The organism is Fuchsiella alkaliacetigena (assembly GCF_023227765.1).
GTDB lineage: Bacteria > Bacillota > Halanaerobiia > Halobacteroidales > Acetohalobiaceae > Fuchsiella > Fuchsiella alkaliacetigena.
The window spans coordinates 1-57,671 of sequence record NZ_JALKBZ010000007.1; the positions used below are offsets into that span (position 1 = coordinate 1).

Consider the following 57,671-nt stretch of genomic DNA (forward strand, 5'->3'; position numbering starts at 1 on the left):
TGCATTTTTTAAATTCAAACTGAGTATAAGAAATAAGATTGAGTTTTAAAATAAAATTTATTCATGCGATTGCCCTGGGCTTTATTAACTAGAAAAAATAATATATAATGTAATTAGGTGGTGATGAAAAATGAAAAGATATCGTTTTTTGTTAATCATTCTTTTGTTAATTATACCAGCATTACTACTTTCTTTTAAATTAGAAATCTTTAACTCCAGAAATGCAGATGCTTTAGTTGATAATTCTGAATCCATAGAATTACCTGCTCCGCAAACGGATAGTCAGATTTCAATAGAAAAAGCACTATCTAAAAGACGTTCAATTAGAGAATATACAGAAGAATCCTTAAGCTTAAAGGAAGTATCGCAGCTACTTTGGGCTGGACAAGGAATCACTGATCAACAGCGAAAATTTAGAACTGCTCCTTCAGCTGGAGCGCTCTATCCACTTGAAGTTTATTTAGTAGTTGAAGGAGTCAAAGAACTTTCAGCAGGTATTTATCATTACCAACCAGCAGAACATCAACTAGTCAAACTCAGCTCAGAAGCTAACAAAGAAGAAATTTATAATGCTGCCCTTAACCAAGAACCTATTATAGATGCCCCAGTTAATATCATAATCACAGCAGTTTATGAGCGAACTAAGGCTCGTTATGGAACCCGGGGAGAACGTTACGCCAAAATAGAGGTAGGTCACGCAGCTCAAAATATCTATTTGCAAAGCACAGCTTTAGATTTGGGAACAGTAATCATCGGTGCTTTCGATGAAAGTAGAATAGCTGAAATACTTCAATTGCCTGATAATAAAAAACCACTAGCTATTATGCCAGTTGGCAAGAAATAATTATTAGTAGTATTTAAAAAGAAAATTAATAAAACGTCAGCTATCAAACTGACGCTCTATGATTTCTGTTGCTTGTAATCTGACTAGCTCCTGCGGATCAGATTTTAATTTTTTAAAGAAAGATAGCAATTCTTGAGGTTGAGGATGCACCTTAGCTAAAGCTGTTAAGGCTTGATAACGAAGCCACATCTCATGCTCACTCAGTATCATCTGCTTAAGCAGCTCTGCTAATTCAATACTCTGCCCAGAGGATTGACTAATTGCTGTCAATAAAACTTTTCGATCTAGATCGCGGTCTTGAAGAGCTACTTTCAAATCTTCAAGACCTACTTCAACAACTAACTCAGCTATCACTTCTCCAGCTAACTCTTTTTTAGTCTCATCATCTTCCTTTAAAATATTTAGCAGTTCAAAGAAAAGCTGCCTTTCCCCTGCTAAATATTTTTTAATTAACTCAGGCCTGATATTTTCTCGAAGAGCAAAATCAAACAAAAACCTTAATTTAGAACCTTCTTTAAGTAAAAACTTAAAAGCAGTTAATCTCACCTGACGGTGCTTATCCATTAAACAGCTTTGTAACACTGAACTCAAATTAGAGATATCCCTATCTGCCAACAATTTAATAATGGAAATCTTCACCCAGTGTTTTTTAGACTTATCTAAAAGTCTTAATAAAGGAATTTCAACTTCTGCTTCCACTTCATCAGCCAATTTAGCACTAGCTACTTTTCTCCAAAGTGAAGAGCGACTTCTTAACCCCCACAGTAAAACGGACAAACTATTACTCCCCTTTAAATAAAGAGCTCCTAACCTTTCCCCAGCTACAAAAAGCACTGCTAATGCAAGTGATATAACCATTAAATAAAACTTAAGCTCTAATAAATCAAACTTTGCTAAATAGGCTAAAACTGCTAAAATTGAAAATAACGCTGAATAAATAACTGCCAGATATCTTTCCTGCCAGTCAGCAAATAAGAAAGGAAGACTGACAAAAGTAGTTAACAGTAAATAATCTGATATATGAAGACCTTCTGCTTGCAAATATCCATAAAGACTTTGCAACTGAGGAATTATCTTTGCTTCTACTACCGCTACCATCGGTAAAGCACCTATCAGTATCAATAGAGAAATAAAAAGACCAGGCAGTCCACCTTCTTTAATCAGCTTAATACTATATACTAAAAAAATAGTCATAGTAACTATAATTAGCCAATTAGCTTTAAGCCAATAATAAGGATCTACTTGACCTAAAGTTTTCCCCACATTAATTAGCCCTACCCCCAACTCTCCACTTCTAAACTTCTCATCAGCCAGTGGATCAGCATTATCAATTATCAATTCCAAAGCCTGATTAAGTGACAGTTCTTCTTCACTTTCTAAGAGTCGAGCCCACAAAGCAGTCACCCTCGGCGCAGCAAAGGAGGTGCCTGAACTTTGAAAATGTTTAAATCCCAATCCTGTCCCCAAATAAGTTCCAATTGAGTGCTTAATACTTCCATTAGCAGCCAGATCAATATGAGCACCATAATTAGAAAAAGGAGACTTTTCCCCTTGCTCAACACTAGCTACCGCTATCACCTCTGCAAAGGCTGCTGGATAGATCGGTTCATCGGAATTATTATTTCCTGCCGCAGCAATAATCCCTACTCCCTCTTCTGCTAATTTATTGATTAAATACCGATGAGCTGGAGTATAATCCGCAAAAGATAGACTAATATTGACCAGCACTTCTTGTTCAGAAAATCTCTGCTTGTAATTAAGGGCCCTCTGCAAACCTGTTAAATACAACTCCTCTTTAATTCCTTGTTCATCAGCTACATGATGAAAAAATATTTGACTCTGTGAACTCCCACCTTCAACTATTCGAGCCACAATCTCACCATGACTTAAACTAGCTTCCAAGTCAAACTCAGTAAAATCATCCAAAACAAAGATAGCAACTCTAGCCTCTTCTTCATCCTCAACTACTAGCTCCAGAGAAATTAGAACTAAAAATATTGCTAGTAATATTAGTATTTTTCTTTTCTCTTTTAGAAGTTCCCTTACTTTAAGCAATTTAGATATCCTTTCCTCGCTGCTTTAAAATAATCCCTCGGATTGAAGCATAAACCGGAACAGCAAATAGGGCCCCTAAAATTCCAAACAATAAAGTAGCAATTAAAATCACAAAGATAATTACTACTGGATGAATCTGCAGCTTCCCTCCCTGTAAAATAGGTCTGACTACATTCCCCTCAAACTGTTGGACAATCAGCATTAAAATCGTCACTTTGATCACCATATTCAAGCTAGTAGTCAAAGCAATAAATACAGCCGGCAAGACTCCAATTGCTGGGCCTATAAAAGGAATTACCGAAGCAACTGCCAACATAATAGCTAAACCAATTGCATTAGGCATACCAATAATCATATACCCTACAAACATAATTGCTCCGGAAACAAGCCCCACCAGCAATTGACTAGGAATATAAATACCAAATACCGAATCAATAGTAGTTAAAGCTTCCTTCATTAAAGGCCGTTTTTCTGCTGGAACCATCTTAACTATATTTTGAGCTAACTTTCGATCATCCTTCAAAAAATAAACAGTCAAAAAAGGAATTAACAGAATTATCAAAGCAAACTGAGTAAGCGAAGCAAAAGCTCCTAAAAAGTCATATTCACTAATCCTATCTACGGTTTCCTGGACTAAAGAGGTGATTCTCTCCTCTACGTTAAACTCACCCAAAAATTCTAGCTCTCCAATCTGTCCTAAGGCTTGATTAATTCCAAGCCCGCTAACTTCATAATCAGCCAAAAAGTTAATTAGCCTCCTGATTTCAGTATAGATTATACTTCCCCCGAAATAAGCAATAAAAGAAATTAAAACAATCATTCCCAGTAAGGTAACTATAATGGATAGCTCCTTATTTCCTATCTTAGGATGCAAAAATCTAACCACTGGTCGAAGCATATAATAAATAAATCCGGCCATCAAAATAGGTAGTACCACTACATATATTATATTTTTTAAAGCACTTATCAATTGAGGAATCTGAAAACTAATAAAAATAATCAGCAAGATCATTATTATTCCCGCTGTAATGCGAAAGAATCTGTCACTGAACATATTATTACCTCCGATCAATAAATGGATTTTCATTAAATTAATTATAACATTTTAGCTTATAGTTTTTTATCCATTATTTCAATCATAACTTTAATCTCAAAATAACTAACTCTATCCGGTAGTTCATCTTTAATTGGTCTCAGCTTAGCAGTCCCTACTTTCTTAATTGCCTTTCTAATTATCTGCCGATCTTGATCCTTTATAAAGGGTTCTAAATCCACTGCTAAACCCTCCTGAGCTGCTTTAATTATATGTCCTCGAATTGTACGAATATTTAATTCTCTTAACTCGGCTATCTCGGCTAAACTCTGACCCTCTTGGTATAAATTATATGTTTTTACATGGCTTTTTACTTTTTGCTGTTCCACAGCTTTTTTCTTTTTCTTCTTTTTAGACTGCACTTTTCTTGCTGCTCGATCAATATCTTTCTCTTGAGCATAGCTATTAATCTCTTCTAGAAAACGCTGAGCATACTTTTCAAGTTTAACCTTACCCACCCCGCTAACTGCTAACATCTCCTCTTCATTAGCAGGCATCAAATTAATCATATCCTGCAAGGTACTATCATGAAAGATAACAAAGGGTGGTACCTCCTCTTCTTCAGCTATCTTTTTTCTCAATTTCCGCAGAATATCAAAAAGTTCATTATCAGTAGAAATTTGTTCAGTTTCTTTACGTACCTTCTGTACTACCTTTTCCGTTCCCTGTAAAACAGAATATGCTTTATCAGTCAGCTTAGCCACCGAGTATTTACCTTCAGTCAAGTGAATATATCCTTCGGCAACTAAGAATTTAGCAAAATTCTTAATCTCTTTAATAGTATGGTCGGTCATTATTCCATAAGTCGATAGCTCATCAAGTCCTAGTCTTAAAATCCCTTTACTTTTAGAACCGCGCAGCACCTTAGCTACTTTACCAATTCCGTAACGCTCTTTCATTCTATAAATACAGGACAGAATCTTTTGGGCCTTAACGGTGATATCTACTAACTCCTGACCTTCAGCACAGTTACTACAGTTATCACATTCCTCAATAATATCTTCCTCACCAAAATAATCCAATATATAAGCTCGCAAACAACGATCAGTATAACAGTAATCAATCATCTGTTGTAATTTTTGATAAGCTAATTTCTTTCTATTCGCTGATAAATCAGACTCTTCAATAAAGTATTTAGGCAAACGGATATCAGCAGGAGAAAATAACAACACCACTTCACTTCTTTCCCCATCTCGACCAGCTCTTCCTGCTTCCTGATAATAGGATTCTATATCGCGAGGCATATTATGATGAAGCACATATCTTACATTTGATTTATCGATACCCATCCCGAAAGCATTAGTAGCCACCACTACATCTATCCTATCGTGCACAAAATCATCCTGAGTTTTCTTTCTAACAGCATCACTTAATCCGGCGTGATACTTCCCCACTACCAAGCCTTTATTTTTTAAAAATAAATATAGGTTGTCTACTTCTTTTCTAGTAGCAGCATAAATAATTCCTGCTTCATCTCTATTAGTGTTCACATACTCTTCTATAAAGTCCCGCTTATCTTCTCCGGTAATTAATTTAAAGGTTAAATTTTCCCGATCAAAGCTAGTAATAAATATATCAGAGTTCTGAATGGCTAAAATCTCACTGATATCCTCTCTAACATCCTCCGTAGCTGTAGCAGTAAAAGCAGCAAGCACAGGTTTATTGGCTAATCTATCTAAAAAATCAGCAATTAATAAATAAGCCGGTCTGAAATCATGGCCCCACTGGGAGATACAATGGGCTTCATCAACTACCACCAAGGAGACCTCTATAGTATCGAGCAGTTCAATAAAACGCCTCGATCTTAAGCGCTCCGGAGCTATATAGATTAAATCATAATAGCCTGTCCGAACTTGATTAATCCTTTTCTTTAGCTCAGATTTAGTTAAGGAGCTATTAATGAAAGTACTTTCAATTCCTACTGCTTTTAAAGAGTCAACCTGATCCTTCATTAAGGAAATTAAAGGGGAAAAGACAATAGTTACTCCCGTTAAACAGACGGCTGGAATCTGAAAACAGACTGATTTCCCCCCACCAGTAGGCATAATTCCTAAAGTATTATTGCCACTTAATATATTATCAATAATCTCCTGCTGGCCCGGTCTAAAATTCTCATATCCAAAATACTCCTGCAAAACCTGCTCTGCTTCTCCCACCTTCTTCACTCCCTATTTTTTCTCAACTCTATTTAAATCTTTAAAACAAATATTGCCCTTTATTATACCATAAAAAGTCAAAAATTTAAAAATTAAAACGCCAGCTTATTAGCTGACGTCTTAAGTATTTAAATTAAGTAACAGTAGTTTACTCAGAAATCTCCTCTATTTTATTAACTAGCTCCGTATTCATAGCTGATATTTCCTCACTGGAAGCTGATGCATTTTGAATAATACTAGCTACTGTTTTAAACTCTTCAGTGACTTCAGTCGATCTGGAATTGATATCCTCTACTTTATTTTCAATCTTAGTCAGAAAATTTCCAATATTATCTGCTTCCTGATTGGACTGATCAGATAACCCTTTGATATTTTCAGCAACAATTGCAAATCCTCTTCCGTGCTGTCCTGCTCTGGCAGCTTCTATACTGGCATTCAGAGCTAGCAAATTAGTCTGCTCAGCTCCATCTACTAGCTTAGTTAATATTTCATCCGACTTACCCGTAAACTCTTCAATATCACTTATCAAAGCTTTTAAAGTATCTATATCTTCATTCATTATATTTATCTTAGTAGAGATTTCCAGCATTTCTTCAGCCATTTCATTATTAGCTATATCTATATCTTTGATCCCCTTTGTTAATTCCACAAAACTATCCGCTAAATTTTCTTCTCTTTTTTCCCGCATCTCTTGATTTATTTTTAGCTCCTTTTCTAGCTCTTCCGCTAAGTAAAAGTGACAGTTTTCCGCTGAATTCAAGTTATTATAAATTGCTAAGGCCATATCTTCGCAGTTACCATATCCACAAGCAGAACAATTATAAAAATCATCTTCATCATACTTATCCATACTCCGATAAATTTCTTCTCGTTCTGCCAAGCTAGGTTCTAATAGCTGATTATTAGCGGCAAGATTCTGATAACTACGCCCATATAAACTTTCTTCCCAGTATTTATTTACTACTTTAGCTAAAGATCTTTTTCTTCTCAAGTCTGCTAAAGGACCTACAGTTTTATATTTTTCTTGCATCTTTTGATTTCTTTCCTCAATCAAGTATTCTATCTCATCGGGAGATTTATCCTGATTTAAAGTGCCGGGCCCGCCATTACAACCCATCTCACAATTGAGACAGTCCACTAATAAAGGAGCTACTCCTTGTTCAACCATTTCCGGTAACTTATCTAAGTAATGATAAATAGTATGAATCCCTTCTATTTTTCGGGTATGATGGATGATATCTGGATTTTCTCGAGCTGCAGTACGCATCAAACCTCCGGGGGTGGAAAAGAGTACGGCCCTTTCAGCTTCAGGATTATCAAAGTCGCTCTCCGAGTAATCAGCTAAATTAACCCCCTGCTCTTCAAAATGCTTATTTAAAGATTTATAGGTAACATTATAATCACCAATTCCTACAGCTTCAAACTCCCGTTTTTTAGCCAAACAAGGAGAAAGAATTACTATTTTATGATCTTTATACTGAGAATAATACCTCTTTATCATTTTCATCACGTGCATCATTGGACTATCAGCAGGTGCTAGATAGTCTAAAAGCTCGGGCTGATAAATTTCTATATAACTTACTAAAGCCGGGCAGGGCTGAGCTATTACATTCTGAGGATTATTCTTTTTAATATACTCCAGATAGGTTCTAACAGTAAGTTCAGCTCCAAAAGAAACATCAAAAACAGCCTCTACACCCATGGACTTAAGCCAAGTATTTAAATTCAAATATTGATTGGGAAAATTAGCTGCCGCTGCCGGAGCTACTATAGCTACCATAGCTTCTCCCCTATCAACTCCCCTTAAAAACTCCTCAAAATCGTCTACTAAAATCCGCGCCCCATGATCACACTCCTCTAAACATGCCCCACAGCCAATACACATGTTATGATTAATAGCAATATACTCTCCGCTACCATCATTACAAAACTTAACAGGGCAAATAGAAATACAAGAATGACAGTTTAAACATTTGTCTTTATCTACTTTAATCACCTTAGCTAGTTCATTCATTAACTCCACTCCTATCTTTTAAAAGTTATTTAAAGAAGTTCTTCAATTTCATAGCCTGTTAATTCTTCACTTGTATCAATTTCAAAGTACTCTTCTAACTCTCGCTTATTAATCTTTAAAACTTTAATAACTGGGCGATTTACATTATCTTTATTTATTTTAGTCACCACTCCCTCACATCCATTACCTAACCTCACCTTACAGCCAACAGGAAAAGGAACTAGATAAGCTAAAAACTTATCAACAATCTCAGCATCTAATTCCTGCTTAGAAGCCATAGAAAGCAAGTAATCTATTATCTCTTTAGTCTTCAAGCCAATTCTATAAACTCTATTATTCTGCATTGCATCAAATATATCAGCAATAGTAACAATTCTAGAAAAAACTCCTATCTGGTCCTTAGTCAAACCTTGAGGATAACCGGAGCCATCGCACTTTTCATGATGTTGATAAGCAACTAAAGCTGAAGCTTCCGAAATTTGATCAATGTCTTTTAAAATCTGATAACCATAAACAGTATGCTTTTGAATTTCTGCAAACTCCCCATCTGTTAATTCACCTGCTTTATTAAGTATTGAAGCTTCTACTGCTGCTTTACCAATATCGTGTAAGAAAGCACCAATTCCTAATGATTTCAGTTTCTCTTTATCATAACCTAGCACTTTGCCAACAATCAGCGAAAGAGTAGTTACATTAGTTAAATGAAAGTATAACTCATCATCTAATTTCCTTACATCTCGCAAGTTGACAAAAAGCTCTGGTTTATTGAAGATGTTGTCAATAATATCTTCGATTAAATCAGTTATTTCTTGCGGATCAATCAGGCCTTTCTTCTTTTTATCATTAGTAACCTCTCTATCAATAGTAAGCGAATCTAGTCCCTGCAAACATTCTTTAGCAGTACTAACGGCTACCTGTTTTACTTCTTCACAAACCACATCTTCTACTTCTACTAAGTTTTCATCTTCTATGTAAACATGAGTAATTCCAAAGCTTTCTAGTTTTTTAATATAACGCGAATTTAACTCAGTGCCTTTCTCTAATAACACTTCGTTATCAGAGGTATATATTTTTTTAGCTAAAGTATCACCACTTTCCAAATCACTAATTTTAGTCAAATACAATAGCATCCCCCCTGATTCTGCTATTAATTATTATAGCAAGTTAATCTAAAAATAATCTAAAAAATTACCAACTTAAATACTAAAAAAAGAGCTTTTAACTTATATCACCTGTTCTCAAATAAATATCACCTAGCAAGTAAACGAGAAATAGTCTTCTGAAAACGCTTTTTAGTAAGCGGCTTTAATAAATAATCAAGAGCATTTAACTCAAAGGCTTCCACAGCATAACTATCATAAGCTGTAACAAAAACAATATCTATTTCTTCATTAACTTCTAAAATTCTCTCAGCTAACTCTAATCCACTATAACCCAATATTTCAATATCTAAAAATACTACATCTGCACTTATTTTATTTTCTTTAATTTCACTCAAACAATTATCATAATTGCTATAAGTACCCACTAAATTTAACTCTTCAACCTGACTTATAAACTCTTTTATTCGCGCTGAAGAATGAAGCTCATCATCAACTACTACTATATTCAACATGATCTCACTTCTCACCCCCAATTTATATAAAGTAACTAATGGTGATTTCAAAGCTTGAATATAATAAGTATAACAAATTAATCTAAAAGTAATCTGAAAAATCACCTTTGCACACCCTAAAGTTCTAAAATTTTTAAATAAAAAAATCCGCAGCTACTAAATGTAACCGCAGGCCCTATTTAAAAGTCCATCTGTGGTTCAATACCAAACTCCTTTTGTAATCTCGATTTTAACCTCTGATACTGACGTCTAGCCTTTGTATCTTCACCCAACTCTTTATAGGTCTTAATTAACTTCTGATAAGCAGCCTCAACCAAGAATGTTTCTTTTATTACCCGTTCTAATAACTTAATAGCTAACTGATACTCTTCTATTTCCAAATAATAATCAGCTACCTTTAAAAGAACATCTTTAAACTTTTCTTCTAGTTCAGCTCGCAAAGCATAAAGCCAGCTATAAGCTTGCTCCGGTAAGTACTGGCCTTGATATAATTCAGTTAACTTTTTTACTTGCTCGATATTAGCCTCAATATCTGTTTTTATTTTATTTACCAACTTCTCAAACTCAAGTACATCCCATTTAATATGCTCCATATTCAATTTATAGTAGCCTCGCTTACTGAAAACAATCTCCTTAAATCCTAAGCTCTTAATCAGCTTTCGCAAACTATAAACTGTAGTATATAAAATAGCTACTGCTTTCTCAGGATCCTTATTAGACCATAAAGCTTCAACAATCTTATCACTGCTTACAAAATTCCCCCGATGATATAATAAATATAAAAAAAGCTCCTTACTTTTAGCAGTTGGCCAGTTTAGACTTATTTCCTCCCCTTGCGTAAAGAGTCTAAAGTGCCCTAAAGAAAAAACATTTAACCTAAAATCTTTATTATTAACAGTCTTTTGGGAGACTGACAAGCGAGAAATAGTCTTTTGGAAACGCTCTTCAGTAATAGGCTTTAATAGATAATCAAGAGCATTTAACTCAAAGGCTTCCACCGCATAACTATCATAAGCTGTAATAAAAACAATATCTATCCCCTCATCAATCTCCAAGATCCTTTCCGCTAACTCTAGGCCATTACAATCTGGCATTTCAATATCTAAAAATACTAATTCAGGGCTTATTTTATTTTCTCTAATTTCAGTTAAACAGTTATCAGGATTACTGTAATCCCCCACTAACTTCAATCCATTAGCTTGAATTACAAACTCCTTCATTCTCCCTAAAGCATGGGGTTCATCATCAACTACCACTGTATCTAACATAAGCAACCCCTCCTTACTCCCCACTTCCATTATATAAAATATAATCCTGCTGTTCTTTTTTAGCCTTATACATAGCATAGTCTGCCTTTTTAATAAGTTCCTCTAACTCCCTACCATCATCAGGATAAATACTAATTCCCACACTAATGCTAATAAAAAACTTACTTTCTCCTACAGTTAAGGGCTCTCTAAACTCTTCCATAACTCTATCTGCTACCTTAATAGCTCCCTCTTGAGAATTAATTCCACTAACCGCTATAGTAAACTCATCTCCTCCCAGTCTAGATACAATATCCTGTTTCCGTAAGCTACTTTTTAATCTATTAGCTATTTCCTTAAGTATTTTATCCCCTGTACCATGGCCAAAGTTATCATTTATTTCCTTGAACTTATCAACATCTAAAAATAAAATAGCTAATTTTTCTCTCTTCTTTTGAGCAGTTTTTATTAGTTTATCAAATTTTCCTGCAAATGACTTTCGATTTGCTAAGCCTGTTAACTGGTCCTGATAAGCCAGTTGCTCAAACTCCCTTAATAAATAAGTTGTCATTATAATAAAAATCACAAAAACTGCTATCATAATTAAAGCATTAATTAAAAATAAACGACGATGTTCATTAATTTCATCCCACATCACCTGATCATTATAAGTAATACCAACCACATAAGAGTTCCATTGTTGCTGATCATCATCTCCAGAAACTAAAGCTGGAAAAAATTTATGAATATAATTAGTACCTTCTGATTGAATAACTGTACTTTGCACTTCATTACTTAGAACAGAACGTCTTACTAGTTCTTCTTTAGGTTCAGGAACATCTGGATCTAACCCTTTACTGCTCCTTAACTTAGCAACCCCCTTTTCAATAGGCTCAACACTAAAAAATGAAATTTCCTCCACCATTTCGTACTCTTCCGTTAACTCAGTTGCATCACCAAATATATCTAGATTTTGGAGGACGGGAAATCTTTTTTGGACTTCAATGCTTAACTCTAATATATACTTATTATCATGAGTAGGTAAATAACTATATTTTTTTATTTCCCCCTCTTTGGTTGATAAATCAAGTCGATCAACTACAAATGAATCTCCTTCTAAGCGCTCTCTTAATACCTGAGCAAAACCAGTATATTTTGAAAAATCAAGACCAAGATCTTTTTGATAAGTTGTTTTAATTATCTTCAAATCACTGTCAACAATATAAATATCGTAATCACCGAACTTTTCTTTTAACTTCTCCAAGTCCCAATCCATAACCTCTGGATTCCGCTTATACTTATCTCTCATTACTTGAGAATACTCTTTCATTTCTTGATTTAACTGTTGTTCAGCAATTTTATAGGAGTCATTAATATGATTTATAGTCTGTAAAATACTCTTTTCTACTAGTTGCTGACGATGACTATATTTATCTTTAATTACCTCTTTAGTACTCCGATAATTGGTGTAGGAGATAAATACTATACTTAAAAAAAGTACTACAATAATAATATATTTAAATCTTTCAAAAAAGTCTTTCATCAGCTTAACTCCCTTCTCGTCTAAACTTATCCTCAGGTATTTTGAACTCTACAGTAGTTCCCTGCTTTAGACTGCTATTTATCTTTAACTCTTGATTATAAAGCTTCTTTAATCTCTTATTTATATTTTCTAATCCTATTTTCCGACGTCCCTTACTCTCAGTTGTCAATAAATTAGCTAGCTCTTCTTCTGTCATCCCTATTCCATCATCTATAACTTTAATTACAAAGAATTTCTCTCTTCTACTTATATTAATTTCTACACTTCCCCCTTCTTTCCTCTTTAAAACACCATGTTTAACTGCATTTTCGACTAAAGGTTGTAAAATCAAGGGAGGAACCCCAAAGGATAAGCCTTCTTCTACTTTATACCTTACTTTTACTCTATCTCCAAAACGAGCTTGTTGAATAGTTAGATAAAAATTAACTAATTCCAGCTCTTTATCAATTGATACCAGGCGATTTAAACTTTCAAAATCAAAGCTATAACGTAAATAGTTAGCCAAATCCAAAATTAAATCGCGGGCCCGTTCAGAATTATGTTCACACAAAAAAGCAATAGTATCTAAGGTATTATATAAAAAGTGAGGTTTAATCTGGGCCCTAAGAAAGTCCTGCTCCCACTCAATGCTTTCCTCAACCTTGGCCTTTAAAGTAATTAAAGTTCTTACTCTAGCTTTTAGTTCGCTGATCTCAAAAGGCTCCTTAATAAAGTCATTAATCCCCACCTCAAAACCACTAATCAGATTCTGAGGACTGCTCCGCGAAACCATAACCAGTATAGGTAGTTCAAATAACCTAAAACGCTCCCGGATTTCTTGACAAAGTTCAAGAGTAAATTCATCAAGAGCAAATAAATTTAGAATCACCAGCGCTACTTCGCTATTCAACTCCTCTAGGGCCCGCTTTTTATCTTTAACTGTTTTGATAAAGTAATTTTCCTGCGCCAAAATATTCTTTAAAGAGTTAATCTTATTGACTTGATCACCAACTATTAAAATATACTTTCCCTGCGGCAATAAGTCACCTTCCCTATCAATTTCATTTTTACTTATTTCACTAAGCGTAGCTAACTGGGTATTCGCTTCCTCTAACTCATAGAAGTCATTATATTCAGAGCCCGGCAAAGTAACTACTATAACTAATAACTTATTAGCTAATTTTTTTATCTGCAAATCTCCCTCTTGGAAGCTAATTAACTGTTGAGTTATACTCTGCTTTAAATCACTTTTATTTAATATAAACTCTGCCTCCTGCTCTAATCCAGCTCTATAATCCTGATATTTAAAAAGAATATTAGCAGCTGTAGTTTCTAAGCTAATTTCAACCTTAGCATCTACTTTTTCAGCTTTAAAAAATATTACTCCCTCTTCTATATACTCACATACATTACCTAAAAGATTATAAAAAATCTGAATTAATTGGTTTTGATCAGCAATAACCATAATCTCATTCGGCTCAATATTATTTTCAAATTCAATCTCTTTATCAGCCACAAAAGGCTCGAAAAGCTCTATTATATAATTTATAATTTCATGAGCTTCTAAATGCTCCAGATTTAAATCAATATTTCCCTGCTTGATATCCACATAATCCACAAAGTTATCCAACATATAAGTTAAGCCTTTTCCAGTTTTGATTATTGAGGCTAAGTCCTCTTTCGATTGTTCTAGCAAAAAAGGAGATACCTTGCGAATAACAGATTCAGCAGCAGAAATGATATTATTGATAGGTAATTTTAGTTCCTGAGAAGTACTGGAAATAAACTGATCCTTAAACCTATCCACCTTTGATAACAAAAGATTTTTTTGCTGCAACTCTTTAGACAGTGACTCTATTTGAGTAAATAACTTGATAAGAAAGTTACCAAGAATAAAAAATTGAATTATTAGCAAAATAAATAAGCCTAAATATAAATAATAACTAGTATTAAATAAAGACTTATTATTTGCAAAAACTATTAAAACTAAAAAAGTTAGTAGTATGGAAGCAATTATAAATATCACCATTAATTTATTTTTCTTTTTTCCCATTTTATAACTCCTAATCAAAATTTATAGACCTCTATTTTACTTCTGCTTACTCTAAAAAAGAAGAATATAGAGATACCAGCTAATCATTATCAGTTGTAATCCAATCTTAATCACACTACTACTAAAAAAAGCCATTACCGTACCTAGGGCCCTATTCCAAGCCACATCTCCCCCAACCTTTTCTCCCAAAAAGCTTACTACAAAAACCAGTACAAAGGGCCCTACTATAATGCCAATCGGACCTATGACTAAAGGCCCAGCTAATAAACCTATACTTCCAGCCAAGATCGTCCATCTCGTACCACCCTCTTTTTTAATAAAAAAACTATTAACAATAAAGTCCGAACTTAAGGCCAGCAAGGTAATCACTAACATTGCCAGCCAAAAGCTAGTCGGCAGAGCTAAAGGTGGCTCAAAAAATCTACTTAGAAAAAAGGCAACCCATAAAGGAATAGTATCGGGGATAAAAGGCACCACCACTCCTACTAAACTAATTATAAATAAGAGAAGTATTATAATTGCTAAAATAATATTCATATTTTCCTCCCTAATTTTAACTGCTTAAATCCTTTAGCTTAGATAAAATAGAAAGAGCTGCTTGATAATCAAAGTTATCCAAGGACTCCTTCAATAGTTCAAACTGCTCAATAACCTCTTCCTGTTCAGGTAGCTCCGTAGCTATACTTGCTAAAAACTCTTCTCTAACAAAGCTATTATCCTCTAACTTATTCTCTAAATCAGCTAACAGCTGATAAAATCTTTTAGCATCTCCCTTACTGATCTCTCCTACTTCTTCCTGCTCATTATAATCTTCAAGCAGATCAGTAATATAGCTTTCCACTAAGGCTAATTCCGCTTCCAACTCTTCTATAGCCTGTTCCGAAAACTTTCCTTCTTGTATCTGCTGGCATAACTTAGCAACTTGATTAGCTCCAATATTAGCAGCTGTACCTTTAAGGCTATGAGCCTCTTCCTTAATAAGTTGCTGATCCCCCTCTAAAGATGCCTTCTTTATCTTGGCAAGCGATTCTTTATTCATTTCTAAAAACCTATTTAAAAGCTTAAAATATAGATTGCGATTATCATTTACTCTCTTTAATCCTGCTTCAACATCTAAGTTAGATAAATTATCAACAATATCAACTTCCCTAACCTTACTTTCAAACGAAATACCATCATTTATCCACTTTGATAATTTAAGCAAAAATTCCTGAGGCATAAAAGGTTTAGAGATATAATCATTCATCCCAACTTCCAGACAGTGTTCTTTATCTTCTAGCATAGCGTGAGCTGTTATAGCAATAATAGGTATATCTTGATTTTTGGAATCAGCTCTAATTATTTTTGTTGCCTCGTAACCATCCATTACAGGCATCTGTACATCCATCAGTATTAAATCAAAATCTTCTTCCTTCACCTTTTCAACTGCTTCCTCTCCATTCTCGACTACACTAACCTGCAAACCAACATCCTCCATTAGCTCCTTAGCAATTTCCTGATTAATCAAATTATCCTCAACAAGTAATACAGAAAAGCCAGCTAAGCTTTGCTCCTGCAGCTCACTTATTTGACCCTGTTGATCCGTTAAAGAAAAAAGATGCTCTTGCTGGCCAAAAACCTTAATAATAACATTAAATAATACAGATTGATTAACAGGCTTGACTAGAAAACCTTCTAATCCAAGAGATTCTGCCTTTTCTTTCACTGCATCATTTTCATAAGCCGTAACCATAATTATTGCCGGCCTTTTCTTTAATTCTAATCTCTTTTTAATCCACTGAGCTACTTCCAAACCATCAACTTTAGGCAGCTTATAATCAAGTAATACCAAATCATAAGGCTCAGTCTTCCTTTGCTTATTTCCCAATTCAAGTTCCTCAATAGCCTCTTCTCCACAGCTTACTACTCGATAATCATAATTAAAGGAGGTCATTAACTCCTTAAGAACTTCCTGCGAACTAGGATCATCATCGACTATCAATACCTTTAATCCTTCTCTATCCAGTAAAAACTCTACTGCCGTTATATCCTCCTGAATAGCAAAACAAAGTGAAAAACTAAAGGTAGAGCCTTTATTTAGCTCACTTTCTACCCAAATCTGACCATCCATCAATTCCACTAAGCGTTTACTGATTGAAAGTCCTAAGCCGGTACCACCATACTCTCTACTGGTAGAACTGTCAGCCTGTGAAAACTCCTGAAATAAATCCTGCTGTTCTTCCGGAGCAATACCTATCCCGGTATCCTTAACAGAAAAAATTATCTCCACTTCTTTTTCTTTGATAGCTACAACATTAACAATTAAAGTAACCTCTCCGCTTTCGGTAAACTTAATTGCATTACTAGTCAGATTAATAAGTACCTGCTTTAACCTTAAGGGATCTCCCTCTACATAAGCAGGAACTTGAGGATCCAAGGCAGCCTTTAACTCCAATCCTTTTTCTTGGGCCTGATAAGTAAACATCTCTACCACATTATTTATTACCTCGTGAATATAAAAGTTAGTTTCCTCTAGTTCTAAACTACCTGCTTCAATCTTTGAATAGTCTAAAATATCATTAATTATCTTCAATAAATCATCTGAAGATCGTTGAATTTTACTAATATACTTTTGTAGCTCTGGGTTCTCACTTTTAGACTTAGCAATATGGCTTAAACCTATTATAGCATTGATAGGGGTTCTAATCTCATGGCTCATATTAGCCAAAAACTGGCTTTTAGCTCTATTTGCTACTTCAGCTTCCTCTTTAGCAGCTACTAACTCTTCTTCCTTCTCCTTCCTTTCTCTAAGATCAGCTTTTAATCTATTCTTCATTTTATTCAAAGACTTAATTAAACTAGAAATTTCATCTTTGCCCTTAACCTGCAAATCTTCTACTTCTAAATTACCAGCAGTAATCTCTTGAGCAAATTTATCTGCTTTAATTATCGGTCCAGTAAAGGTATTAGCTAAAATAGAAACTACAAATCCTACCCCAACAAATAATAACACAGTTATTAAAATAATCGTTTCTATAACACTAAATACTTCATCTTTAACATCATTTACATAAACTCCAGTACCCAAAATCCAACCCCATTCTTCAAAATGTTCAACATAAGATATTTTAGGCTCAATTCTATCTTCAACATCGTAATACTGCCATTGATATTCTACAAAACCGCTTCCTTCATTTTCAACTATTTCGGCCATTTCAGTAAATAAGCGTATGCCTTCTGGATCTTCAAAGTCACCAATATATTCGCCATCTAAATCAGGTCGAAAAGGGTGCACTATCATTTCTGGTTTGGTGTCCTGAATCCAAAAATAATCCTGATTATCCGGGCCATAAGTTAAACCTGCAATTACTTCCCGAGCCCTCCGTTGGGCTTCAACTCTACTCAATTCGCCTTTGCTCTCCAATTCATAATAGTAGTCCATCACTCCCAAAGCAGCATTAACCATCTCCTGAACCTGAGTCTTCTTTTCATCATAGATATTCCTACTAATAGTAGGAATAATAAAGGTGTTCAGAACTCCTAAAACAACAAATATCAATATGATACTGACCAAAACCAGTTTAGCCTTAACGCTTTTAAAGTTTAGCTTCATTCTATCTCCTCATCTCTTAAAACAAAAAAGGTGATATCATCCTGACCAACTAAACTACCAGTAAATTCTTTAAAGTCTTGATTAACCTTATCCACAATTTGCTCCGGCGAAAGGTCATGATTTCTAACTAAAACCCTTTTCAAACTCTCTTCTCCGTATCTCTCTTCGGCAACTACTTCCTCAATCAATCCATCAGTAGTTAAAAAGATCGTATTTCCAGTTAAGTCCACCTTTTGTTGACAGTCCGAAATACCCAATTCCCTATATACCTCTTTATAAATCGCTGAAGAAATAGGTAGTCCACAGCAAGAAAGAGAAGAAAGCTCACCATCTTTACTAATTATTATTGGCGGAACCTGAATACCTGCATTAGCAAAAATGAACTCCTGTTCTTTAATATCTAAAACTCCCAACAAGAGACAGATAAAGTAATCGCCTGGAAAGTCTTCTTCATTATATCTAGTTGCTACGTAACTAATTATCTTAACTGGACTTAATATCCTATCTTCATCATGTTCATACAACAAATAATTATTAATTGTCTCTCGCAAAAATATATTTAACATAGAACCATCTAACCCATGACCACTTACATCAGCTAAATAAACAAGTAGTTGTTCTCCTAGTTTGATTGCATTATAAAAGTCACCACCCAGTTTATCGGCTGGCTGAAAATAGGCAGCATAGGATAAACCCTCAACCGCAGGTAGCTCATCTGGTAAGAATTGCTGATGTAATTCAATTCCTTTCTCAAACTCTGTTTCTAAATCATTGTATAACTTTGCTAACTCTAAATTCTTCTTTTCAATCTCTATTTCTTTTTCTTTCCGTTTCGTAATATCTCTATAACTCTGTAAAATCCCCTTTAATTCTCCCTGGTCATTTCTATAAGGAACTACAGTAACTATAAAGTATCTTTCTTCCCCAGCTAAACTAAGTTGAACATCATTCTGAATAAACTCTTTGCCGTTCAGGATTTGAACTAAAGAACATTCCTGCGAATCACAACTCCGAGTACAAAGTGAATAGTAACACTTAAAATCGCTATCTTTAAGATTCTCCTTATCCTGACCTTTTAAATAAAGCCTATTTAATTCATCATATTTATCATTAGATTTTATAGTATTATAATCTGTATCAATATAGCGAATTCCTTCCGAGGAAAGATCCAGTATCTTATTTAACATCTTTTTTGTTTCCTGCAGTTCTTTTTTTGTCTGTTGGTACTGGAGATGGTTCCTCACCTTTGTTTTAACTAGGGCCCTACTAAAAGGCTTAGTAATATAATCAATAGCTCCTAGCTTTAAACCATGAACCTCATCCTCCTCGCTATCCTTAGCAGTTATGAATATAACAGGTATATTTTGGGTAGCAGATGACCCCTTAAGCCTTTTACAGACCTCATATCCATCAAGCCCAGGCATCATAATATCCAATAAAATAATATCAGGTGAATTATTTTTAGCAATTGACAGAGCAGTCTTTCCATCCTTAGCTATCTTTAAATCCCAATCCTTTAGTATCTCCGCTAATATCTTTATATTTATAGCTTCATCATCGACAATTAGCACTGTTTCCTCTTTTAATTTAGTAATGGAAGCTCCCTCCTCATTGTCAATTCATTGCCTGTCTCATTCACTTAAATATCAATAAGCTACTCTTTTATTATACATCAGTTAATTCTTCAACTGCAATAAAATTCAAACTTATTTTAAAAATTTTACAACTTCTAATTACATATTTATCTATAGAAAACTAATTTCCTCTATAATTCATTTATAATCAATAAATAAAAAAACATACTCCACAGCCTTCAGGGAGCATGCTTTCGAATATTGCCTTTGGCATTCCATACCTTGCTTCTAATCTACTTGCAACACAATATAGGTGATATCATCATCGGCTTGCTGGCAGCCATTATTAAAACTTTGAAAGTCTTCATTTATAGTCTGGACAATTTTTCGTGGTGGACGATGGCAGTTATTATAAAAAGCTTCCTTAAGTCTATTTTTATACCTCAAACTTCCATTTGCCTGCTCTACAATACCATCGGTACTAAATAGTAAAGTTGAGCCCGACATTAAAGTAATCTGTTTAGCCTCAAAATCCATTAATTCTGGTGAAATAGCTAAAGATATTGGCGGCCCTGAACTCTTCAATGTTAGTCGCTCTCCATTACCAAAACAAAGCAGTGGAAAGTTTTGAAAGCCTGCTCCGCTATAACTCAATTCATTGCTCTGCAAATCTAATACCATTAGAAATATACAAACAAAATAGTCGTCTGGATAATTATTTTTACAGTATTGCTGATAAACATGACGTAATATTCCTTCAGGCTCTATATCCCCAGTCCTTATGCTCACATAACTGTCAACCGCCTCCTTAACAAAAGCATTAAATACAACTCCCTCCAAGCTATGACCGGTAACATCAGAAAGATAAATAACTAGTTTATCTCCTGTCTTAATAAAGTTATAAAAATCCCCTCCCAAACGCTGGGCCGGCTGAAAATGAGTTGCTAAGGATAAGCCTTCACAGTTAGGTATCTCAGCTAAAAAGTTTCTTTCGTGAATTTGAGCTGCCTTATTTATTTCATTGTTTAATTTTTGATAAAGATTCTCTATTTCCTGCTTTTGGTGTAACAGCTTTTTTTTAGTCTTGGATAACTCCAAATGAGTTTTTATGCGAGCCTTCAAAATTGGAGGATTAATAGGCTTAGCTATATAATCAACAGCCCCCATTTTTAAACCTTGAGTTTCCTCATGAGTACTATCCATCCCCGTCAAAAAGATAATAGGTATATCCTTAGTGATAGCCTTCGCCTTCAACTGTTGACAGACCTCATAACCACTCATTTCAGGCATTAAAATATCTAACAAAATCAAGTCCGGTTTTTGACTGACAGCAATTTCTACTGCTAACTGGCCGCTGATAGCTGCCTTAACTCTATATTTAGGTGTCAAAGCTCTTTTAACTACCTCTAAATTCTCAACTATATCATCCACTACCAAAATAGTTTCTTTCCTTTGCTCACCTTTATTACTCATACTTCTCTACCCTCCACTTTCCTAATTAACTGGGCTATCTGCTCCAAGGCGCTTTCAAAATCATATTTTGATAAGCTTTTTGCTAAATCAAGCAGGAGTGTCTCTATTTCTACCTCTACTCTCCTAGATAAAATCCCCTCCAAAAAATCTATTGCTTCTGTATCATACTCTTCTATCAATAATTTCAGCTTTCGTAATTGAATTAAAAGCTCTTTTAATTCAATTTTTTCATAGGACTTCTGTCTAGCTTCTTCTAAATTAGCCGATTCAATGGTATTAATGACTAGCTGTAATTCTTTTTCAACTCTCCTTAACAGTTTTGAAATATCCCCAACCTCTTCCTGTAAAGCAGCCTCCAAATCAACTATAGCTTCATAGAGAGTATTAGCCCCAATATTGCCGGCTGCCCCTTTTAAGCTATGGGTTAGCTTCTTAACTCCTTGATAATCACCTTTATTAAATAGCTGGCGAAGCTCTTCAGTAGTACTAACTTGATTATCTAAAAACTTGACTAGTAACTTTTTATAGGCAGCCACATTACCACCCATTCTCAAAAGACCACCCTCAGTATCAATACCATTCAATTCTGGCAGTTGCCCTGCTTCCTTTAGCTCACCACAATCACAGTTTAACTCTGCTGGCAGTTCTCTTTCTCCCGGCTCTATCCATTTGAGTAAAGTACTAAACAGTTCCTCAATATCTATAGGTTTAGAAATATGATCATTCATTCCCGCCTCTCTGGTCTGACGTCTATGTTCTTTCATAACATTAGCCGTTAGAGCCAAAACAGGCAATTCTTCTAAACCTTTCTCCTCCCTAATTCTACGAGTCGCTTCATAACCATCCATCATCGGCATCTGCACATCCATTAACACACAGTCATACTCTCTATTCTCCAACATCTCCAGCGCTTCTTCTCCATTATCAACAGCATCTACAATAAAGTTATTCTGCACCAATAGCTCACAACATACCTGTTGGTTTATCATATTATCTTCAACCAACAAGATCCGGGCCCCCTGTATAGATCTAAGCTCCTCCAAATCCAATTCCTGCTCACGATAAACAGCCGAAATTTGAGAAGAATAACCAAAAATATTCATAATCGAGTCAAATAAATAAGAAGGACTAGTAGGCTTAGTCAAAAAAGTATCCAAATACTCAGCACCTGGTTCAGCTAAAATTTCCTCATAAGCAAAAGCTGAAACCAAAATTATCTTGGGTGGAACTGCAATTTTACTATTAGTTACAACTTTGCGCGCCGTCTCCAAGCCATTCAAACCAGGCATATTCAAATCAACTAGCAATAATCCAAAAAGCTCTTCGGCTGCTTCTAATTCTGAAATAGCCGCCTCGCCAGACTCCACTACAGTTACTTGAAAAGAAAAGGACTCCAAATAATTCTTAAATATCTCTCGGGCCGTAGCATTATCATCAGCCACTAGAACTCGCAACCCTTGTAAATCGGAGGGAACAACAAGTGACTTCTGAACCTCCTCTGCTAATAAACCAAACTCCGCAGTAAAAAAGAAAGTACTCCCCTTGCCTAACTTGCTCTCCACCCAGATCTTACCGTTCATCAACTCCACCAATTCTTTAGAAATAGCTAGTCCCAAACCCGTTCCGCCAACTTTTCGAGTATTGGAGAAATCAATTTGAGAAAAAGGCTTAAAAAGATAACGTTGATCCTCTTCGCTAATCCCAATACCAGTATCTTTCACAGCAAATTCCAAAACAATCCTCTCTTCACTCCGCTCACTAACCTCAATAGACAACACTACTTCACCAGCTTGGGTAAACTTTACTGCATTGCTAACTAAATTAGTCAATATCTGCTCCAAGCGTAAAGAATCACCAACTAAAGAGTTAGGAATATCTAAGTCCCTGAAAAAGAGTAACTCCAAGCCTTTTTCTCTGGTCTTATTAGCAATCAAAGTCCATAAGTTATACAAAACATTATCCAACTCAAAAGGAGTAGCTTCAACATCTAATCCACCAACTTCAATTTTAGAAAGGTCTAAAAGATCATTAATAATACGTAGCAAAGATTTACTGGAAACATTAGCTTTAGTTAAATAATCACGCTGTTTTCTATTAAGGTCTGTATTAAGACAAAGATTGATTAAACTAATAATAGCATTAAGCGGAGTTCTAATTTCATGGCTCATATTAGCTAAAAATTGAGATTTAGCTTCGTTTGCTGCTTCTGCTTTTTCCTTAGCTATCTCTAATTCTTCGGTTACAGTATTTGCTAAGTGAGTCAAGGCTTTAATAGTACTCACCTGACGCTCATTACCTAAAGCATTTTCTACTAATTCCAACTCTTTTTTAGCTTCTGCTTCCCCATCACTCTTTTCCGATAAAGCAAGTACCGTTAAAGTAATATTAAGCAGTTTATTTTCTCGCCCCGAACTATAAAACTCTCCATAAGTAAAGAAACCTGCCGTCGGAGCAATCTTTTCTAGCGGTTCTAATTCTAAATCTAAATTTTCCTGTAAAACATCCTTTCTTACAGAACAGGAATAAACATAGATCGCTTGGGCAGATGTCTGAGTCGATAAGCTTTTAATTAAATGTTCATTATTACTAAGAATTGTATCTACATGGCCATAACCTAAATATACCTTTTCCCCCTCCGGAACATTACCAGCAAAGGTTATTGAGCCATCCTCTGCTCTAGCAACTGCTCCCCGAGCTAAAAAGAAATCCTCCTGATCAATAAGCAAAGGAAACTCGGGCCCAGTAACCTGAGGTAAACCGCTAGCAATCTTCTCTCCTAAATACTCAGCATAAATATCATATGTCGGCTGCTCATCTATTGTATAAACCCTCCCTTGATCACTCTTAGTCACTTCCATTTCCTTACCTATTTTTTGCCAGCCTAGATTATAATCAGAAAAAACCTTTAACTCTTTACTATTTAAAGAAACACCTACCACTCCGGAACTTAAAACTCTTTTATTTAAAAATATATAATTATCTTCATATCTAAAATTATCAGCAGCCCTACCCCCAGCTATAATCACCTGATCATCTACAGCTGCTATTCCCTTAACTAAACCATCCTGAATATTCATCCAGTCAGAAAATAAAATAATAGCTTTGGTATCTGCTGAAATTAATTCTTTCCCTAAGCTCTTTCCGATCTCAAAACAGTCCTCTCCCTGATAGGGAATAGCAGTTGAGCTTAAACTAGTTTTCTTAAAACTAGTAAATGATAAAACTGTAGTTTCCTCTTTATTTTTTCCATTTATTATTTCTCCGGAAGTTGTCGTACCAATTATAACCGCTTGAGGTAATAAAAATTTAAGATCAGCTATTACCCGGCGTATATAATCTTCTTTACAGACTCCAATAAAGACTTGAACTAACAGCTTATCATCATTAATCTGATTACTTTCAACAAAGTCTTGTAAAGCAGCTCTATTCTTATAGTAAGTATTTCTTACTTCCATCTTCTCACCTCATTTCATTGATATTAATAATTTGTGAAATGATCTTCGTTATTTCCTTAGCTATTATTTACATATTTCAATCCTCCATTTTCTTAATTAATTCATTTATCTGCTCCAATGCTCTTTCAAAGTCATACTTTGATAAGTTCTCTTCTAATTCAACTAAGGATTCTTCTATTGCTTCCTCTATTCTTTTAGTTAAAATATCTTCTAAAAGCTCTATCGCCTGAGTATCATACTCTTTTATTAAAGACCTCAATTCATATAATAGATCCAAAAGATCTTTCGAATCTATTTTCTCCTTAGTTTTTTGTTTAGATACTTGTAAATTAGCAGACTCGATAGCAGTAATAACCCGCTGCAATTCTTCTTCTAGTACCGCTAACTTTTCTTCCATCTCCTCAGTTTCTTCCTGCACAGCTATCTCCAAATCAGCTGTAGCTTCTTGCAAGTCAACAGCACCAATATTAGCAGCTACTCCTTTCAAGCCATGAGCTAATCTTTCTACTGTCTGATAGTCACCTTTATTAAAAGCTTGACGAATTCTCTCTACAGTATCGGCCTGATTAACTAGAAACTTTACTAATAGCTTTCTATAAGCTTTAGTGTTCCCTTTCATTCTAGCCAGACCAGCTTGAGTATTAAGGCCAGCTAATTTAGAAAAGTCTTCTTTTGTTTCTTCCTCAGTAGCTAGTTTTTGGGGCAACTGGCGCTCTCCAGGCTCTATCCATTTAAGTAAAACACCAAATAATTCCTCAAAATCTATAGGTTTAGATATATGATCGTTTAAGCCAGCTTCCCTGCTCTGACGTTTGTGCTCCTCCATAGCATTAGCAGTTAAAGCTAAAATAGGTAATTGCTTAAAACGCTCATCACTTCGAATTTTACGAGTAGCCTCATAACCATCCATTATCGGCATCTGTACATCCATCAATACACAGTCATAACGACCCGGTTCCAACATTTCCAGTGCTTCTTGGCCATTATTAGCTACATCCACTCTAAAACGATGCTGTTCTAGTAGCTCACAACATACCTCTTGATTAATCAAATTATCCTCAACCAGTAAAATACGAGCTCCTTGTATAGGTCGAAGATCCTCTAAATCTAATTCCTGCTCACGATAAGCAGCCGAAACTGCAAAAGAATAGCCAAAAATATTCATAATCGAATCAAATAACTGCGAAGGACTAGTTGGCTTAGTCAAAAAAGTATCCAAATACTCAACACCTGCTTCAGCTAAAACATCCTCGCGAGCAAAAGCCGAAACTAAAATAATCTTCGGCGGAACTATAATTTTACTGTTATTCACAACTCTCCGCGCTACCTCTAAACCATTCAAGCCAGGCATATTCCAGTCCACTAGCAATAATCCAAAAAGCTTCTCAGCTGTTTCTAGCTTTGAAATAGCAGCCTCTCCCGACTCCACTACAGTTACTTGAAAAGAAAAGGACTCTAAATAATTCTTGAATATTTCTCGGGCCGTAGCATTGTCATCAACTACTAAAACTCTCAGACCACATAATTCTGGCGGAACAAGTAACTGCTGCACTTCATTATCTACCAAAGTAAATTCGGCGGTAAAAAAGAAAGTAGTTCCTTTGCCAACTTCACTCTCTACCCAGATCTCACCATTCATCATTTCTACCAATCTTTTAGCAATAGTTAGACCTAAACCCGTCCCTCCAAACTCTCTAGTAGCAGATGAATCAGCTTGAAAAAAAGGCTCAAAAAGATAGTGCTGATCCTCTTTACTAATCCCGATACCGGTATCTACCACAGTAAATTTCAAAATAATACTCTCTTCACTCCGCTCCTTAACTTCAATATAGAGCACAACTTCGCCAAATTCAGTAAACTTAACTGCATTACTAACTAAATTAGTCAATACCTGCTCTAAGCGCAAAGGATCACCAATCAAGTTATCCGGAATATCTAAGCTTCGCGAAAAAAGCAGCTCTAATCCCTTTTTCTGAGCTTTATTAGCAATTAAAGTCCATAAATTATATAAGACATTATCAAGTTCAAAAGGAACACTTTCAATATCAAGTTCATCAGCCTCGACTTTGGAAAGATCTAATATATCATTAATAATCCGCAGTAAAGACTTGCTGGAAACATTAGCCTTAGTTAAATAATCACGTTGCTTATCATCAAGATCCGTATTTAGACAGAGATTAATCAAGCTAGTAATAGCATTTAATGGAGTTCGAATTTCATGACTCATATTAGCCAAAAATTGAGATTTAGCTTTATTTGCTGCCTCTGCTTCCTGCTTAGCTTTAAATAGTTCTTTTTGGGTCTCTTTTCTTTGGATTTCAATTCCGACAGCCCGAGTTAAAGTGCTTAACATATCCAAAGATTGCTGAGTAGGCTTTATATCTCTTTTAAACAAGGCAGCTAATACTCCATGTTTCTGATTATTAACATAAGCTACACAACCAATATAAGTCTTTAAACCATACTCTTTAATTCCAGGATAAGCTAAAAACTGCTCATTTTGATCTATATTAGTAATAAGCACCGGTTCTCTACTATCTTTATTGATAACATAATTAGCAGGATGATCTTCCATTTCATACTCTTGTTTGATATTCTCCGGGCCATTCCAGCTTGAAATAGCTTTAAACTTATCACCTGTTACTTGGTTATAAAAAGTAGAATCAGCCTTTAATAACTTCCCAGTAGTTTCAACTATTTGCTCAATATTATAGTCATTATCAGAAGTAAAGGATAAAAAGCATTGATTAATCTTTTTAACATTAGAATTTGCCATTTTTAAATCATTATAAAGAAATCGTTGCGGCTCCTGTAAGCTTTTTTTCACTATAATCCGATATAAAATATAAAAAGAAAGTAAATAAAAAATATGACCTAAAATATTAATAACTCCATAAACATCTTTATAAAAGGTAAAGAATAGTTCAGCAATAATCGTAGCCAGCAGAGAATAAACTAACATTTCAAATAAATCTCTCTCGTAATTATCTCTTCTTTGATATAAATTATAAATAGTTATTCCCAATAAAGCTATGATCACATATTCACTATAAATTTTAAAAGAGGTTAAACCCACTCCCTCTTCAAAACAGGTAGGAAAAATAGAATAAACTAAGATTGTTAAGATAGCCAGTACTGTTAAAAAGAAATAACCGCCAATAATTAAATTAACCTGTCGCTGCTTTAACTCACTTTTAATTAAAAAAGGCAAGGGAAATAAAACAAGCGTTTCTAAAAAACGAGCCGCCATCCAAAACTGAATACCAGGATCAGGGCCCGCATCAATAATAAAGGTAATTCCTTCATAAGTAAAAGTATGAAAGAAAGTTAAAATAGCAATACATAAGTAACCAAAACCTAATAAAGTTATATAGTTATTATTATTAACTTTTCGAGTATTTAAAGCAATAATAAAGATACTAACTGCTACAATGATGGCCCAACCCTCTACTAATGTATGAAAGAACAAAAAATTTACTTGAGCAAAAATTGTTAATAAAGCTGCCAGTAATGAAAAATATATAAAACTTTTGATCTCGCTGCTCATCAAGCTCACCCCAAAAATATTAATAATCACCTTTAATCTTTAAGTTCAGTACTAATAGCCTTAAACTTTTCTTGCAAGGCTATAAAAGCCTCCACCAAAAGAGGATCAAAATGCTTTTCTTTATTTCGAATAATAATCTCACAGCTTTTCTCATGTGAAAAAGAGTCCTTATAAGGTCGTTTAGTCCTTAAAGCATCATAAACATCAGCTATAGCCATTATCCTAGCCGAGAGAGGAATCTCCTCACCAGCTAAACCATCTGGATAGCCATTTCCATTCCATTTCTCGTGATGGGAGCGAACAATATCTATTCCCATATTAATAAAAACATTTTCAGTGTACTTTTCCTTTACTTCGGTTAAAGTTTGAGCTCCAATTATAGTATGAGTTTTAATAATTTCAAACTCTTCTTTAGTCAATTTATCCGGTTTTAAGAGTATTGAATCAGAAATACCAACCTTACCTATATCATGCAAAGGACTGGCTTTATAGATATTTTCGCAATATTCTGAATCAATAACCGATCGATATTTATCATGCTCTTGCAGTTTACTAGCCAAAAGACGACAGTATCTTTGTGTCCTTTCCAAATGCTTTCCCGTCCCCTTGTCCCTAGACTCTGTCAGCTTGGCCAAAGCATAAATAGTCGCTGTTTTTGATTCTGAAATCTCCTTTACTTTTTTCTGAACAAGATCTTCCAGATAGTTTCTATGTTTTTTCAGTTCTTGTTTAGTTTCAGATAGTTCCAGATGAGTTTTTACTCGCGCCTCTAAGATAGGAGAATTGATAGGCTTAACTATATAATCAACAGCCCCTAACTCCAGACCTTTAGTTTCCTCATAAGTGCTGTTCATTCCCGTTACAAAAATAATAGGTATATCTCTAGTCTCTGGATTTTCTTTGAGCTGTTGACAAACCTCATAACCATTCATTTTAGGTAGTACAATATCTAATAAAATAAGATCTGGCTTTTTATTTTCAGCAATTTTTACTGCCATCTGACCATTAATAGCCGCTATCACTCTATACTTAGGTGTCAAAGTAGCCTTAATTACATCCAAATTTTCCGCTATATCATCTACAGCCAGAATAGTTTGGGAAGCTTGATCATCCTTTTCCTTCATATTTCTTCAACCTCCTATTGCTAATTAACTTGTTCAATTATCCCCGATACTTAAATGACTTAGCCGTTTACTTGACCTAGATCAAACTATCTATACTACTTAAGCACTTTAAACATGATAAGTTTCGACATTTTATAATAATAATTACTAATTATCTATTTCTAGACTTATTTCTAAATACCTCTTTAAATATAAAAAGATTCCTCTGCCATTTAAAATAATTCCTAATAACTTTTAGAGAGCATATTTCTTTTAAAAAAGAAATATGCTCTCTAAATAATTTCCACTATCTTTAATCTAATTATCTTCAAAAGCCAATGACTTATCAGAACAATTTTCCCCTTATTTTCATTTACCTGTCTTGCTATCTATATACTCTGCTTCCTTAGTTTCATCATTAATATCTTCAAAGACCTCTCCTTGTTCATTAATAACTTGAATATCATCTGTAATATCCTTAACCTTAATAACTACTCTAGGATAAGTTATTGCTTGAGTAACTAATTGATCTGCAGCAGGTGAAGTTTCTACTACCTTAATTTTAGTAAGTCCATCTACCTCTTTTACTGACTCCACCTCTATTCCGTAGCCTCCAGTAGGCTTTTCTCCAACACCTATATAGATTATAGATTCATTATCTGTACTACGAATAACTCCAAATCCCCTTAACTCACCTACAAATCCAATAGCCTTCTTTAAGTCTTCAGGAAGCTTTTCAATAACTTCAAATTCTAATTCTACCTCATCTTTAGCAGCAATTGATATGTCTTCTTTGGCATAGCCTACAACTAAAATTGAAGTAAATAAAACTAAGCATAAAGCTAAAAAAAGCCATTGTTTTTTCAAAGTAATCCCTCCTCAAAGTTTGATAGTCCAATTCTAATTAAATTATAACATCTATCTTAGACTACTTCATTAACAATGATAACTAAACTATAAATGCCAGCAAAAAGAACTCAAATTCTCCTTGCTGGCATTTATAATAATCCTCTTTATTTTAAACTGTAAATCTCGAATTTGAAAAAGAAAGTATCATGAACCTTTTAAAGCTCTAACTCTGCTATTAAGTCTTGACCTTTCTGCAAACCAGCTGCAAAGGCCTTTAGATTAACCTCTTTCCATTCTTCCTTTACTCGATCTACAATAGCTTCCTTAATTGTTTCTTCCTCAATAGGCAGAGCTCCTGTAGCTACCATTATTCCTAGCATAACTACATTTTCAGCAATCTCACTACCGCTTTCTCGAGCTAGCTTAGTAGCATCAACACTTAAAGTTCGCTCACCTAATCCATCTAAAGCTTTCTCAATCTCTTCTGCTTCCGGATAGTCAGCCTCTCCTTTAACTACACTGAGCGGAATAATTCGTCGTTGATTGGTAATTACCCAAGACTCAGAATTTAGATAGTTTCTAGCTCTATAAGCCTCTCCCATCTCCAGACTCAGCACAATATCTGCTTCACCTTCGGGAACTAAGGAAGAGTAAATATCTCCAATGCGCACGTAGGTGTGTACTACTCCTCCTCGTTGAGCCATGCCGTGCACCTCTCCTACATAAACCGATAGATCACTAGCTTTAGCAGCATCGGCTAAGATATGGGAAACTAAGATTATTCCTTGACCACCAACACCGGTAATTACTATATTAGTTGTCTCCATTATGCGCCTCCCTCCTCTTCAATTGCGCCTTCTCCAAAGAGATCTATTAAGGGACAGACCTGTTGACAAGCTCCACAGCCATTACATAAAGCTTGGTCTATAGCTAAACCATCTGGGCCCCGATAAAAGGCTGGACAGGCATATTTCTGTACGCAAACATCACACTCTACACAGTCTTCTTCTTTAATTTTACACTTAACAATCTCTTCGCCCCGTTCCATTTTAAAGCGATTCTCAACTAAGATACATGGAGCTCGGGAAATTACTACTGAAACTCCTTCAAACTCTATTGCTTCTTTGAATATTTCTTCGGTTTCCTCTATATTTTGAGGATCTACTACCTCCAAGAACTCTACTCCCATTCCCCGGACAGTATCTTCAATAGAAACTTCTCTTAAGGAAGCTCCTTCGCCATCCTTAACTGCACCCGGATGAGGCTGATGTCCGGTCATAGCTGTAGTACTATTATCGAGAATTACTAAGGTTATATCGTGCTGATTATGAATCACATTAACTAAAGCCGGCAGTCCACCGTGGAAGAAGGTAGAATCACCAATGAAGCTAATTACCTTTTGCTCAGTAGCTTCAGCAAAACCTCCCGTAGTACCAATGCTAGAACCCATAGATAATAAATAGTCAATAGCCATAAACGGAGGCGCTGCTCCCAAGGTATAACAACCGATATCACCGGTATAAACAGGGTCGGGCTCACCTTTAGTACAGGCATGAGCTGCCTTAACCACAGCATAGTAAGAATGCCGATGCGGACAACCAGCACACATTACCGGCGGTCGAGGCGGTATTTCTACCTCGCTTTCTGCTGTTGATAAGGCTGAGTCCTCAAGCTCAACTCCTAGAACTTCAGCTAAAGCTTCTCTAACCAGCTTAGGTGTATACTCATAAAGTTCAGGCAGATGAGCGCTTAACTTACCAAAAACCTCCACTTCAATCCCCGTTCCGTATAGTAAAGAGCGAATCTCTTTTTCCATAACAGGTTCTAACTCTTCCACAATCAACACCTTATCCAAGTCGCTTACAAAGTCCTTAATTAAGTCATCCGGTAGCGGATAACTAAAGGCTAGAGTCAGTAAAGATACCTCTTGCTCAAACTCTTCCTTCACCTCTCGAGCATAGGCTGCCGCTACACTGCTGGAAATGATCCCCACCCTGCCTTTAGCGGACTCAACTCGATTTAACTCACTACTATTGCTTAACTTTTTAGCTTGAGCAATCCTTTCTTTTAACTCCCGATGCAAATGATAAGCATTACCCGGAGTAGGAACGAACTTAGTCGGATTAGAAATAAACTCCTTTTTACCCTCCGGTACCTTTATCTCTCCAAAAGAAACCGGGCCCCGCGTATGACTAATTCGAGTAGTTAATCTCAAAATCACCGGCATTCCTAACTCCTCAGATAGTTCAAAAGCCTCCTTGGTCATCTCTTTAGCCTCATTGGGAGTAGCTGGCTCCAACATTGGCATATCTGCTAAACGAGAGTAAATTCGCGTATCCTGTTCATTTTGTGAAGAGTGCATTGAAGGGTCATCGGCTACTACAATCACCATTGCTCCTCGCACTCCTGTATAAGCTGTACTCATGAAGGAATCGGAAGCAACATTCAAACCTACGTGTTTCATAGCTGCTAGTGAACGGGCCCCCGCTGAGGCGGCTGCTGCTGCTACCTCCAAGGACACCTTTTCATTAGTTGAATACTCATAATAAAAGTCACAGTCTTCCTTGATTTTCCATAAAGTATCTCCAATTTCTGAAGAAGGAGTGCCCGGATACTGAGTAGCTATATCCATTCCTGCTTCCAAAGCTCCCCGCACAACTGCTTCATTACCTAGTAAAAGATATTCTTTTCCTACCACACCATTAATCAAATCCATCTTATCCCTCCTTGAAATTTATTCACTCATTAGTACAGTAGCTGCTATAGAAATCAACTTAATCTGAGCAGTATTGGCTCGAGAAGTCAATACTACTGGTTGAGTAGTGCCGCCAATCAAGGCAGCAATTCTAGCTTCAGCAAAGTAAATAGTACTCTTGCCTAAGATATTACCGGCTACAATCTCTGGCACTATCAGTATATCTGCCTGACCAGCTACCTGACCCTCAACCCCTTTCATTTTAGCTGCTTCCTTTGAAAGAGCAATATCGATAGCCAAAGGGCCCTCCACTAAAGCACCAGTAATCTGTCCCCGCTGGGCCATCTTAGCCAAAGCAGCTGCCTCTACAGTCTCCGGCATTTGGGGATTCACCTTCTCCACTGCTGCTAAAACAGCCACTTTAGGCTCATCCCAGCCTAACTTAGCAGTAACATCTACGGCATTCTGAATAATCTGCTGCTTTTCTTTCAGCTCGGGTTTGAGATTCATTCCCCCATCGCTAATAAAAACCAAGCGACCTAGAGATTCAGCTTCTACCATAGCAATATGACTGATTAACTGCTCCTGACGCAGGCCATACTCTTCATTAAGTACCTCTTTCATCAACAGCGAAGTATCCACTAAACCTTTCATTAAGATATCTCCCGAGCCCTCACTAACTAACTTTACGGCCCGTTTGGAGGCAGCAGCCTGACTTTGACTGCTCACTAACTCTACTTCGCTTAAGTCCAATCCTACCTCAGCAGCCTGAGCCTTAATTTCAGCTACTGCTCCTACTAAAGTAGCCTCTACTAAACCTTCCTCAATAGCCAGCTTTACTGCCTTCAATACCTCTTTTTCGCCGGCCGCGGCTACTACTAATCTCTTAACTGCTGCTTTTTTAGCTGCATTCAATAGTTCATCGAAATCGCTAAACAAGTCCTTCACCTCCACTGTATATCCCATTGCTCATACTCAGCTAAGCGCTGATTAAAGCTCTTTCTGGCTCTATCATAGTCCTTAGCTGACTCTACTTTAGTTAAAACTCTTCCCACTCCCTGAGCTAAATGCTTCATTTCTTCGGCTCCGGGATAAAGTCGCACCGGAGCAATATACCCCACTCTGGCTATAATCTCCTGCACTAAATAATCAGAGTTAGCCAAACCTCCTGTTAAAAAAATAGCATCGACCTCTCCTTTTAACACGGTAGCCATGGCACCAATTTCTTTTGCTAACTGATAGATCATTCCCTGATAAACTAATTCAGCCTGAGCATCACCATCCTTGATGCGCTCTTCTATCTCTTCGCCACTATTAGTACCTAAGTAGGAAGCTAAGCCTCCCTGAACTATCAGCTCTTTTTGCAGCTCCTCTTTAGTGGGCTCTTCTGCATAGATATAGTCCACTAACTGCATCACTGGTAGCCCACCTGCTCTTTCTGGTGAATAGGGCCCTTGCTGATTAGCATTATTGACATCGATTATCCTTCCTTCTTTGATGGGAGCAATAGAAAAGCCACCACCTAAATGAACTCCAATCAACCTCAGCTCTGTTAACTCTCTATTTAAGTCCTCAGCCACATTTCTAGAAATAGCCTTCAAATTAAGAGCATGCGACTGACAGCGACGAGGTAGTTTAGACCAACCTGATAGTCTCGCTACCAGCGGAAACTCATCTACTGTAATCGGATCTACCACAAAACTAGGGATTTTATACTCTTGGCTGAGTTCAAAAGCAATAATCCCAGCTAGATTAGAAGCATGTTCAGCATTTTTAGCAGCTTTTAAGTCAGCAACCATTACTTCATCAATACTATAGACTCCGCCCGGCAATGCATCCAACCCTGCTCCTCCCCGAGCTGCAATAGCTGCTAACTCTTTTATTTCCACTTCAGCTGCTACCAAACTATCTATTATCAGCTCCTGTCGCCAGGGAAGCTGTTCATTGACTCGGTCAAACTTCGCTAACTCTGCTGTAGAATGGCTTATTTGCTCCTGCCAAAGCTCTTCAGCCCCTTTATAAATAGCTAATTCAGTGGAGGTTGAACCGAGATTAATAGCTAAAATATGTTCTTTCATTATGTCCTGCTCACTCCTTTTCCCAACTCTGTAATTAGCAATTAATAATTAACAATGAATAATGAACAACTTATTGCTTCGCTGTAGTTAACGGTTTATAGTTTATAGTTAAGTTTTAAGAACGAAACAATATCGTTCTAATGTTTCAGAGGATAGATGATAAATGATAGAGGATAGATTAAGATCAAGAAATAAAGTTCAAAGACAATTAGACGCTGACTAAGTTCTGACAAAATCTGACTAAAACATAAAACCTTAAAACCTGTTGAAACCACTAATGAGCACTAATTGACACGAATAAAACCTAAAACTTAATTTAAGCTTGATTTTAATATGGTTCTAAGTTTTTGATTTTATGTTTTAAGGTCTAGTCAGAACTTGGTCAGATTTTAGTCTGTGTCCAATAGGTTTTAATCTTTTGAACTTTATAACAATAATGTATAGTGCCCGACAATAGCTTTTAATCTTTTAAACTTCAGTTATTAACTATTAATTATTAACTGTAAACTATTAATTGTCCTTTATCTCTCTTAAAGGAGCAATCTCCACCCCTTCAGCTAACAAGGCAGCTCGAATCTCCTCGACAAACTCCACCGCCTGCGGATTATCACCATGCACACAGACTGTATCTGCTTGAATCGCAATTTCCTCACCAGTTATAGCCTCCACCTTAGCTTCTTTAATCATCTTCACTACTCTAGCTATAGCTACTTCTGAATCATGAATTACTGCTCCATCTTCTTCTCTAGGAACTAAAGTACCATCTTCATTATAAGCTCTATCGGCAAAAACCTCATTAGCTACCTGTAAACCCTGTTTTTGACCAGCAGTAATTAATTCACTATTAGCTAAGCCTACTAGTATAATTTCTCGATCCACCTCAAAAATACCTTCAGCAATAGCCATAGCTATTTCTGGATTGTCAGTAGCCATATTATACAAAGCTCCGTGAGGCTTAACATGTTCCACTTTGCTTCCGGCTCCTTTAGCAAAGGCTTGCAAAGCTCCTAACTGATATTTAACATAACTTTTAACCTCCTGCGCCGTTACCTCTATAACTCGCCGTCCAAAGCCCATTAAATCAAAAAAACCAGGGTGGGCCCCCACAGCAACCCCGTTTTCTACGGCCTGCTGTACTGTTTTCTGCATTACCAAGGGATCTCCAGCGTGGGCTCCGCAGGCAATATTAGCAGAAGTAATATAAGCCATTATTTCTTTATCTAAACCCAAAATATAGTTACCAAAGCTCTCCCCTAGATCGCTATTTAAATCTACTTTAGACACTACTTATCCTCCCCAGAATAAATCTATCTTCCAATTCATATAAAATAATTCTTGTTACTAACTACCCTACTTTAAAATATCCAACTCTACTAAAGCCTTAGCTACTGCTCCTACAACTCCTATTTCCTCTTTTAACTCCGAAACTAAAATCTCCACTGCTGCTGCCGAATCCTCTAAAGCACGCCAACTGACTGTTTCCTTAATCGGTTCTACAATCATATCGCCAGCTTCGATAACTCCTCCACCCAAAATTATCAACTCAGGATTTAAGATATTAATTAAATTAGCTATGCCAATTCCTAAATAATTCGTTACTTCCTTTACTAACTCTTGAGCTACCTGGTCTCCAGCAGCGGCAGCCTCAGTTACTACTTGTCCATCAATATCCTCTATCTCTGCCGTTGACTGAGCAATTAAAGTATCTCTGCCGGCTCTTACTGCCTCCTGGCCTAAACGAGCTAAGGCAGTACCTGATGCTAAGGTCTCCCAACAACCTAAATTACCGCAATTACACTGAATAGCCGCTTGAGGATTGATAGTCATATGGCCTATTTCTCCGGCACTGTAATTAGCTCCACTATAAAGCTGGCGATTAATAATAATCCCGCCTCCAATTCCGGTACTGACGGTAATATAAATTAAGTTATCTACCTCTTGACCTGCTCCAAACCACTTCTCACCTAAAGCTGCTGCATTAGCATCGTTCTCAATCCAGACTGGTAAAGCTAATTTATCTGCTAATATATCTTTGATTGGGACCTGTTGCCAGTCTAAATTAGGAGCATGATAGACAATCCCTTCTTCAGCATTCAAAGGACCAGGACAGCCTACTCCTACTCCAGCTATAACCTTTTTATTCAGCTCAGTTTGAGCTAAAACATCTTCTATACTTTCAATTATTCTAGCTATCACTGCCTGCTGTCCCTCTTCAGCCTTAGTAGCTAACCTACTGTTAGCTAAGATATTACCCTCTAAATCTGCCACAGCAGTCAATATCTTAGTCCCACCTAAATCAACTCCAACTACATAATCACCCAATTCGGGCCCTCCTTGCACTAGATTAATCGTTTCAATCGCTCATTTTTAGTAATACCTGGAATTCTACCTCGTTTAGCTACTGGCTTTCCCCCTATCTCCTTAATATCCATAGTCATATTAATAGACTCAGCAGTAGAAATATAGCTTCCTACTCCAAAACCGCTCACTCCTAACTCTTTCAAGTTACTAATTCTTTCAGGAGTAATTCCCCCGGAAATAAAGAGGTTTACCTCTTCATAGCCAGCCTGATCCAGCCTAGCTCTAACCTCCTTAACTAAAGCAGGAGTTACGCCTCCTCTTTCCGAAGGAGTATCTAACCGTACTCCATCTAAACTCTCCTCTAATTCCGCTGCTAAACGCAAAGTTTCTTCAGCCTCGTCCTTAAAAGTATCAACTAAGATAATCCGTGGCTCTTCCGTTGGCATTATCTCATGATAAGTTTGAGCTACCTTTAAAGTATCGCCTGCTAACAGAATTAAGGCATGGGGTACTGTTCCCGAAGGTTCCTGACCAGCTAATTTAGCCCCCAAAATACAACTAGCTCCAGCTGCTCCACCTATAACTGCGGCCTTTTCCATTACTGGAGCTACTGCTGGATGAATATGACGAGCTCCAAAGCAGAGTACCGGTATCTCACCAGCTGCCTCCTTGCACTCTGCTGCTGCCGTAGCCCAACCGCTGGAACTAGCTAAGGTTCCTAAAATAGAAGTTTCAAAGATTCCAAAGTCATTATAACTGCCTTCAATTCTCAAAACTACCTCTTTCTGTTCCATATTACTTCCTTCAGCTAAACCCCAAACCTTAACCTCCTTATCGGCTAATAGATTAAGAGCTTCTTCAACTCCTGCTAAAACTCCTGCTCTACTAGCAAAAACCTCTGCCGTTACCTGTTGCTGACCTAAGTCTAACTCCTTTAAAACCTCCCTAGTCTTAATAAAGTAAACGTCAGTGGTTAAACCACGTTTAATCTCATCGTGATTAGCAGAGTACAACAGTCTGTCTGCTGACACAGATAGCTGTTTTACCTCTGCTAAGCTCTGCAGTTCTCCTTCCTGATCCGCCATTACTATCTTCCTTTCTATATAAAGTTATATAACACACTCACCTGCGTTAACTTAATACACATTTTTCTAGTTGATTTGCTCTTTTATAGATAGATTGTTGCACTGCGTGCAACAGTTATGAGTCTTGAGCTATGAGCCGTGAGCTAGTTCAAAACCATAAACCCAAATCAAAACCAAGTTCAAACCCCTAATATCAAGGGATTTTTATGATTTTTAGGTCTTATTTTTATGCTCTTGAATTAAGCTCATGAATCACAGCTCACGACTTATAGCTAAATTTGAACTTTATCTATCACTACTGGCACTAGCTCCGCGTCACCTCTATCCTTTATCATTTATCATCTGAATATAATAATCCTGATCTATTTTCGGTAACTGAGCTGAGTATAATAAATGGCTTTTACAGTTACAGTCACTAGCTCCAAAACCTAATACTGGAACTGCTAGCTCTTCTTGAATAGCCAGCTGCTTATGTAAACGACACTCAGCCTTTTTATCACCGGGCCAAACTAAAACCTTTACTACTTCAGCTACTTGCAACAGATAGTCTATATGCCAGTGTAACTTCTTATCTTTACTTTTATGGCGGGCTATCCGGGCCCGCAAAGCTCGCTGGGCTGTACCGGTATAGATATAGTATCCAGACTGAAAATGAAACTCCCCTAAGCTACCTATCTGTAGCTCTTTAGCCTTGTCCAAATAGATAATTAAATTATAAATTCCACTATCTAAGTCCATTTCCACACTAGCTCACCTCATTTATACACTTTAAAAATAATCTCCATCAGCTACTGATTAGTCCTTGCTCTTTAGCAGCAGCTACCAGACCAAAGCAGCCCGAAAGCATCATATCTCCGCACGGAACAGCTAAGTAGTAACCTAGTTCGGCTGCCAAATGTCGATTGGGCCCGGTTACAGCCACCAACCCAAAGTCCTGCTCAGTTAGTTCAGGATCTATATAGGCTCCATGGCCTCGGTCAGCATAGACCTCCTGATTACTTAACTCCTTGCTCTGTAGCCGATTAATATAGTCAACTAATTTCTCGCTAGTCATCAAAGAAGTATGATGTTCAAAAAGTCCTCGCACTCGATTTCCTTTAACCAAAATACCTAAAGTATGTAAATTACCGATATTAACTACCACTACTCCCTGCTCTTGTTGAGCTGCTACTTGTGGATCACACAAGGCACCGCGAATAGCTGCCGCTCCAGTATCCATCAATAGGGCCCCCGGAGCTAAACTCTGTGCGGCTTTCATCCTAGTCAGATAATCAGGGATCTCCAAATAACTGAGTTCTGCCAGCTCTCCTCCACCTTCTACAAAACTCTGCCAATGCTCAAATCTAAACTGGCGATCACTTCCGCCTAAGTTTTCACCGTGATCCTGAACAGCTAAAGCATATTCATCCGGCAGTTCAACTCCAAAACCAGCCAAAGAGTCTGCTAATAGTTCTAAATCTACATCGCCAAAGCTAACCTCTCGATAATCACCCGCCGGAGGCTCTTCCACTATCTCAACCCCTAGCTCTCTTACCAGCTCCAAATTATCCTTGATAGTCTTAGCTGCATTAGCTTGAGCATAGACTTGATAGCCAGCCTCCAAATGCTTTTGAATAGCCTTTTTATTGGCTCCTCCCCCCATCAGTCGACCACTGATAAAGAGATCCTGACCTTGTTCTGTAGCCTCTTTAATCTCTGCCGCCTTAATCACCGTTGGGGAAGGTAAAACTAACTTAACACAGTTTTCAATAGGCTGACCGGCTTCATAAAGCAAAATATCTTGAGTTCCAGCACCTACATCTATAGCTAATAATCTTTGGGCAGTTTTCATTTGTAGACTCCTTTCCTGAGTATATTATTCAGGATTAACCTTGAAGTATCCTCCTTTTCACCTTCATTAAATCTTAAATCCCCTATCCAGAGGATAGAGGATTCTAAAATTAAATATCTAGCTCAGCCCGTACATCATTTTGAATCCTTTCCATCAATTTACGATCGGAGGTCTCCACATAAATCCTAATTACTGGCTCAGTCCCTGAAGGACGCATCAAACACCAGCTACCGTCCTCTAAAACCAACTTCATGCCGTCCTTATCTATTCTCTTGACAATCTTCTGCCCAGCTATCTCTTCCCCAGCAAAGTTTTCAATTTTATCCACTACCTCTGCCTTTTCCTCAGGCCTACACTCCAAATCCAATCTCTCGCTAAGCAGCTTACCGTACTTATTTTCAACCTCTTTCAAAATCTGCGAAAGCTGCTTACCTTTACTTAAGACCATCTCAATGATTAAACAACAGGCTAAAAGTCCATCCTTTTCTGGAATATGACCTTTGATACTCAAGCCTCCACTCTCTTCGCCACCGATAATAATATCCTTTTCCAGCATAGCATTACCGATATACTTAAAACCAACCGGAGTTTCATAGACCTCAAAGCCTTTTTCTTGAGCCATCTTATCCAGCATATGAGTAGTAGCTACCGTACGAACTACATCGCCGCTTAAACCTCGCTCCTCCAATAGGTGATCTAACAATAAGAAGAGAATCTGATTCGGTACTAGGTACTCTCCCTTTTCAGTAATAATCCCAAAGCGGTCAGCATCACCATCCAAAGCTAAGCCTAAATTAAAGTCTTCTTTCTTCACTCTATCTATCAATTCCGGTAGATGGGAAGCCATAGGTTCAGGCATTCTCCCCCCAAAGAAAGGATCACGCTGATTATGCATTTCCTCTATCTCAATTCCCAAAGGCTCCAAAATCTCACTTAAATAACCGATTCCCGCCCCATACATTGGGTCTGCTAAAACCTTTAGTTTTTTATCCTTAGCCGCTGATAGATCAATTATTTCATTTAAATGTTCCAAATAAGCCGGTTTAGGATTGAACTTTTGCATCTTTTCTTCTGCTTCCTGATAGCTACAGCGCTTAATATTATCATTCTGTTGCACCTTAGCTACCTCTTCTTCAATCTGATCAGTAATCTCAGGCATAGCCGGGCCCGCATACTCTGGAATAAACTTAATTCCATTATAAGTAGGTGGATTATGACTAGCCGTTAACATCAAAGCACCATCCAGGTTCTGATCCTGAATTGCAAAGGCTGTCACTGGAGTCGGCAGCGGTGTCTCAGCCACCATTACTTCAATCCCATTACCAATTAAAACCTTAGCCGCTACTTCCGCAAACTCCTCTGCTAAAAAGCGATTATCATAACCGATAAAGATTCCATTATCGGTCTTATCGTGATCCTCTAAGTAATTAACTATTGCCTGTACTACTATCTCCAAGTTAGCAAAAGTAAAATCATCGGCCATCACTGCTCTCCAACCATCAGTTCCAAACTTGATTGCCATTTGAAATCCCTCCTAAGTATTTTTAAAAAACACACCTTATATTTTATCCCAACCTAAAGAAAATTATGCTAAAGGATCATCGCTTCAGGCCGTATCAACTTACGCCCTTCAATAACATAACTCCGGTGTGGCCATTCCGAATCCATAGTAATTAACTCCGGGCCCTCAGCAGTAGCCACCACTGTGTCTTCCAGTTTTAAGCCTGGTAAAGCAGGAGACCAAGCCACAGGTTGATTTTCCGCTATCTTTTTATCGCTAGCAGCAGTTACCAAGTAGTCTCTAACTGTATAACCTAGGGCCCCACCGTGATCACTAAGCTCCCATTCATCATCATAGCCTAGCTCCTTATACTTAGCAACCACTTCCTTAAACAGCTCTGCTACCTCTCTTTCCACCTCAGTACCAGCTAAATAGAGTTTTTCCAATTCAAAAAGATCATCAAAGCGCTCCACCAACTGATAAGGCAGACTACCAAAGGAAACTAAGCGGGTTAAACTAACTATCAAACCCTCACACTGAGCAGCAAGGCTAATTATAACTCTATTATTAGCTCTCTTATCAGTAGGCTGGGGATGCCCATACTTAGTAATCCGCTCATCAGCAGCCACAAGCAAAGAAACAGGAGTAATTCCCACGCTCCACAGCTCCTTAGCTAGCAAACCAGCTACTTCATGCTCACTAATCCCCGGTTCCAACTGCTGACAGGTAGCTGTCATTATTTGGCCCACCTTTTGGCCAATATCCTTATATTTAGCCAGTTCAGACTCAGTTAAAGAGTAGCGTAGTTCAGCTAACTCTGGGCCCACATACCTTACTCCTTTAGAAGGTAAATCAGAGCCGAGCTTTAGACCTGAAGTTAAATTATCCACTGTTCTATGTTCATGCCACTTCCGCTTGAGAAAAGTAAACTCCTGATTAAAGACCTCTTCTTCGCGCAAACGCTGTTCTTCTAAATTATTAGTCAAAATATACTTATCACCTTTAGTGATTAATATCTCTGCTGCTCCAGTTTCTTGATTGTTAGTTAGTTTATTATTACCTCCCGCAGTCAACCAAGCAAAGTTATAGTTCTTACCAATGATAACCCCATCTAACTGCTCTTCCACTAAAAAGTTTCTAATTCTTTCTTCTTTAATCTGAATCTCTTCAGCTAATTCTTCTAGAGTTCTTTTATTTTGATGTCGATAGATACTCATTTTAATAACACCCCTTTCTATAGTTAATAATTAATTAACAAACTCCTTAATTAAACTTAATATTAAGTTCAAAAGATAAATGATAGAAAATAGAGAATAGATAAAAGCATAAGTTCAAGAAATAAAGTTCAAATTCTATTAGACGCAGACTAAAGTCCGACTAAGTTCAGACTAAAATATTAGTACATTAAGAACCTAAAATATTTAATTTGTTTATTATTTAATCTTATACGCTTTAGTCAGATTTTTGTCAGAACTTAGTCAGCGTCAAATTGCTTTTGAATTTGACTTTGAACTTCAACTCTACACTATACACTAAGCAATGCATTAACATAGTTTCAACTAGCATAATAGATTAATTATTAACTAACTTCCGATAATAATTCTCATACTGAGTAACAATCTGCTCCGCATTAAACTTCCTAACTACCCAATGACGAGCATTTTGAGCAGTTTCACTCTGCAACTCCTGATTCTGCAATAGCTCTATCCCATAACTCGCCATTTCTGCTATTGCTCCCGGCGGAGCTAAAAAGCCGGTCACCCCATCCTTAACCACTTCCGGCAGCCCTCCAGTCCGACTAGCAATCACCGGCACTCGACAGGCCATAGCCTCTACAGCTACTAACCCAAAACTTTCTTTAGCCGAAGGTAGTAAGAATAAATCTGCGCTGGAAAGTAAGGAAATCACATTATCCTGTTTACCCAAAAAGTAAACTCGCTCCTCTAAACCTAACTTATTTACCAACCCCTTAGCTTTATGTCGCTGTGGCCCATCACCTACTAAAAGCAGATTACTCTTAACCTCCCGATTGATCTGAGCAAAGATCTCAATTACATCGGGAATATTCTTCACCTCTCGAAAGTTGGAAATATGGATAATATTTTTTTCCTTTCCTCGATTCCAGCTAAACTTTTGTTCAGCTGTACCGCGACAGTATTCTTTAGTATCTATAAAGTTATAAATAGCTTCGATCCGCGAAGGAGCTATGCCAAAAGTCTCAATAGTATTCTGCTTTAAACTCTCCGAAACAGTAGTAATCCCATCGCTAGCCTCAATGCTAAACTTAGTAATTTTTTCAAAGGAACTATTCTTACCTACTAAGGTAATATCAGTTCCATGTAAAGTTGTAACTACCTTAACCCTGCTTTGCTCTTTAATTGTACTAGCTAAAAAAGCTGCTAAAGAATGAGGAATAGCATAATGGGCGTGAATTATCTCTAGCCCCTCCTGAGCAATTAACTCCACAATCTTATTAGTTAAGGCCAAAGAATAGGGTAGATACTTAAAGAGTGGATAAGAAGGAATATCTACTTCATGGAAATATAAGTTTTCATAGTATTGGTCTAATCTAAAAGGTTGTTCATAGCTAATAAAATGAATCTCGTGCCCCCGCTGGGCTAACTGCTTGCCCAACTCAGTAGCTACCACTCCGCTACCTCCATAAGAAGGATAACAAACTATCCCAATCTTCATTTTAAACACCACCCTCTAAGCTCAATAAATCCTTTAACTCTAGCATCTGCTTATACTTAAATCCTTCGGCATATTTCGACTTAATTAAAGAACCTAAATATCTAAATCTAGACTCTAATTGATTAATAAAACTGGAATCGTTTAATACTGTTTTAAAATCCTCTTTCGGACTATAATTAAACTGCGAACTATGAGCAAATAAAGCCTCCATTTTTTGTTGATACTGCTCAGAAATATCTATTGCAAAGTCAACTTCCTCTATCTCTGAGAGAAAATAATAAACTAGTGCTTGGGGACGATAAGGAGCACCCCTACCAGGAAAGTTTTTCAAACCAGCTTTGTGGCAAGCTTCAGTGACTAAACGACTAGCTTGTTCATGATCAGGATGACGATCCCTCCAGTAGGGAGCTAATACCACCTGCGGCCGATAACTCCTAATCACTTCCACCACTGCTTCCACATACTCTTCCTTAACTCTTAATCTGCTATCAGGCAACCCCAAACAGTCTCTAAACTCTAGCTCCATAATTTCAGCCGCTGCTTGAGCCTCTTGACTCCTAATTTCAGCGGTTCCATTACTACCCATCTCTCCGGCAGTTAGATCAACAACTGCTGTCTTATGGCCTGCTTGAGCATGATTAATTAAAACTCCCCCAGCTCCAATCTCTACATCATCGGGATGAGCACCAAAGGCTAATAAATCAATCTTCATTGCTATCAACACCTTCGTAAAAAAACAGTCTATGTTCAAGAATATCTAAATCAAAATAGTTTACTAATTCATTAATCAAGCTCCGACTATACTTAAATAAATAGGGAAAGATATTCAAAACTCGTTCCTGTAACTTATCTTGGGGGAGTAAGTTTCGCTGCAACTTCTTAAACTGTCTCACTAAAACTTCACTATTTCGTTTATGAAACTGTTTAGCCTTTTCCTCCAAATAATCAACTTCAGCTAAGATTCTCTCTAAGTTCTGCTCTCCTAGCTTTTCCAAGTTTTGATCTATTTTTTTGAGTTTTGGAATTACCTGATCGTACTCCTTGCTAAATCTTTTTTTAATCTGTTCAAAGGTACGTGGAATATTCAATTCATCTCGAGCAGCTAATTCTTTCTCTAATGCTTGTTTTAAATTATTGGCTAAGATAACCTCTTTTCCTAAATCATACTTATCTAGATAATCAGCAATTCTAGACTCCACAATAGTAATGCTCTGGCGCGGATATAATAGCGGCATCTCCAAATTAAGCTCACTATATAAGCTCTTCAGTTGAGCATGATAAGCTATTTCTCCGGGCCCGCCCACATAGGCCAGAGTAGGTAGTAAATACTCCTGCACCAGCGGCCGAGCCAAGACATTAGGACTGAAACGACTAGGCTCCTCTTCAATCAAAGCCAACAGCTCCTGGCGACTAGCTTCAAAACGGCGATTGCGAGTAGCAAAGCCCTCACCATCTTTCAGCAATGCATTTCTTTCTCCCTCAATATAGATAAAAAGCTGGGTGTTTTCAGCTTCCTTATCCACCTGTAGCGAATAACCCTGCGCTAATAAAGCTTGATTAGTAGCAGTCAAGCTTTCAACCAGCGCTGACTGAGAATTAATCAGCCGACGGTAGATCTCAGTACTCAACTCTCTAACTTCCGCTAACAATGGATCAAAAATAACCAATCCGTAATCTGCAAAAAGATAAAGCATCGTGCTAGCAAAAAAATCAGCTAAGGTGCTAGACTCTGCTGCCATCTCCTTTAGGGCAGCCACAATATCTGCTCTGAACTCCGTAGCATAAGTCTCAGCCACTAATTGATCTATTAACTCTTCAAGCTGCTCTTCTACCTTAAAGTGACCTACCGAAATAGACTCACTCTTCGGCTGCCCAGCTAACTCCAACTTCCTAAGTTGATTATCGTTATTGAGCAGCTGTAAATGATTAACCTCTTGATAGTCATGGTCCTCACTGGCTACCCAAAAGATAGGCACCGTCGGCTGACCAGTAATTTCAGTAGCTCTGCGGGCCAATAAAATAGCAGTTATAGCCTTATAGACTGTATAAAGCGGGCCCGTCAAAACTCCCGCCTGCTGACCAGTAACTACCGCTTGCGTCTCTGCTTTTCTTAGTAATTCAATATTTTCTAAAGTCTTGACCCCAGCATCCAGCTGAGCATTATAGTCCGCTAAAGCAGAACATAACTTCTCTCTAGACTGGTTATAATTGCTATTTAAATAATGGCTCCTTTTTTTAAAGGATTCCTGAGAATAAGGATTATATTCATAAAATTCAGCTACCTCTACAAAATCTAATAGATAATCACTATATAATTTATTACTAATAAACAACTTCCATTCACACTCCCTAGAATTAACTTAATCTAAAGCAGCAAACTCTGCTTTGAACTCCTCCAGCAGCTCTTCTTGTTCCTCCTTGGAAATAAAGGCTGCTTTAACCCCATTTAAAATCAACTCCTTAATATCGGCTAAACTAAAGTCCAGCCTTTGCTGTAACTTTAAATACTCCTCGGTTAAAGTTGTATTAGAAACAGTTCTATTATCGGTATTAACCGTCACTGGAACTCCCTCTTGATAGTACTCCTTAATCGGGTGCTCGCCTAAACTATCAACTACTCCGGTATGTACATTGCTGCTAGGACAAACTTCCAAAGCAATCTCCTTTTCCTTAATAATCTCTAAAGTTTCCTCATCTTCGCCAGCCCTAATTCCGTGCCCAATTCTTTGCGCCTGCAAAAAATCAATAGCCTTTCTGACACTTTCAACTCCAGCAGCCTCGCCTGCATGAACAGTTCTATGCAAACCACCACCCTTAGCTAGACAGAAAGCCTGCTCGTGTTCCTCGGGCGGAAAGTTAGCCTCATCACCAGCCAAATCTAAAGCTACTACTCCTTCTGTTAAGTAGTCCAAAGCTAACTGAGCAACTTTAGTACTTTGAGCCGGGTCCTGATTACGCATACAACAAAGAATAACTCTAGACTGAACACCATAGTCCTCCTCTGCCCGCTGCAAAGCAGCTAATACTGTTTCCACTACCTCTTCTTTACTCAGCTCTGCAGTCAACAATAAAGGAGCAAATCTTAACTCCAAATACCTAACATTTTCACTAGCCACATCCTCTACTAATTCATAGGCTACTCTGCTGATAGCCTTTTTACTCTGCATTATCTTTACCGGTAGCTCAAATTTCTGCAAATACTCTTCTAAGCTACTACTCCAGTTGCTATTAACCTGTAAATGACTTTTCAAATCCTCTATCATCTCAGCAGGCAGTTCTATTCCCTGTTCAGCAGCCAGTTCCTTTACCGTCTTGGCCCTCAAAGAGCCATCCAGATGAAGATGTAGCTCTACTTTAGGCAACTTTCTAAGCAGTTCTTTCATTTTAAACCTCCTATTACAGTCTATCTAAGTATAAACTTTTTAATCACTTCAGCCACACCATTTTCCTCATTAGAGGCAGTAATATAATCAGCTTCTTCTTTCAATTCTGGGTTAGCATTGGCTACAGCTACCCCCAAACCTGCCTCTTTAATCATTTCCAAATCGTTTAAACTATCACCAATAGCTATCACTTCTTTATAGTCAATCCCTAAATCACGAGCTAAATCCAACAAAGCCACTCCCTTAGAAACGCCTGCTTGCATAATCTCCACAAATCTATCCTTAGACTTGGTAACACTTAACCGCTCAGCAAATACTTCTTGTAACTTCAAGTTAATCTGTCTAGCCTCTTCAAAATCCTTAGCTAAAACCAACAGTTTAGTAGGAGCTGTAGTCAAAAAGTCCGCCAATGCTCCCTCAATTAAGGTAGCTTTGATTCCGGCAATCTGCTCATACTCCTTAACTTCAACTCCCATCTTATTTACATATAGTTGATCGTCCTGATATATATTCAAATGCCAGTCTTCACTTGCAGCCAAGGTAGCTACTTGCTGAGCCAGCTCTAAAGAAATAGGCTGATGCTTAAAAACCTCTTTAGAAACGGGGCTTTTAACTAAAGCACCATTATAAGTGATAATAGGAGCCTGCAACTCTAGCTGTTGAGCATAAGGAAGGGCCGAAGAGTACATTCGACCAGTAGCTAAAGTAACTTCTACTCCCTGAGTAATAGCCGCCTGTATAGTCTGCTTTATTTCGCTAGTTAAGACCAGTTCATCGGATAAAAGGGTATCATCTATATCTATAGCCAATAGTTTATAATCTGTCATTTATATACCTCCAAACTTCCAGAGTAATGGTTAACTTTTTATCACTGGTATTTATTCTACTTCTACAGTCAAGATTTAATCTCCTTGTTAAAAAGGAATTATATAGCAATAGGCTATTTTCCTAGGAAAATAGCCTATTGCTAACTCTTTATTCTACTTGATAGGGCCCGGCTTCTTCAATCGCTTGCTCAATTTCTGCTAACCCCACCGTCGCTGCTTCAAAATCAACCTTTACCAGTTCAGAATCTAAATCAACCTCCACTGCTTCTACTCCTGATAAAGCACTTACCGCTTCTTCTACAGCTCCTTTACAGTGTCCACAAGACATTCCTGTTACTTTAAGCTCCTCTTTACTCATTTTTGAAGCCTCCCTTTTTATTCGCTTTTTCAATATCGGCAAAGGTAACATCCACTACTCTCTTAATAACTGGCTGGTGCTTACCTTCTTCTTTACCGCGCTTTCCATACTCTCTAGCTAAAATAAAGGAAGCCATTAAAAAGGCAATCCCTACCCCAGCCCCTACTAATTCTGCATCTCCCCAAGCTAGGCTAGTACTTAAACTACTGCCTACAAAATAACCGATAAAAAAGCCTAGTAAAGGCACTAAATAAACCATAAATACTGCTCCCATCATCTTTTGATCAGCAATTTCAACCTTTACCATCTGTCCCGGCTTAGCTCCGATAGGATTGCGGGCCCTAACCCTTAAATCTTTTTTACTTCCAGTTTCTAAGCAGCCTCCACAGTCATCACAGCTAGCATGACGTCTAACCTCAAGTACTGCTTCTTCTCCCTCAAGATCTAGCACTTTAGCGTACTCTTTCATAGTTCCCCTCCTCGAAACATTTATCTCGAAATTTTAATCTGTAAATTTAAAAATAACTTCCATTAACTCATCAATAATCTCATCACCGTCTTCCTCCTGAGCTACGGCTTCTCGTACACAACCATGAGTATGATCAGCCAAAATAGACATCCCTACCTTATTTAAAGCTGCTCGCGCCGCAGCAATTTGAGTCAAAACCTCAACACAGTACTTATCTTCATCAACCATCCTTTGAATTCCTCTAATCTGTCCTTCAATCCTTTTTAATCTATTAATTAATTCCTCTCGTTCCTTACTATAGGAACTCATCATCTTCTCCCCCTAGCTATTATTTTAATGCATCTTATTAAAATCCAAAACTAAAACGCAGACTAAAAACTGGAGCTCTAAAATCATCTATTGCTACGCTTTGACTATAGCCTGCCGTCTCCCAACCAGAGCTATGAGTAATTAAGTAGCCTAAAGATAAATCAAAACCTACTAAGCTACTAATTTGACGATGAAAATTAATCCCTGGTTGAAATGCCAAAAAAGATTTAGTATAATAGCCAATTTTTTCAGCCCCTTTTTCAGGAATTTTCATCAAAGTAGCATCTCCTTTACCTAACAAAACTCCCCAGGCCAAATCATTATTTTCAGTAGTATAGAAGGCTTTTTCATATAAAAACCCACTATAACCTACTTCTAAATTAACTCTGGCCCCATCATCACCAGTAGAGACCTCTTCACCACTCAGTCTATGATAAGCAAAGCGGCTCCCCTTTCTACTGCCAGCTATCAACCCAAAACCTGATAAAAATAAATCCTCACCTACAGCTTTATAATCAACGTCATTTTCAGCTAATTCGGTATTTAGATCGCTAAGATCTAGCTTTAACAGAGCAAACTGCGGGCCCATATTAAAACGCAAATCAACATTACTTTTAAATTCATCTACATCAAAATCTAGTTCATCTAAATCCAACTCTTCCCTTTCCGAAGCACCTTCTTCCTCTAAGCGATAATCTTCCACATCAATTATAATTTCTTCCTCATTTTCCTGCTGCTCATTAGCCCAACCAACAGATGTTAACAACAAGCAACTTAAAACTAAGCAAAACACCACCAGTCTTTTATTCATCAATATTCAACCCCTTAGTCTAATTTATCCAAACTATCAATTATGTAGAAGTTTCTATTTTTCTTTTATTATAACATAATTAATTAACTTTAACCAGACCTGCTAATATGAACTTATTGTGACCTTAATAAATTTTCAGTTGAATCAGAATACTACTATCAAAAGGAGGAATCAAAATCTTTAAACAGATAGAACAGCATATGAAATTCGGCGGGATGAAAGTAAGAAACGAAGTCCCTATTGAAGAAATAAACGACTTTATCCTCAATCTACCTGAAGATAAAAGAGATAGCTGGGCTGAAGTTACGGAAATTTTAAAAGAAGAAGGCTTAATTAGTATGGAGGATGATTTCAGTACTATCGATGATGAAATGTTAGACGCTCAGGTAGAAGAAAACCGCAGAATATAGCCTTAAACTTCAAGAGTAAGCCCCTCTAATTGATGGGGCCTACTCTTCTTTGGGCATAATAATCCAAGCCAAAATATAAACTAGTACTCCCGTACCTAAACTAATCACCATCAGCCCCCAGAATAAACGAACTATAGTAGAATCAATTCCAAAATATTCAGCTAAGCCTCCACAGATACCAGCAATCTTTTTATCATCACGCGAACGACGTAGCTTTTTACCAGGATACATAACAAATCCTCTCCTTAAATTATCGTCTTTACTGTACTATATTCAACAAGTTCCAAGGCAGTTCCTTTTTAAAACAGACTATTATAGACCACTCTTCCTTCTAAAAGGGTTAGCTTAATATCAAAGTCTTGATCAAAAATTACTAAATCAGCATCCTTACCTTTACTCAAGCTCCCCTTTTGACTCGCTATCCCCAAACTACGAGCCGGATTCAAAGTAACTAGCTTAACCGCTTCAACTAAGTTAAGTTTTGTCATAGCAACTATATTCCTCAACGCCTCCCTCAGAGTCAAAAGGCTTCCGGCTAAAGCACCAGACTGTAAGCGAGCTACTCCTGATTTTACCTGCACCTCTAGATCACCTAAATTATAATTTCCATCCCCTAAGCCAGTAGCTGAAATAGAGTCCGTAACTAAAATAATCTTTTCCAAATCCTTTGCTTTTAATACCAAATCCACAGCTCCCCAATGCAGATGTTGACCATCAACTATCAACTCTACACTTACTCCCGGAGTATTTAGACAGGCTCCCGCCGGGCCCGGCTGCCGATGATGAAAGCCAGCCATTCCGTTAAAAAGATGAGTACCCTGACTTACTCCCCAATCTATTGCCTGCTGCAGTTCCCTATAGCTAGCTGCTGTATGTCCAGCCGCCACCACTACTCCTGCTTCTTGAGCATGCTTAATTAACTCTGCCGCTCCTTCCAATTCAGGAGCTAAAGTTAAAAGTTTCAGCTTAGCACCTAATATTTGCTGCCAAGCTTTAAACTCCTCTAGGTCAGGTGTTCGCAAATGAACTTGGCAGTGAGCTCCGCGTTGTTGGTAGTTAAGATAGGGCCCTTCCAAATGAACTCCCCATAAATTAGCTTTAGCTGTTGAACTTTTCATATAATCAGCCACTGTCTGACAGGTTTCTTTCAACTTCTCTGGACTAGCCGTCAAAGTAGTAGCTAAAAATCCAGTTACTCCCTGACTAAACTTATACTCAGCCATTTTATCCAAAGCCTGAGCTTCAGCCTCCATCACCGAAGCTCCTCCACCGCCATGAGTATGAAGGTCAATAAAGCCGGGGACTATATAATTTCCCTTAGCATCTATTGCTCTTTCTAAATCAGCCTTTCGATAAGTACCGCTGCCTACTTCAACTATTTTTCCCGCTTTCACTTTTACAAAGCCTTTTTTAATTACTTCTCTTCTAGTAATTACTGCACCGTTATAGATGGTCAGAAAGTTCGAGTTCATAAGTTGCTTCTCCTTTTAAGTAATATTGGTATAATGTTTTGTTCAAATGATAGAGGACAGAGGATAGATAAGTTCAAAAGATTAAAAGCTATTGGACACAGCGCCCTGAAGTAAGCTGGTTTTTGCTTACTGAGGAAGTACTCTTGGGGTGACTAAAATCTGACTAAGTTCTGACTAAATATTAAGAAATAAGTTCAAAAGCATAGTTTAGCTATTAGAATATTGGTATATTGTCTCGTTGGTGTGGAAGGCCAAACAGATGTTTCCAAAGTAATGGTTAGCTTCGCGTCACACATAGAAAAAATTATTTGATGCTTCTAGAACTCATCTCCACTAAAATAAGAGCAAGCTAATTTTAATTAGAAAAATTAGCTAAAATAGCTCTTATTTTAGCTCCGATTCGTTAAGAAGTATTGACAAATAATTTTTAATATCGCTTAGAAACACCTGTTTGGCTGTGCTGATAACGAAATAACTATCTTAACCTACAAGTTGATATGTTTCAAAGAGCGACTCTGAGAATAGCCCGGAGGCAAGGATGCCGGGAGGGCTATTCTCGAGAGTGAAGAAGGCAGGACGCCGACTGAACGGCAAGTGGTTGAAACATATCAACTAGCTCAGGCTCCCGATAATAGCTATATATCGGGAATGAAACAATAGAACAATAATGTTTTACTCTTAGAACTTGAATTTAACTATTAACTATCTAAATCACGGCCTAGTATGTTCCTGCAAATAATTATAAACAGCAGTAGCTAGCTTATCACTAATCCCTGTCACCTCACTCAATTCCTCTAAACCAGCCTTTCTGATCTTATCCAGAGAGCCGAAATGTTGTAACAAAGCTTCGCGTCTTTTTTGACCAATTCCCGGAATATCATCTAACATAGACTGCGTCACCCGCCGCGAACGAAGACGCCGATGGTAGTTAAGCGCAAAACGATGAGCCTCATCTCTAACCCGCTGTAACAGATAAAGCGCTTCGGAATTTTTGGGTAAAACTAAAGGCTCTTTCTCCCCAGGAATAAAGACCTCTTCCTCTCGCTTAGCTAAACTAATCACCGTCTGTTCTGCTTTACCTAGTTTCCTTAATATCTTCCTAACTGCATTTAACTGACCCTTACCTCCATCTATCAAAATCAAGTCCGGAAAGTCCTCATCTTCAGCTAATAAACGAGAGTATCTCCGTTGCACTACCTCCTGTAGCATGGCGTAATCATCCGGGCCCGACACCGTCTTAATCTTAAAACGTCGGTAATCACTCTTTTTAGCCGTACCGTTCTCAAAAACCACCAAAGAAGCTACTGCCTGACTACCTTGAGTATTGGAAACATCGAAGCCTTCGATTCTCAGCGGCACTTTATCCAAATCTAAGTAAGTTCGCAACTCCTGCACAGCCTTAATCGGCTTCCGCTGCTGATAGTCAGACTTAAGTAAATAGTCCTTCAAGTTATACTTAGCATTACGCTGAGCCATATTTACCAATTGACGCTTGACTCCGCGTTGAGGAATACGCAGATAGACTCTAGAACCTCGCTTTTCATTCAACCAGTCTTCAATTACCTCTTGTTCTTTTATCTCTTGTTCTACTACTACCTCCTGCGGAATATAATCGGCATTCATATAATACTGCTTCAAAAAAGCCGTTAGCGTTTCCGCCAACTCAGCAGTAGAAGTCCCTTCCATAATAAAGTCCTCTTCTCCCATCAGTCTACCGTTTCTAATTATCAAAACCTCTACGCAGGCTAAGTCCTCCTTAACGGCCGTAGCAATAATATCCTGATTAGCAAAGTCAGGGGAAACAACCTTTTGTTGCTCTGTTAACTTTTTAATAGCTTCTATCTGATCACGCAACTCAGCTGCTTCTTCAAAATCTCGCTCTTTAGCTTTAGCTTTCATCCGCTGCTTTAACTGCTTAATTAAATCATTATGTTGTCCTTCTAAGAAAAGAATAATTTCCTCGATCAACTGTCGATACTGCTCTAAATTCAAACTCTTGACACAAGGCCCTAAACAGTTCTCAATATGGTAGTTCAGGCAGGGCCTATCCTCCCGGCTTTCTTTAGTAATCTTCTTTTTGCAGTCCCGTAAAGGAAAGAGATCTTGGATTAGTTTTAAAGTCTTATTTACGGCCCGAACGTCGGTATAGGGCCCGAAGTACTTAGCTCCATCCTTTTTCACCGTTCTAGTCATAAAGACCCGCGGGTAGTCCTCCTGAGCAGTTATTTTAAGATAAGGATAGCTTTTATCATCCTTGAGCCTAATATTGAATTTAGGATTATGCTTTTTAATCAGATTAGCCTCTAAAATTAAGGCCTCTACTTCAGAATCAGTAACTAAATAATCAAAATCTGCTATTCTTTTCACTAAAGCCTTAGTTTTAAAGGAATGCTGACGAGATTTTTGAAAATAGGATCTTACTCGCTTGCGTAAGGATTTAGCCTTACCGACATAGATCACCTGTCCCGCTTTATTTTTCATTAAATAAACTCCAGGTTCAGTAGGTAAATTAGCTAGCTCTCTTTTCAAATTCATAACTCCCCACTCCATAAATAATTTCTTTTTAAATTTAGTAATATCAGCCTATCACTTTTATTATCTATAATAATTATAAAGTATTAAACAACTCTTTGTCCAATACAAAAGTCCTTCGAATAGCGTAATTTTAGGAAGCCCATTGATTTTTAATCTGCATTCTATTATAATTGTAATATCTTCATATTTTGAAAGGAGATGATTGCTTCCTTGTGAATAATAATAAAACCGAGAAAGTGCTAGAAATAGAAGACTTATTAAATATAGGGATTGCTCTCACTGCCGAAAGAGATCATAATAAGCTACTAGAGATGATTTTATCGGCAGCTCGCAGAATTACCAAAGCTGATGCGGGAACACTATTTTTACTTGAAAATAATGAACTGGTCTTTAAAATAATTCATAATGAAACTTTAAATATTTTTAAAGACAATAGTAAAGAAGAAATAGAGCTACCTAATGTTCCCTTAGTTAAAGAGAATGTAGCTGCTTATGTTGCTTTAACTAAAGAAAGTGTCAATATTCCTGATGTATATAATTCCACTAGATTTAACTTTTCTGGGCCTAAAAAATATGATCAGATTACTGGTTATAAAACTAGTTCCATGTTGGTAATCCCTTTAAAAGATCACCAAGAACAAGTTATTGGAGTTTTACAGTTAATTAATGCTCAGGATGAAACTAGAGAAGTAGTTCCTTTCGCTCCCTACTTTGAAAAGGTAATCTCTTCTTTAGCTTCTCAAGCAGCAATAACTATCTCCAACGCTAAGTTTTTAGCTGCTATTGAAAACCTATTAGATTCATTTGTTAAAGTAATGGCTACTGCTATTGATGCTCGTACTCCTTATAATGCTAATCACACTCGACGAGTAGCTAAAATGACAGAAAAATTAATAGAACTAATTAACCACTCTACTAAGGGTAGCCTAGCCTCTGAACACTTTGATCAACAGCGCACTGATCAATTAATAATGGCAGCTTGGTTGCACGATATAGGTAAAATTGCTATTCCTTTAAAAGTAATGAACAAATCTTCTCGGCTAGAAGATAGACTGGAGTTAGTACTTCAGCGCCTAGACTACATAGCTGCTAAAGCTGAAGCCGATTATTTGCGAAATAAGTCAGAAAGTTCAAACAATAAATCTTTACGAAAAAAATATCTACAAAAACTAGATACCATTAAAGAAGCCAAAAACTTAATAATTACCGCTAATGATCCTTCAGTATTTGTAAGTGAAGATATGATTGAAAGGTTGAAAAAGATAGCCAATCTAAACTATACTGATAGTTCAGGTGAAGTTCAACCTTGGCTTAAAGAAAATGAGCTGCACAACTTAAGCGTTGCTAAGGGAACTCTTACTGAACAGGAACGAGAATTAATGGAACACCACGTAGAGTTAGCTGGGCAAATTTTAGAACTAATTCCTTTTCCCGAAGAGTTAGCGCAGGTTCCTGACTGGGTGGTACAACACCATGAGTTTTTAGATGGAGAGGGCTATCCAAAACAGTTAGTAGGAACAGAAATTTCCTTAGAAGGTAGAGTCCTAACTTTAGTAGATATTTTTGATGCCTTAACTGCTGCTGATCGTCCTTATAAGCAGCCCCTCTCCGTTGATAAAGCCTTAAATATCCTAGCCAGTATGACTAACGAAGGTAAGTTGGATGCTGAACTCTTTTCGATCTTTAGGCAAGGCCAGGTTTGGACTTGCTTAAATGAAGAAGATGAAGATATATATAACTTGAAAATCTTTTAGCTAAAAGGTGGGAAAAAATAATGCGTAAGCGATATGCTGCTTTAGCCTTAATTATTACAGTTATCTATTTACTATTACGAATAATTGGCTTTGCCTGGATTGAAAACTTAGAATTAGTAACTCTTAACTTTAGAACTAGAATGCGCGGCGAACTTGAACAACCCGAAGAAGTAAAGATAGTAGCCATTGACGACCGTAGTTTATCAGCTCTTTATTATGATGAACAGAACCCTTGGCCCTGGACTAGAGATGTTTACGCAAAGCTTATTAAGCAACTAGATCAAGGCAATGCTAGCAGCATCGGCATAGATGTTTCTTTCGATACTCTAAATCCTAATGATAGAGAAGGTGACTTTCTTTTTGCTGAAAGCTTATTTATGAACCCCCAGGTAACTATTGGTAGTTACCTAATCAACGATGAAGAGGAGTTTGCAGCCTTAGCTCCTGCTTATCAACAACAGTTAGTTGATAATGCCGACCATTTAAAGTTCCGTTATCAGCTGACTAATCTTCCGGAGCACTCTATTCCTGAATTTTTTTCTCCTTATTTAGTAGTCCCGCCCGAAGACTTATTTCGGAATAGCGCCTGGGCCTACGGTACTTACGAGGTAGGGATGCCCGGTGAAGACGGAATGTATCGCAGTATCCCTTTAGTTATGCAAGAGAAATACTTTAGCGAAGCAGAGCAAAGGTCTTTAACTTTATTACCTAATCTAGGCTTGCTAACTCTAGCTGCTCACTTTGATCTAGAACCAGGAGATTATACTCTGGACCTAGGAAATCAAAAAATATACTTAGGGGATAAAAGAAATATCCCTGTTGATAAGCACGGCTACTTCACTCTTAATTACTATGGGAGCACAGCCTTTGAAGAGATATCAGTAATCGATGTCTTAAATATGGAAGAAGAGCAGCTCAAAGAAATATTTGCAGACAAAGTAGTTTTAATTGGGCATACGGCCCAGG

General features: G+C 37.2%; 44 protein-coding genes (1 of these 44 running past the window's edge). 4 read left to right on the forward strand and 40 right to left on the reverse strand.

The window, feature by feature from the left end:
• The first annotated feature begins 130 nt into the window (after positions 1-130).
• Positions 131-844 carry a SagB/ThcOx family dehydrogenase gene (locus MWH30_RS03120; protein ID WP_248662588.1) on the forward strand — a complete coding sequence of 238 codons (714 nt, stop codon included), beginning with the start codon at positions 131-133 and terminating at the stop codon, positions 842-844.
• 36 nt (positions 845-880) lie between these two features.
• On the opposite strand, the gene MWH30_RS03125 is transcribed toward MWH30_RS03120, so the two are convergent.
• From MWH30_RS03125 to MWH30_RS03305, 37 genes are all read right to left on the reverse strand, one after another.
• Positions 881-2,899, reverse strand: a complete 2,019-nt coding sequence (locus tag MWH30_RS03125) for a S8 family peptidase (protein WP_248662589.1) — start codon at positions 2,897-2,899, stop codon at positions 881-883.
• A 1-nt stretch (position 2,900) separates the two neighbouring features.
• The gene (locus MWH30_RS03130) at positions 2,901-3,911 is read right to left on the reverse strand and encodes an AI-2E family transporter (RefSeq protein ID WP_248662590.1); all 1,011 of its coding nucleotides are present in this window, start codon (positions 3,909-3,911) and stop codon (positions 2,901-2,903) included.
• A gap of 98 nt (positions 3,912-4,009) precedes the next feature.
• Positions 4,010-6,148 (reverse strand): DNA helicase RecQ, encoded by a 2,139-nt coding sequence (recQ, locus tag MWH30_RS03135; RefSeq protein WP_248662591.1) that lies wholly within the window; start codon positions 6,146-6,148, stop codon positions 4,010-4,012.
• A gap of 148 nt (positions 6,149-6,296) precedes the next feature.
• Complete coding sequence (locus MWH30_RS03140; protein ID WP_248662592.1) at positions 6,297-8,162, reverse strand: [Fe-Fe] hydrogenase large subunit C-terminal domain-containing protein; 1,866 nt, start codon at positions 8,160-8,162, stop codon at positions 6,297-6,299.
• A gap of 29 nt (positions 8,163-8,191) precedes the next feature.
• Positions 8,192-9,286 (reverse strand): HD-GYP domain-containing protein, encoded by a 1,095-nt coding sequence (locus MWH30_RS03145; protein WP_248662593.1) that lies wholly within the window; start codon positions 9,284-9,286, stop codon positions 8,192-8,194.
• A 125-nt stretch (positions 9,287-9,411) separates the two neighbouring features.
• Positions 9,412-9,882, reverse strand: coding sequence for a LytR/AlgR family response regulator transcription factor (locus MWH30_RS03150; protein WP_248662594.1), 471 nt, complete (start codon positions 9,880-9,882; stop codon positions 9,412-9,414).
• Positions 9,883-9,956: 74 nt separating this feature from the next.
• The gene (locus tag MWH30_RS03155; RefSeq protein ID WP_248662595.1) at positions 9,957-11,045 is read right to left on the reverse strand and encodes a response regulator; all 1,089 of its coding nucleotides are present in this window, start codon (positions 11,043-11,045) and stop codon (positions 9,957-9,959) included.
• A gap of 13 nt (positions 11,046-11,058) precedes the next feature.
• Positions 11,059-12,567, reverse strand: a complete 1,509-nt coding sequence (locus MWH30_RS03160) for a GGDEF domain-containing protein (RefSeq protein ID WP_248662596.1) — start codon at positions 12,565-12,567, stop codon at positions 11,059-11,061.
• 4 nt (positions 12,568-12,571) lie between these two features.
• On the reverse strand, positions 12,572-14,599 hold the full coding sequence (locus MWH30_RS03165; RefSeq protein WP_248662597.1) for a histidine kinase: 2,028 nt from the start codon (positions 14,597-14,599) through the stop codon (positions 12,572-12,574).
• A gap of 51 nt (positions 14,600-14,650) precedes the next feature.
• On the reverse strand, positions 14,651-15,136 hold the full coding sequence (locus tag MWH30_RS03170; RefSeq protein ID WP_248662598.1) for a DUF456 domain-containing protein: 486 nt from the start codon (positions 15,134-15,136) through the stop codon (positions 14,651-14,653).
• Positions 15,137-15,152: 16 nt separating this feature from the next.
• Entirely contained in the window at positions 15,153-18,191 is a 3,039-nt protein-coding gene (locus MWH30_RS03175; RefSeq protein ID WP_248662599.1) for a response regulator, read from the reverse strand.
• Positions 18,188-19,762 (reverse strand): response regulator, encoded by a 1,575-nt coding sequence (locus MWH30_RS03180; protein ID WP_248662600.1) that lies wholly within the window; start codon positions 19,760-19,762, stop codon positions 18,188-18,190. The genes MWH30_RS03175 and MWH30_RS03180 overlap by 4 nt, the downstream gene beginning before the upstream one ends.
• Before the next feature lie 291 nt (positions 19,763-20,053).
• Entirely contained in the window at positions 20,054-21,238 is a 1,185-nt protein-coding gene (locus MWH30_RS03185) for a PP2C family protein-serine/threonine phosphatase (protein WP_248662601.1), read from the reverse strand.
• Entirely contained in the window at positions 21,235-24,693 is a 3,459-nt protein-coding gene (locus MWH30_RS03190) for a response regulator (RefSeq protein WP_248662602.1), read from the reverse strand. Before MWH30_RS03190 ends, MWH30_RS03185 begins: the two co-directional genes overlap by 4 nt.
• 76 nt (positions 24,694-24,769) lie before the next feature.
• Complete coding sequence (locus tag MWH30_RS03195) at positions 24,770-28,240, reverse strand: MASE3 domain-containing protein (protein WP_248662603.1); 3,471 nt, start codon at positions 28,238-28,240, stop codon at positions 24,770-24,772.
• A gap of 32 nt (positions 28,241-28,272) precedes the next feature.
• Entirely contained in the window at positions 28,273-29,364 is a 1,092-nt protein-coding gene (locus MWH30_RS03200) for an HD domain-containing phosphohydrolase (protein WP_248662604.1), read from the reverse strand.
• Between the two features lie 348 nt (positions 29,365-29,712).
• Positions 29,713-30,210 (reverse strand): protease complex subunit PrcB family protein, encoded by a 498-nt coding sequence (locus MWH30_RS03205; protein ID WP_248662605.1) that lies wholly within the window; start codon positions 30,208-30,210, stop codon positions 29,713-29,715.
• 197 nt (positions 30,211-30,407) lie between these two features.
• The gene (gene iorB / locus MWH30_RS03210; RefSeq protein WP_248662606.1) at positions 30,408-31,019 is read right to left on the reverse strand and encodes an indolepyruvate ferredoxin oxidoreductase subunit beta; all 612 of its coding nucleotides are present in this window, start codon (positions 31,017-31,019) and stop codon (positions 30,408-30,410) included.
• Positions 31,019-32,908, reverse strand: coding sequence for an indolepyruvate ferredoxin oxidoreductase subunit alpha (gene iorA, locus MWH30_RS03215; protein WP_248662607.1), 1,890 nt, complete (start codon positions 32,906-32,908; stop codon positions 31,019-31,021). Before iorA ends, iorB begins: the two co-directional genes overlap by 1 nt.
• Positions 32,909-32,926: 18 nt before the next feature.
• Positions 32,927-33,826 (reverse strand): bifunctional enoyl-CoA hydratase/phosphate acetyltransferase, encoded by a 900-nt coding sequence (locus MWH30_RS03220; RefSeq protein ID WP_248662608.1) that lies wholly within the window; start codon positions 33,824-33,826, stop codon positions 32,927-32,929.
• A gap of 5 nt (positions 33,827-33,831) precedes the next feature.
• Positions 33,832-34,965, reverse strand: coding sequence for a butyrate kinase (buk, locus tag MWH30_RS03225; protein ID WP_248662609.1), 1,134 nt, complete (start codon positions 34,963-34,965; stop codon positions 33,832-33,834).
• Positions 34,966-35,475: 510 nt separating this feature from the next.
• Entirely contained in the window at positions 35,476-36,249 is a 774-nt protein-coding gene (locus MWH30_RS03230) for a LamB/YcsF family protein (RefSeq protein WP_248662610.1), read from the reverse strand.
• Between the two features lie 66 nt (positions 36,250-36,315).
• Entirely contained in the window at positions 36,316-37,287 is a 972-nt protein-coding gene (locus MWH30_RS03235; protein WP_248662611.1) for an ROK family protein, read from the reverse strand.
• A gap of 17 nt (positions 37,288-37,304) precedes the next feature.
• Positions 37,305-38,351, reverse strand: coding sequence for a nicotinate phosphoribosyltransferase (locus MWH30_RS03240; protein WP_248662612.1), 1,047 nt, complete (start codon positions 38,349-38,351; stop codon positions 37,305-37,307).
• Positions 38,352-38,672: 321 nt separating this feature from the next.
• Positions 38,673-39,089, reverse strand: coding sequence for a GIY-YIG nuclease family protein (locus MWH30_RS03245; RefSeq protein WP_248662655.1), 417 nt, complete (start codon positions 39,087-39,089; stop codon positions 38,673-38,675).
• 46 nt (positions 39,090-39,135) lie between these two features.
• Positions 39,136-40,182, reverse strand: a complete 1,047-nt coding sequence (locus tag MWH30_RS03250) for a DUF1786 domain-containing protein (protein ID WP_248662613.1) — start codon at positions 40,180-40,182, stop codon at positions 39,136-39,138.
• A gap of 109 nt (positions 40,183-40,291) precedes the next feature.
• The gene (locus MWH30_RS03255) at positions 40,292-41,704 is read right to left on the reverse strand and encodes a phosphoglucomutase/phosphomannomutase family protein (protein WP_248662614.1); all 1,413 of its coding nucleotides are present in this window, start codon (positions 41,702-41,704) and stop codon (positions 40,292-40,294) included.
• Positions 41,705-41,772: 68 nt separating this feature from the next.
• Positions 41,773-42,900, reverse strand: coding sequence for a M24 family metallopeptidase (locus MWH30_RS03260; RefSeq protein WP_248662615.1), 1,128 nt, complete (start codon positions 42,898-42,900; stop codon positions 41,773-41,775).
• Between the two features lie 355 nt (positions 42,901-43,255).
• The gene (bshA, locus tag MWH30_RS03265) at positions 43,256-44,377 is read right to left on the reverse strand and encodes an N-acetyl-alpha-D-glucosaminyl L-malate synthase BshA (protein ID WP_248662616.1); all 1,122 of its coding nucleotides are present in this window, start codon (positions 44,375-44,377) and stop codon (positions 43,256-43,258) included.
• Between the two features lies 1 nt (position 44,378).
• Positions 44,379-45,089 carry a bacillithiol biosynthesis deacetylase BshB1 gene (bshB1, locus tag MWH30_RS03270; RefSeq protein ID WP_248662617.1) on the reverse strand — a complete coding sequence of 237 codons (711 nt, stop codon included), beginning with the start codon at positions 45,087-45,089 and terminating at the stop codon, positions 44,379-44,381.
• A complete protein-coding gene (bshC, locus tag MWH30_RS03275) occupies positions 45,079-46,710 on the reverse strand; it encodes a bacillithiol biosynthesis cysteine-adding enzyme BshC (RefSeq protein WP_248662618.1) in 1,632 nt (543 codons plus the stop codon). The genes bshB1 and bshC overlap by 11 nt, the downstream gene beginning before the upstream one ends.
• Before the next feature lie 27 nt (positions 46,711-46,737).
• Positions 46,738-47,760, reverse strand: coding sequence for an adenosine deaminase (gene add, locus MWH30_RS03280; RefSeq protein ID WP_248662619.1), 1,023 nt, complete (start codon positions 47,758-47,760; stop codon positions 46,738-46,740).
• Positions 47,761-47,780: 20 nt separating this feature from the next.
• Positions 47,781-48,587 carry a Cof-type HAD-IIB family hydrolase gene (locus tag MWH30_RS03285; protein ID WP_248662620.1) on the reverse strand — a complete coding sequence of 269 codons (807 nt, stop codon included), beginning with the start codon at positions 48,585-48,587 and terminating at the stop codon, positions 47,781-47,783.
• Between the two features lie 148 nt (positions 48,588-48,735).
• The gene (locus tag MWH30_RS03290) at positions 48,736-48,945 is read right to left on the reverse strand and encodes a heavy-metal-associated domain-containing protein (protein WP_248662621.1); all 210 of its coding nucleotides are present in this window, start codon (positions 48,943-48,945) and stop codon (positions 48,736-48,738) included.
• Positions 48,938-49,414, reverse strand: a complete 477-nt coding sequence (locus MWH30_RS03295) for a SoxR reducing system RseC family protein (RefSeq protein WP_248662622.1) — start codon at positions 49,412-49,414, stop codon at positions 48,938-48,940. Before MWH30_RS03295 ends, MWH30_RS03290 begins: the two co-directional genes overlap by 8 nt.
• A gap of 33 nt (positions 49,415-49,447) precedes the next feature.
• Complete coding sequence (locus MWH30_RS03300) at positions 49,448-49,723, reverse strand: metal-sensitive transcriptional regulator (RefSeq protein ID WP_248662623.1); 276 nt, start codon at positions 49,721-49,723, stop codon at positions 49,448-49,450.
• Between the two features lie 37 nt (positions 49,724-49,760).
• Positions 49,761-50,534 carry a hypothetical protein gene (locus MWH30_RS03305; RefSeq protein ID WP_248662624.1) on the reverse strand — a complete coding sequence of 258 codons (774 nt, stop codon included), beginning with the start codon at positions 50,532-50,534 and terminating at the stop codon, positions 49,761-49,763.
• 215 nt (positions 50,535-50,749) lie between these two features.
• On the opposite strand from MWH30_RS03305, the gene MWH30_RS03310 reads away from it, so the two are divergent.
• Entirely contained in the window at positions 50,750-50,944 is a 195-nt protein-coding gene (locus MWH30_RS03310) for a hypothetical protein (protein ID WP_248662625.1), read from the forward strand.
• 39 nt (positions 50,945-50,983) lie between these two features.
• Here MWH30_RS03310 and MWH30_RS03315 read toward each other — a convergent pair whose 3' ends face one another.
• From MWH30_RS03315 to uvrC, 3 genes are all read right to left on the reverse strand, one after another.
• Positions 50,984-51,175, reverse strand: a complete 192-nt coding sequence (locus MWH30_RS03315; protein ID WP_248662626.1) for a PspC domain-containing protein — start codon at positions 51,173-51,175, stop codon at positions 50,984-50,986.
• Between the two features lie 68 nt (positions 51,176-51,243).
• Positions 51,244-52,416, reverse strand: a complete 1,173-nt coding sequence (nagA, locus tag MWH30_RS03320; RefSeq protein WP_248662627.1) for an N-acetylglucosamine-6-phosphate deacetylase — start codon at positions 52,414-52,416, stop codon at positions 51,244-51,246.
• A 711-nt stretch (positions 52,417-53,127) separates the two neighbouring features.
• Positions 53,128-54,951 carry an excinuclease ABC subunit UvrC gene (gene uvrC / locus MWH30_RS03325; RefSeq protein WP_248662628.1) on the reverse strand — a complete coding sequence of 608 codons (1,824 nt, stop codon included), beginning with the start codon at positions 54,949-54,951 and terminating at the stop codon, positions 53,128-53,130.
• Positions 54,952-55,163: 212 nt separating this feature from the next.
• Between uvrC and MWH30_RS03330 the strand changes: the two genes are divergently transcribed.
• Positions 55,164-56,705 carry an HD domain-containing phosphohydrolase gene (locus MWH30_RS03330; protein WP_248662629.1) on the forward strand — a complete coding sequence of 514 codons (1,542 nt, stop codon included), beginning with the start codon at positions 55,164-55,166 and terminating at the stop codon, positions 56,703-56,705.
• 20 nt (positions 56,706-56,725) lie between these two features.
• Positions 56,726-57,671: the 5' portion of an adenylate/guanylate cyclase domain-containing protein gene (locus MWH30_RS03335; RefSeq protein ID WP_248662630.1), read on the forward strand. It continues 1,037 nt past the right edge of the window; 946 of the gene's 1,983 nt are visible here — the first part of the coding sequence; its start codon is at positions 56,726-56,728; the stop codon falls past the right edge of the window.

Excerpts from the sequence above, each read along its gene's own strand:
- MWH30_RS03120 (WP_248662588.1), top strand. The coding sequence starts at position 131 with ATGAAAAGATATCGTTTTTTGTTAATCATTCTTTTGTTAATTATACCA.
- MWH30_RS03130 (WP_248662590.1), bottom strand. The coding sequence starts at position 3,911 with ATGATCTTGCTGATTATTTTTATTAGTTTTCAGATTCCTCAATTGATA.
- MWH30_RS03140 (WP_248662592.1), bottom strand. The coding sequence starts at position 8,162 with ATGAATGAACTAGCTAAGGTGATTAAAGTAGATAAAGACAAATGTTTA.
- MWH30_RS03155 (WP_248662595.1), bottom strand. The coding sequence starts at position 11,045 with ATGTTAGATACAGTGGTAGTTGATGATGAACCCCATGCTTTAGGGAGA.
- MWH30_RS03160 (WP_248662596.1), bottom strand. The coding sequence starts at position 12,567 with ATGAAAGACTTTTTTGAAAGATTTAAATATATTATTATTGTAGTACTT.
- MWH30_RS03165 (WP_248662597.1), bottom strand. The coding sequence starts at position 14,599 with ATGGGAAAAAAGAAAAATAAATTAATGGTGATATTTATAATTGCTTCC.
- MWH30_RS03170 (WP_248662598.1), bottom strand. The coding sequence starts at position 15,136 with ATGAATATTATTTTAGCAATTATAATACTTCTCTTATTTATAATTAGT.
- MWH30_RS03175 (WP_248662599.1), bottom strand. The coding sequence starts at position 18,191 with ATGAAGCTAAACTTTAAAAGCGTTAAGGCTAAACTGGTTTTGGTCAGT.
- MWH30_RS03185 (WP_248662601.1), bottom strand. The coding sequence starts at position 21,238 with ATGAGTAATAAAGGTGAGCAAAGGAAAGAAACTATTTTGGTAGTGGAT.
- MWH30_RS03190 (WP_248662602.1), bottom strand. The coding sequence starts at position 24,693 with ATGGAAGTAAGAAATACTTACTATAAGAATAGAGCTGCTTTACAAGAC.
- MWH30_RS03195 (WP_248662603.1), bottom strand. The coding sequence starts at position 28,240 with ATGAGCAGCGAGATCAAAAGTTTTATATATTTTTCATTACTGGCAGCT.
- MWH30_RS03200 (WP_248662604.1), bottom strand. The coding sequence starts at position 29,364 with ATGAAGGAAAAGGATGATCAAGCTTCCCAAACTATTCTGGCTGTAGAT.
- iorB (WP_248662606.1), bottom strand. The coding sequence starts at position 31,019 with ATGGAGACAACTAATATAGTAATTACCGGTGTTGGTGGTCAAGGAATA.
- iorA (WP_248662607.1), bottom strand. The coding sequence starts at position 32,908 with ATGGATTTGATTAATGGTGTGGTAGGAAAAGAATATCTTTTACTAGGT.
- buk (WP_248662609.1), bottom strand. The coding sequence starts at position 34,965 with ATGAAAGAACATATTTTAGCTATTAATCTCGGTTCAACCTCCACTGAA.
- MWH30_RS03240 (WP_248662612.1), bottom strand. The coding sequence starts at position 38,351 with ATGGCGGATCAGGAAGGAGAACTGCAGAGCTTAGCAGAGGTAAAACAG.
- MWH30_RS03245 (WP_248662655.1), bottom strand. The coding sequence starts at position 39,089 with ATGGACTTAGATAGTGGAATTTATAATTTAATTATCTATTTGGACAAG.
- MWH30_RS03250 (WP_248662613.1), bottom strand. The coding sequence starts at position 40,182 with ATGAAAACTGCCCAAAGATTATTAGCTATAGATGTAGGTGCTGGAACT.
- MWH30_RS03255 (WP_248662614.1), bottom strand. The coding sequence starts at position 41,704 with ATGGCAATCAAGTTTGGAACTGATGGTTGGAGAGCAGTGATGGCCGAT.
- MWH30_RS03260 (WP_248662615.1), bottom strand. The coding sequence starts at position 42,900 with ATGAGTATCTATCGACATCAAAATAAAAGAACTCTAGAAGAATTAGCT.
- bshA (WP_248662616.1), bottom strand. The coding sequence starts at position 44,377 with ATGAAGATTGGGATAGTTTGTTATCCTTCTTATGGAGGTAGCGGAGTG.
- bshB1 (WP_248662617.1), bottom strand. The coding sequence starts at position 45,089 with ATGAAGATTGATTTATTAGCCTTTGGTGCTCATCCCGATGATGTAGAG.
- add (WP_248662619.1), bottom strand. The coding sequence starts at position 47,760 with ATGAAAGAACTGCTTAGAAAGTTGCCTAAAGTAGAGCTACATCTTCAT.
- MWH30_RS03285 (WP_248662620.1), bottom strand. The coding sequence starts at position 48,587 with ATGACAGATTATAAACTATTGGCTATAGATATAGATGATACCCTTTTA.
- MWH30_RS03290 (WP_248662621.1), bottom strand. The coding sequence starts at position 48,945 with ATGAGTAAAGAGGAGCTTAAAGTAACAGGAATGTCTTGTGGACACTGT.
- MWH30_RS03295 (WP_248662622.1), bottom strand. The coding sequence starts at position 49,414 with ATGAAAGAGTACGCTAAAGTGCTAGATCTTGAGGGAGAAGAAGCAGTA.
- MWH30_RS03300 (WP_248662623.1), bottom strand. The coding sequence starts at position 49,723 with ATGAGTTCCTATAGTAAGGAACGAGAGGAATTAATTAATAGATTAAAA.
- MWH30_RS03305 (WP_248662624.1), bottom strand. The coding sequence starts at position 50,534 with ATGAATAAAAGACTGGTGGTGTTTTGCTTAGTTTTAAGTTGCTTGTTG.
- MWH30_RS03310 (WP_248662625.1), top strand. The coding sequence starts at position 50,750 with ATGAAAGTAAGAAACGAAGTCCCTATTGAAGAAATAAACGACTTTATC.
- MWH30_RS03315 (WP_248662626.1), bottom strand. The coding sequence starts at position 51,175 with ATGTATCCTGGTAAAAAGCTACGTCGTTCGCGTGATGATAAAAAGATT.
- nagA (WP_248662627.1), bottom strand. The coding sequence starts at position 52,416 with ATGAACTCGAACTTTCTGACCATCTATAACGGTGCAGTAATTACTAGA.
- uvrC (WP_248662628.1), bottom strand. The coding sequence starts at position 54,951 with ATGAATTTGAAAAGAGAGCTAGCTAATTTACCTACTGAACCTGGAGTT.